This window comes from Pandoraea sputorum (assembly GCF_000814845.2).
Classification (GTDB): domain Bacteria; phylum Pseudomonadota; class Gammaproteobacteria; order Burkholderiales; family Burkholderiaceae; genus Pandoraea; species Pandoraea sputorum.
Map to the genome: position 1 here is coordinate 3569417 of NZ_CP010431.2, position 57317 is coordinate 3626733.

General features: G+C 62.6%; 54 protein-coding genes, 1 tRNA gene and 1 other RNA gene (1 of these 56 cut by a window edge). 34 read left to right on the forward strand and 22 right to left on the reverse strand.

The window, feature by feature from the left end; genetic code table 11:
- The 4 genes from NA29_RS15735 to NA29_RS15750 all read left to right on the forward strand — a co-directional run.
- A protein-coding gene (locus tag NA29_RS15735; protein ID WP_052252979.1) for an META and DUF4377 domain-containing protein crosses the window boundary here: on the forward strand, positions 1-77 show its end. It extends 736 nt beyond the left edge of the window; only the last 77 of its 813 coding nucleotides appear in the window; its start codon lies off the left edge, out of view; its stop codon occupies positions 75-77.
- Positions 78-86: 9 nt separating this feature from the next.
- Positions 87-536 (forward strand): TM2 domain-containing protein, encoded by a 450-nt coding sequence (locus NA29_RS15740; protein WP_039399448.1) that lies wholly within the window; start codon positions 87-89, stop codon positions 534-536.
- Between the two features lie 9 nt (positions 537-545).
- Positions 546-1481 (forward strand): Rossmann-like and DUF2520 domain-containing protein, encoded by a 936-nt coding sequence (locus NA29_RS15745; RefSeq protein ID WP_039399450.1) that lies wholly within the window; start codon positions 546-548, stop codon positions 1479-1481.
- A 218-nt stretch (positions 1482-1699) separates the two neighbouring features.
- Positions 1700-2878: a PA0069 family radical SAM protein gene (locus tag NA29_RS15750; RefSeq protein ID WP_167370901.1), complete on the forward strand. Its 1179-nt coding sequence runs from the start codon at positions 1700-1702 to the stop codon at positions 2876-2878.
- Between the two features lie 9 nt (positions 2879-2887).
- On the opposite strand, the gene NA29_RS15755 is transcribed toward NA29_RS15750, so the two are convergent.
- Positions 2888-3376: an Lrp/AsnC ligand binding domain-containing protein gene (locus NA29_RS15755; protein WP_039399452.1), complete on the reverse strand. Its 489-nt coding sequence runs from the start codon at positions 3374-3376 to the stop codon at positions 2888-2890.
- A gap of 104 nt (positions 3377-3480) precedes the next feature.
- Here NA29_RS15755 and NA29_RS15760 point away from each other — a divergent pair, with 104 nt between their 5' ends.
- The 6 genes from NA29_RS15760 to ssrA all read left to right on the forward strand — a co-directional run bounded on the left by NA29_RS15760 (position 3481) and on the right by ssrA (position 12168).
- Entirely contained in the window at positions 3481-4767 is a 1287-nt protein-coding gene (locus tag NA29_RS15760; protein ID WP_039399454.1) for a D-amino acid dehydrogenase, read from the forward strand.
- 96 nt (positions 4768-4863) lie between these two features.
- The gene (gene ald, locus NA29_RS15765) at positions 4864-5997 is read left to right on the forward strand and encodes an alanine dehydrogenase (protein ID WP_039399456.1); all 1134 of its coding nucleotides are present in this window, start codon (positions 4864-4866) and stop codon (positions 5995-5997) included.
- Positions 5998-6241: 244 nt separating this feature from the next.
- Positions 6242-6940, forward strand: coding sequence for a bifunctional 2-polyprenyl-6-hydroxyphenol methylase/3-demethylubiquinol 3-O-methyltransferase UbiG (ubiG, locus tag NA29_RS15770; protein ID WP_072633305.1), 699 nt, complete (start codon positions 6242-6244; stop codon positions 6938-6940).
- A 1-nt stretch (position 6941) separates the two neighbouring features.
- On the forward strand, positions 6942-7664 hold the full coding sequence (locus NA29_RS15775; protein ID WP_052252980.1) for an HAD-IA family hydrolase: 723 nt from the start codon (positions 6942-6944) through the stop codon (positions 7662-7664).
- A 117-nt stretch (positions 7665-7781) separates the two neighbouring features.
- The gene (locus tag NA29_RS15780; RefSeq protein ID WP_052252981.1) at positions 7782-11768 is read left to right on the forward strand and encodes a DUF748 domain-containing protein; all 3987 of its coding nucleotides are present in this window, start codon (positions 7782-7784) and stop codon (positions 11766-11768) included.
- 30 nt (positions 11769-11798) lie between these two features.
- Positions 11799-12168, forward strand: a transfer-messenger RNA (tmRNA) gene (ssrA, locus tag NA29_RS15785).
- Positions 12169-12265: 97 nt separating this feature from the next.
- Here ssrA and NA29_RS15790 read toward each other — a convergent pair.
- A complete protein-coding gene (locus NA29_RS15790; protein WP_039399460.1) occupies positions 12266-13345 on the reverse strand; it encodes a linear amide C-N hydrolase in 1080 nt (359 codons plus the stop codon).
- 169 nt (positions 13346-13514) lie between these two features.
- Entirely contained in the window at positions 13515-14114 is a 600-nt protein-coding gene (locus NA29_RS15795; protein ID WP_039399462.1) for a LysE family translocator, read from the reverse strand.
- Between the two features lie 329 nt (positions 14115-14443).
- Between NA29_RS15795 and NA29_RS15800 the strand changes: the two genes are divergently transcribed.
- Together NA29_RS15800 and NA29_RS15805 are read left to right on the forward strand one after the other, a co-directional pair.
- Positions 14444-15343, forward strand: coding sequence for a LysR substrate-binding domain-containing protein (locus NA29_RS15800; protein WP_039399464.1), 900 nt, complete (start codon positions 14444-14446; stop codon positions 15341-15343).
- 79 nt (positions 15344-15422) lie between these two features.
- Positions 15423-16706: an MFS transporter gene (locus NA29_RS15805; RefSeq protein ID WP_039399466.1), complete on the forward strand. Its 1284-nt coding sequence runs from the start codon at positions 15423-15425 to the stop codon at positions 16704-16706.
- Between the two features lie 16 nt (positions 16707-16722).
- On the opposite strand, the gene NA29_RS15810 is transcribed toward NA29_RS15805, so the two are convergent.
- From NA29_RS15810 to NA29_RS15835, 6 genes are all read right to left on the reverse strand, one after another.
- Complete coding sequence (locus NA29_RS15810; protein WP_039399468.1) at positions 16723-17190, reverse strand: hypothetical protein; 468 nt, start codon at positions 17188-17190, stop codon at positions 16723-16725.
- A gap of 134 nt (positions 17191-17324) precedes the next feature.
- Positions 17325-18731 carry a c-type cytochrome gene (locus NA29_RS15815; protein ID WP_224786837.1) on the reverse strand — a complete coding sequence of 469 codons (1407 nt, stop codon included), beginning with the start codon at positions 18729-18731 and terminating at the stop codon, positions 17325-17327.
- Positions 18732-18742: 11 nt separating this feature from the next.
- Entirely contained in the window at positions 18743-20518 is a 1776-nt protein-coding gene (locus tag NA29_RS15820) for a GMC family oxidoreductase (RefSeq protein ID WP_039399470.1), read from the reverse strand.
- A gap of 3 nt (positions 20519-20521) precedes the next feature.
- A complete protein-coding gene (locus NA29_RS15825) occupies positions 20522-21241 on the reverse strand; it encodes a gluconate 2-dehydrogenase subunit 3 family protein (protein ID WP_039399472.1) in 720 nt (239 codons plus the stop codon).
- A gap of 383 nt (positions 21242-21624) precedes the next feature.
- Positions 21625-23127, reverse strand: a complete 1503-nt coding sequence (locus NA29_RS15830; protein ID WP_150777403.1) for a hypothetical protein — start codon at positions 23125-23127, stop codon at positions 21625-21627.
- Between the two features lie 252 nt (positions 23128-23379).
- A complete protein-coding gene (locus NA29_RS15835; RefSeq protein WP_039399476.1) occupies positions 23380-24294 on the reverse strand; it encodes a helix-turn-helix domain-containing protein in 915 nt (304 codons plus the stop codon).
- A gap of 397 nt (positions 24295-24691) precedes the next feature.
- On the opposite strand from NA29_RS15835, the gene NA29_RS15840 reads away from it, so the two are divergent.
- The 6 genes from NA29_RS15840 (at position 24692) to NA29_RS15865 (ending at position 30961) form a co-directional block, all read left to right on the forward strand.
- Positions 24692-25789, forward strand: coding sequence for a porin (locus NA29_RS15840; RefSeq protein WP_084103806.1), 1098 nt, complete (start codon positions 24692-24694; stop codon positions 25787-25789).
- A gap of 191 nt (positions 25790-25980) precedes the next feature.
- Positions 25981-26304: a hypothetical protein gene (locus NA29_RS15845; protein WP_039403727.1), complete on the forward strand. Its 324-nt coding sequence runs from the start codon at positions 25981-25983 to the stop codon at positions 26302-26304.
- Between the two features lie 103 nt (positions 26305-26407).
- Complete coding sequence (locus tag NA29_RS15850) at positions 26408-27676, forward strand: MFS transporter (RefSeq protein WP_039399478.1); 1269 nt, start codon at positions 26408-26410, stop codon at positions 27674-27676.
- Between the two features lie 75 nt (positions 27677-27751).
- Complete coding sequence (locus NA29_RS15855) at positions 27752-28708, forward strand: dihydroorotate dehydrogenase electron transfer subunit (protein WP_039399480.1); 957 nt, start codon at positions 27752-27754, stop codon at positions 28706-28708.
- Positions 28701-29651 carry a dihydroorotate dehydrogenase gene (locus tag NA29_RS15860; RefSeq protein ID WP_039399483.1) on the forward strand — a complete coding sequence of 317 codons (951 nt, stop codon included), beginning with the start codon at positions 28701-28703 and terminating at the stop codon, positions 29649-29651. Before NA29_RS15855 ends, NA29_RS15860 begins: the two co-directional genes overlap by 8 nt.
- A 56-nt stretch (positions 29652-29707) precedes the next feature.
- Positions 29708-30961 (forward strand): hydantoinase/carbamoylase family amidase, encoded by a 1254-nt coding sequence (locus tag NA29_RS15865; protein ID WP_084103808.1) that lies wholly within the window; start codon positions 29708-29710, stop codon positions 30959-30961.
- A 75-nt stretch (positions 30962-31036) separates the two neighbouring features.
- Here NA29_RS15865 and NA29_RS15870 read toward each other — a convergent pair whose 3' ends face one another.
- The 9 genes from NA29_RS15870 to NA29_RS15905 form a co-directional block, all read right to left on the reverse strand.
- Positions 31037-32497, reverse strand: coding sequence for a M20 family metallopeptidase (locus NA29_RS15870; protein WP_039403732.1), 1461 nt, complete (start codon positions 32495-32497; stop codon positions 31037-31039).
- 207 nt (positions 32498-32704) lie between these two features.
- A complete protein-coding gene (locus NA29_RS15875; RefSeq protein WP_150777404.1) occupies positions 32705-33022 on the reverse strand; it encodes a hypothetical protein in 318 nt (105 codons plus the stop codon).
- A 38-nt stretch (positions 33023-33060) separates the two neighbouring features.
- Entirely contained in the window at positions 33061-33228 is a 168-nt protein-coding gene (locus NA29_RS25805; RefSeq protein WP_157112269.1) for a hypothetical protein, read from the reverse strand.
- Between the two features lie 1255 nt (positions 33229-34483).
- Positions 34484-34765, reverse strand: coding sequence for a hypothetical protein (locus NA29_RS15880; protein WP_039399487.1), 282 nt, complete (start codon positions 34763-34765; stop codon positions 34484-34486).
- Positions 34766-34860: 95 nt separating this feature from the next.
- Positions 34861-35805, reverse strand: a complete 945-nt coding sequence (locus tag NA29_RS15885; RefSeq protein ID WP_224786838.1) for a DNA/RNA non-specific endonuclease — start codon at positions 35803-35805, stop codon at positions 34861-34863.
- A gap of 51 nt (positions 35806-35856) precedes the next feature.
- Complete coding sequence (locus NA29_RS15890; protein WP_157127412.1) at positions 35857-36015, reverse strand: hypothetical protein; 159 nt, start codon at positions 36013-36015, stop codon at positions 35857-35859.
- A 114-nt stretch (positions 36016-36129) separates the two neighbouring features.
- Positions 36130-36774 (reverse strand): FMN-binding negative transcriptional regulator, encoded by a 645-nt coding sequence (locus tag NA29_RS15895; protein WP_039399491.1) that lies wholly within the window; start codon positions 36772-36774, stop codon positions 36130-36132.
- 178 nt (positions 36775-36952) lie between these two features.
- Positions 36953-37480 carry a DUF2501 domain-containing protein gene (locus tag NA29_RS15900; RefSeq protein ID WP_371328938.1) on the reverse strand — a complete coding sequence of 176 codons (528 nt, stop codon included), beginning with the start codon at positions 37478-37480 and terminating at the stop codon, positions 36953-36955.
- Between the two features lie 88 nt (positions 37481-37568).
- A complete protein-coding gene (locus NA29_RS15905; protein ID WP_039399493.1) occupies positions 37569-39191 on the reverse strand; it encodes a restriction endonuclease in 1623 nt (540 codons plus the stop codon).
- Between the two features lie 582 nt (positions 39192-39773).
- Between NA29_RS15905 and NA29_RS15910 the strand changes: the two genes are divergently transcribed.
- From NA29_RS15910 to NA29_RS15930, 5 genes are all read left to right on the forward strand, one after another.
- Positions 39774-40472 (forward strand): phosphatase PAP2 family protein, encoded by a 699-nt coding sequence (locus NA29_RS15910; protein ID WP_052252983.1) that lies wholly within the window; start codon positions 39774-39776, stop codon positions 40470-40472.
- Positions 40473-40573: 101 nt separating this feature from the next.
- Positions 40574-41335, forward strand: coding sequence for a sulfite exporter TauE/SafE family protein (locus NA29_RS15915; RefSeq protein WP_039399495.1), 762 nt, complete (start codon positions 40574-40576; stop codon positions 41333-41335).
- 177 nt (positions 41336-41512) lie between these two features.
- Positions 41513-42175, forward strand: a complete 663-nt coding sequence (locus tag NA29_RS15920) for a phosphoribosyltransferase (protein WP_039399497.1) — start codon at positions 41513-41515, stop codon at positions 42173-42175.
- 243 nt (positions 42176-42418) lie between these two features.
- A complete protein-coding gene (locus NA29_RS15925; protein ID WP_039403738.1) occupies positions 42419-42949 on the forward strand; it encodes a glycine cleavage system transcriptional repressor in 531 nt (176 codons plus the stop codon).
- The gene (locus NA29_RS15930) at positions 42918-43541 is read left to right on the forward strand and encodes an SRPBCC family protein (RefSeq protein ID WP_052252984.1); all 624 of its coding nucleotides are present in this window, start codon (positions 42918-42920) and stop codon (positions 43539-43541) included. Before NA29_RS15925 ends, NA29_RS15930 begins: the two co-directional genes overlap by 32 nt.
- Before the next feature lie 39 nt (positions 43542-43580).
- On the opposite strand, the gene NA29_RS15935 is transcribed toward NA29_RS15930, so the two are convergent.
- Entirely contained in the window at positions 43581-44339 is a 759-nt protein-coding gene (locus tag NA29_RS15935) for an IclR family transcriptional regulator (RefSeq protein ID WP_039399499.1), read from the reverse strand.
- 335 nt (positions 44340-44674) lie between these two features.
- Entirely contained in the window at positions 44675-45523 is an 849-nt protein-coding gene (locus tag NA29_RS15940) for an NAD(P)-dependent oxidoreductase (RefSeq protein ID WP_231965185.1), read from the reverse strand.
- Between the two features lie 379 nt (positions 45524-45902).
- On the opposite strand from NA29_RS15940, the gene ybgC reads away from it, so the two are divergent.
- From ybgC to NA29_RS15985, 9 genes are all read left to right on the forward strand, one after another.
- Complete coding sequence (gene ybgC / locus NA29_RS15945) at positions 45903-46385, forward strand: tol-pal system-associated acyl-CoA thioesterase (RefSeq protein ID WP_039399506.1); 483 nt, start codon at positions 45903-45905, stop codon at positions 46383-46385.
- A 38-nt stretch (positions 46386-46423) separates the two neighbouring features.
- Positions 46424-47098: a protein TolQ gene (tolQ, locus tag NA29_RS15950; protein WP_039399508.1), complete on the forward strand. Its 675-nt coding sequence runs from the start codon at positions 46424-46426 to the stop codon at positions 47096-47098.
- Between the two features lie 21 nt (positions 47099-47119).
- A complete protein-coding gene (gene tolR / locus NA29_RS15955) occupies positions 47120-47554 on the forward strand; it encodes a protein TolR (protein ID WP_023873635.1) in 435 nt (144 codons plus the stop codon).
- On the forward strand, positions 47551-48675 hold the full coding sequence (tolA, locus tag NA29_RS15960) for a cell envelope integrity protein TolA (RefSeq protein ID WP_072633308.1): 1125 nt from the start codon (positions 47551-47553) through the stop codon (positions 48673-48675). Before tolR ends, tolA begins: the two co-directional genes overlap by 4 nt.
- A 16-nt stretch (positions 48676-48691) precedes the next feature.
- Positions 48692-49984: a Tol-Pal system beta propeller repeat protein TolB gene (gene tolB / locus NA29_RS15965; RefSeq protein ID WP_039399511.1), complete on the forward strand. Its 1293-nt coding sequence runs from the start codon at positions 48692-48694 to the stop codon at positions 49982-49984.
- Between the two features lie 30 nt (positions 49985-50014).
- Positions 50015-50515: an OmpA family protein gene (locus NA29_RS15970; RefSeq protein WP_039399513.1), complete on the forward strand. Its 501-nt coding sequence runs from the start codon at positions 50015-50017 to the stop codon at positions 50513-50515.
- 10 nt (positions 50516-50525) lie between these two features.
- Positions 50526-51269, forward strand: coding sequence for a tol-pal system protein YbgF (gene ybgF, locus NA29_RS15975; RefSeq protein ID WP_039399519.1), 744 nt, complete (start codon positions 50526-50528; stop codon positions 51267-51269).
- Positions 51270-51591: 322 nt separating this feature from the next.
- Positions 51592-52707: a YeeE/YedE family protein gene (locus tag NA29_RS15980; RefSeq protein ID WP_039399521.1), complete on the forward strand. Its 1116-nt coding sequence runs from the start codon at positions 51592-51594 to the stop codon at positions 52705-52707.
- Positions 52708-52813: 106 nt separating this feature from the next.
- Positions 52814-52889: transfer RNA gene (locus tag NA29_RS15985), tRNA-Lys, on the forward strand.
- A gap of 471 nt (positions 52890-53360) precedes the next feature.
- Here the strand turns inward: NA29_RS15985 and NA29_RS15990 are convergent.
- Positions 53361-54266: a LysR family transcriptional regulator gene (locus NA29_RS15990; RefSeq protein ID WP_039399523.1), complete on the reverse strand. Its 906-nt coding sequence runs from the start codon at positions 54264-54266 to the stop codon at positions 53361-53363.
- A gap of 136 nt (positions 54267-54402) precedes the next feature.
- On the opposite strand from NA29_RS15990, the gene NA29_RS15995 reads away from it, so the two are divergent.
- Positions 54403-55128, forward strand: a complete 726-nt coding sequence (locus NA29_RS15995; protein WP_039399526.1) for a hypothetical protein — start codon at positions 54403-54405, stop codon at positions 55126-55128.
- Between the two features lie 147 nt (positions 55129-55275).
- Here the strand turns inward: NA29_RS15995 and NA29_RS16000 are convergent, their stop codons facing one another.
- The gene (locus NA29_RS16000; RefSeq protein ID WP_039399528.1) at positions 55276-56190 is read right to left on the reverse strand and encodes a LysR family transcriptional regulator; all 915 of its coding nucleotides are present in this window, start codon (positions 56188-56190) and stop codon (positions 55276-55278) included.
- A gap of 78 nt (positions 56191-56268) precedes the next feature.
- Here NA29_RS16000 and NA29_RS16005 point away from each other — a divergent pair, with 78 nt between their 5' ends.
- Positions 56269-57279, forward strand: a complete 1011-nt coding sequence (locus NA29_RS16005; RefSeq protein ID WP_052252985.1) for a quinone oxidoreductase family protein — start codon at positions 56269-56271, stop codon at positions 57277-57279.
- The last annotated feature ends 38 nt before the right edge of the window (positions 57280-57317 follow it).

Here is a 57317-nt window from a genome sequence, read left to right on the forward strand (position 1 = left end):
TCGCCAATCCGCCCGCTGACGCGTCGAGCATGCGCTGGACGCTCGTCGAAGTCATTCGGGAAACGCCTGCTCGATAACCATTTCAAATGAACGCAGTCGCTTATAAATCCAAGACCCTGACCGCCGGTCTCGCGATGCTGTTCGGCACGCTTGGCCTGCATCGCTTCTATCTGTATGGCATGCGCGACCGCTTCGGCTGGGCCCACATTGTGGGCTCGGCGTGCGGGGTGGCGGGCTGGGGACTTCTGGTCACGAGCGAACTGCATTCCCTCGCCGGTTGGATACTCACGATTCTGGGTGCCATTTCGCTGTTTTCGGCGTTTCTCACGGCGATTGTCTACGGCTTGCGTCCCGACGAGCGCTGGAACGCGCAGTTCAACACCCACGTCTCGAATAAGTCGAAGTCGGGCTGGATCGCGGTCATCATCGTCAGCGTGTCGCTGTTTGTGGGCGCCATGCTGATGATGGTCGGTTTGGCCGTCGCATTTCAGACCTACTTTGAAATCCACGACACACCGAATCGCCTGTCGCAGTAAAAACCGATCGTGACGCCCACTCCCACCGCCCCTTCCCATCGTCCGACGCTGGGCTTCATCGGCGCCGGGCGTGTGGCTCGTGCGCTCGCGCAGGCCGCGACCCGCGCCGGATACGAAGTGACGATCGTTGCTAGCCGGAGTGTCGAAAGTTCGAGGCGCATTGCGACGGCCTTGCCCAATTGCGAGGCCATCGCCATTGAACGTTCGGAGGACATGAGCGACGTCTTTTCGCGAGCCGATCTGGTCTTCCTGACGGTGCCTGACGACGCAATAGCGACTTGTGCTACGTACCTCACGCCGCGAACAGGCCAGGCGCTGGTCCATTGCAGCGGCGCATCCGAGGTTGGGTTGCTCACGCCCGCGACACGTCACGGCGGGCAAATTGGCGGCTTCCATCCACTTTTTCTTTTCGCAGGACTCGACGACGACGCGACCCGCATGCAAGGGTGCGCCATCACCATCGAGGCAGAAGCGCCGCTGAACGACATCCTTCAGCGTCTCACGAGCGATATTGGCTGCCACCCCTTGTCGATTCCGGCGGGCGAACGCATGCGATACCACGCGGGGGCCAACTACGCAGCCAGCTTTCTGCTCTGCCTGCTCGACGAGGCGACTCACCTCTGGAAGTCCATCGGCATGCCCGAGGGCGCTGCGCAAGATGCAATGTGGCCGCTGGTCATGGGCACGCTCAACGCAGCGCGCGAACGCGGGCTCCCCGGTGCGCTTGCCGGACCGGTGTCGCGCGGCGACGCCAATATCGTTGCCCGCCACGTCGAAGCGCTCGCAGCCATGGGGGGCAATCACGCGACGCTTTACTCGCTGCTGACCCTGCGCGCCATTCATCTGGCCCGTCAGCGTTCGAACCCGGACAATGCCTCCCTCGACGACATTGCGCGAGCGATCGCGCCCTTCATCCCTCCGGTCACGCCCGGAAGTCACGGATAGATTCAGCCACGCCTCGTAAAAGGCCCACCCTATCGCCGCGCCCCGGATCGCCAGCGCCGCCGCGCCGACGAGTGCCAGCGGGATGGCGCTCACCCCGCTCCCCTCATTCTTCATATCTCTCCTCCACCCTGATACTGTATAAAAACACAGTATAATGACAAGCATTCCCTGCGGCCGTCCGATGGCCGTGACAGGGACAGCTATTCAGGAGATGAGTCATGGCATCCTCATTCGCGCCGCCCCCGTCGCGCAAGGGCCGAGGCGCCACAGCCAATCTCGAATCGCGCTTTTCAGCGTTTCGTCGCGAGATCGATGAGACCCGTCATGAATCGGACGCTGCCCAAGAATGCGAAGTCAAATTCGTGACACAGGTCGCACTGGAAAATGCGCGAACGATCATCTCGCGCAACACCTCGGCGGACATTCCCTTCGACCGCTCGATCAATCCCTACCGTGGATGTGAGCACGGCTGCACCTATTGCTTCGCGCGCCCCACGCACGCCTACCTGGGACTCTCTCCAGGTCTGGACTTCGAGACACGTTTGTACGCGAAACACAATGCGGCAGAGCGTCTCGACGCCGAATTGCGCAAGCGCGGTTACCAACCTGCACTACTTGCGCTGGGCGCAAACACGGATCCTTATCAGCCAATCGAGCGGGAATACGGGATCACACGCAGTGTCCTGGAAGTGCTGGAGCGTTTTGGGCACCCCGTCGGCATCACCACCAAGTCGGCGCTCGTCACGCGCGATATCGACATTCTTTCGCGCATGGCCGCGCGCGGTCTGGCCCGGGTCTTCATTTCGGTGGGAACGCTCGATGCGGATATCGCCCGCAAGATGGAACCGCGAGCGAATACGCCGTCGCGACGCATCGACGCCATACGCAAGCTCACGGACGCGGGCATTCCGACAGGCGTCATCGTCGCGCCGATCGTGCCTGCGCTGACCGATTTCGATATCGAGCGAGTGTTGACGACCGCAGCCGAGGCTGGCGCAACGTACGCCGCGTACGTGATGTTGCGACTCCCCAGAGAAGTGCATGACGTCTTCGTTGAATGGCTGGAGGCCAATTACCCGTTGCGGGCTCGCCACGTCATGAGTCTGATCGAGCAGGTGCGTGACGGAAAGCACAACAGCTCAGAGTTCGGTACACGGATGAAAGGCACCGGGTTACACGCCGAATTGATTCGGCAGCGCTTTCACCTGGCCGCCCGCAAGTTGGGACTCAATCAGGCCAGGCCCCCATTGAGAAACGATCAGTTCTGCGTCCCGGAATTGCCGCCACAGGCCAGTGATAGGAACGGGCCCAATAGCGGTCACCACGCGCGTCCCGACCGGCAAACCGCGAACAGCGGACCGGCGACTGCGGCAGATCCGCAGATGCATCTTTTTTAGGCAACGCGCTCACTCGTCGACATGAACAGTGAGCGTTTCCTTGATTTCCTCCATGACGACGTAGCTTTTCGACTGCACGGCGCCGGGCAGTTGAAGAAGAATGTCGCCCAGCAATTTCCGGTATTCAGACATCTCGCGGATGCGTGCCTTGATCAGATAGTCGAAATCCCCCGAAATCAGGTGGCATTCCATGACCTCCGGAATACGCAGCACCTCCCTGCGGAACTGGTCGAACATGTTGCCCGACTTGTGGTCGAGCGTGATTTCGACGAACACCAGCAGTGCCGCGCCCAGCGCAGCCGGATTGACGCGGGCGAAGTAGCCCATGATCACGCCGTCCCGCTCCATGCGTTTCACGCGCTCGATGCACGGCGTGATGGACAGACCGACCTGCTCCGATAGGTCCTTCATCGACATCCGACCGTCCTGTTGGAGCAACGTCAGGATGCGTCGATCGAGCCGATCCAGTGTCCGGACGGATTGCTGCTGAACTCTCATGATTTTTTCCTGAATTCAGGCCATATACATTAACTAAACCTACGATTCCGAGAATAGCATGCGAATTATTACTGCATAACTATGGTTTTACAGGAGTCAACGCAATGAAGGTCATCGTTCTCGGCAGCGGCGTCATCGGCGTAACCAGCGCCTACTACCTGGCAAAGGCCGGGCATGACGTCACGGTGCTCGACCGTCAGGCAGGACCGGCGCTCGAAACCAGCTTCGGCAACGCTGGTCAGATTTCGCCCGGATACGCGTCCCCGTGGGCCGCGCCGGGGATTCCGGCGAAGGCCGTCAAGTGGCTGTTCCAGAAACACGCCCCGCTCGCCATTCGTCCGGACGGCACCCTGACGCAACTGAAGTGGCTCTATCAGATGCTGCGCAATTGCACGCCCGAGCGCTATTCCGTCAATAAGGAACGCATGGTGCGGATCGCCGAATACAGCCGCGACTGCTTCCGCGAGCTGCGCGCAGAAACCGGCATCGCCTACGAAGGCCGTCAGGCGGGCACGCTGCAATTGTTCCGCACCGAAGATCAACTCGAGAACGCGGCACGCGATATCGCCGTGCTCGAAGAGGCGGGCGTGCCGTTCGAACTCCTGGACAGCAAGGCGCTCGCGAGCGCAGAACCGGCATTGGCAGCCGTTTCGCACAAGCTGACGGGCGGTCTGCGCCTGCCTAACGACGAGACCGGCGACTGCCAGATGTTTACGACGCGTCTGGCGGCCATGGCTGAAGCGCTGGGCGTGAAATTCCGCTATGACATGCCGATCGACGGCCTGAACGTGGTCGGCGACAAGATCGAGGGCGTGGTTTGCGCCGGGTCGCTGCAACGTGCGGACGCCTATGTCGTTGCGCTTGGTTCGTACTCCACGCCGTTCCTTCGCGGAATCGTCGATATTCCGGTGTATCCGCTCAAGGGCTACTCGATTACCGTACCCATCGTCGACGCATCTCGCGCCCCGGTTTCCACCATCCTGGACGAAACCTACAAGATCGCCGTGACGCGCTTCGACGACCGTATCCGCGTCGGCGGCATGGCAGAAGTCGTGGGTTACAACAAGCGCCTCAACCCGGCGCGTCGCGCCACGCTGGAGATGGTCGTGAACGATCTGTATCCGGGTGCAGGCAACACGGCGGAAGCGTCATTCTGGACGGGCCTGCGTCCGATGACACCGGACGGCACGCCGATCGTCGGCGCGACGGCGTTGCGTAACCTGTTCCTGAATACCGGACACGGCACGCTCGGTTGGACGATGTCCTGTGGTTCGGGTCAGTTGCTGGCCGACCTGATGTCTGGACGCCGCCCGGCCATTCTGGCCGACGATCTATCGGTGGCGCGTTACAGTGGCGCGTCCCATGCGCAGGCCGAACCGGCCTTCGCTTGACCTTCCAGACGGCACCTTCGGGTGCCGTTTTTGTTTGGGCATCACGTGTTGTCGAATTCGCTGTTCGTAGTCACATCACAACAAAGGAGACGCATCATGAAGATCGGTGTACCCAAGGAGATCAAGAACCACGAGTATCGCGTAGGCATGACGCCCGCAGCTGTACGCGAAGTGGTAGCACGCGGGCACGAGGTCTGGATCGAGACCCAAGCCGGTGAAGGCATCGGGATGGACGACACGGCCTATGCCGCTGCGGGCGCCCGTATCGCCGCCAACGCCGTCGACGTCTTCGATCGCGCCGAACTCATCGTCAAGGTCAAAGAGCCGCAGGCTGTCGAGCGCGCCAGATTGCGGCCTCATCACACGCTCTTCACGTATCTCCACCTTGCCCCCGATCCCGAGCAAACCAACGATCTGATCAAAAGCGGCGCCACGTGCATCGCGTACGAAACTGTGACGTCCGCAAATGGGGGCCTTCCGCTGCTCGCGCCCATGTCCGAAGTCGCGGGACGCATGTCCATCCAGGCTGGCGCAACCGCGCTCGAAAAGACGCACGGCGGGCTTGGCTTGCTGCTCTCAGGTGTGCCCGGCGTCGAAGCGGGCAAGGTCGTCATTCTCGGCGGCGGTGTCGTCGGGACGAACGCCGCGACCGTTGCCGTCGGCATCGGGGCACAGGTCACGGTCATCGACAAATCGGTCGACGCGTTGCGACGCCTGAGCGCCCAGTTCGGAGGGCGCGTGCAAACGGTCTATTCGACGCAGCACGCGATCGAAACGCATTTGCGCGATGCCGATCTGGTCATCGGTGGTGTCCTGATCCCGGGCGCCGCCGCACCCAAGCTCATTACACGGGCGATGTTGGGCCTGATGCGCAAGGGTGCCGTCATCGTGGACGTCGCCATCGATCAGGGCGGTTGCTGCGAAACGTCGCATGCGACCACGCACGCCGACCCGGTCTACGTAGTCGAAGGCGTGGTGCACTACTGCGTCGCCAACATGCCGGGGGGCGTGCCGCGCACGTCGACCTTTGCACTGAACAACGTGACACTTCCGTTCATTCTGCAACTGGCCGATCACGGGGCAATCGCCGCCATGCGCGCCGATCCGCATTTGCTGGCCGGACTGAACGTAGCGCGCGGCATGGTGACCAACCGCGGGGTAGCCGACGCGCTCGGACTCGTCTACCACGATCCGCACGCCGTACTGGCGAACCTGCCGGCCGCAGCCTGAGCCAGATGATGAGAGCCATCGGGGTGACACGCGATGCTCGTCATCGGGCGTCACCCCGGCCCGGCTCAAATCCACCGCCACGCCGCTGACCGTCCAGCCCCGCCACGCCTTGCGCTTTGGACATGGGCGCACTCACTTCGTTATACTGCCTCCATCTCGACGGCGCCCGCCGACCAACCGGCATGGAGGGCACGCTCAGCCACTCGGTATTTCGCCTGCCCGAGCCGTCAACGTCTATGAGCAAGTGATGAACGCCGACCCGCAAGAACTCAATAAATTCAGTGAATTGGCCCACCGCTGGTGGGATCCGCACAGCGAATTCAAGCCGCTGCACGAGATCAACCCGTTGCGCCTCGACTGGATAGAACAGCATGTCCAACTGCAAGGCAAGCGCGTGCTCGACATCGGCTGCGGTGGCGGCATTCTGTCGGAATCGATGGCGCGTCAGGGTGCGCGCGTCAAAGGCATCGATCTGTCGAAAAAGGCGCTCGGGGTTGCCGATTTGCATAGCCTTGAAGCGGGCCTTTCCATTGAGTACGAAGAAATCGCCGCCGAAGCGCTCGCTGCGCGTGACGCGGGTACGTATGACGTGGTGACCTGCATGGAAATGCTCGAACACGTGCCGTCGCCGGCTTCGATCGTCGCTGCATGCGCAACGCTCGTGAAACCGGGTGGTCATGTGTTCTTTTCCACGCTCAACCGCAATCCGAAGGCATGGCTGCTCGCCGTGGTCGGTGCAGAGTACGTACTGCGGATGCTGCCGCGCGGCACGCACGATTACGCCAAGTTCATCCGCCCGTCGGAGCTGGCATCGTTCACCCGTGCGAGCGGCCTGACAATCCGCGATATGCGTGGCCTGACCTACAATCCGATCAGCAAACGTTACGCGATCAATCGCGATACCGACGTCAACTACATGGTCGCTTGTACTCGCGACGCCTGATATGTTCGAGCCCCCCGTGCGCGCCCCCTCCTCTCTCGACACCACGTCAACACTGTTGCACGGCGAGATCCGCGCTGTCCTGTTCGATCTGGATGGCACCCTCGCCGACACGGCCCCCGATCTCGTCGCTGCGGTCAACAAGGTGCGTACCGATCGTGGTCTGCCGCCAGGCCCTTACGAGACGCTTCGAATGCAAGCGTCGCACGGTGCGCGCGGATTGATCGGCAGTGCATTCGGCGTAACCCCCGACGATGCCGCTTTCCCGGCGCTGAGAGACGCATTCCTTGCCAACTACGAAGCGGCCTTGTGCGTGCAAAGCCGCTTGTTCGAAGGCATTCCAGGCTTGCTTGCTGCCTTGCGCGAACGTGGCATGCCGTGGGGCATTGTGACGAACAAGGCTGCGCGCCTGACCAATCCGCTCGTCAAGCTGATCGGGCTCGCGGACGGCGCAGCCTGCGTTGTCTCGGGCGACACGACGCCGCATAGCAAGCCGCACCCTGCGCCCCTGCTCTACGCAGCCGAGTGTATTGGCATTGCGCCTGCCCACATCGTGTACGTTGGCGACGACCTTCGCGATGTGCAGGCCGGCAAGGCCGCCGGAATGGCGACGATTGCTGCGGCCTACGGTTATTGCGGCGACTCGCTCGCGCCTGCTCAGTGGCGGGCGGATGCGGTCGTCGAACGCGCGGGCGCGATCGCCCCGCTGGTGATGTCGCTGGCCTAAGCCACCGAACCATCGCCTGCCAGGACGCTGTCGCGACACTCGCGGCGCGTTCTGGGAATGTCCCGCCGCGCCCCAGTGGCGCTGCGTATGCTTCATAGGCTACTTCCGGGAGACCGCATGGCCGAACAAGCGAACGATCGCGAATCCTCAAAAACCTCCTCCGCGGACGGCAACCGCCTGCAGCAAGGCGTCGCCCGCGCACAAGCCCTTGGGCGCGACCCGGAAGTGCGCCGCCGCGCACGCAAGACCGGGCTGTGGGCCGCGGGGATCATTGCCGTGTTTGGCGTGGTCGGCTACTTCACGGTACCGGCCGTGCTCAAGCATTACGCGGTCGACAAACTCTCCGCCTATCTCGAACGACCGGTGAGCGTGGGCGACGTCAGTTTCAACCCATACACGCTGCGTCTCGATCTGCATCAGGTGCATATCGGCGACAAGACACCCGGCCAACCGTTCGTCGATATCGGCGAATTGCGGGTGAACGCCTCGTGGAGTTCGCTATTTCGCTTTGCCCCGGTGATCGGCGAGTTGTACGTCGACACGCCCGTCGTGAACATCGTGCGCACCGCGCCGCAGCGGTTCAATTTCTCGGACATCATCGATCGCGCGACGTCCGGCCCGCCTTCGCCCGAACCATCGAAGCCTGCGCGCTTTGCACTGAACAATGTGCAGATCAAGAACGGCACGATTCGCATCGACGATGCCTATCAGAACGAGAAGCACGTTGTCGACAATCTGCAGGTCGGCGTGCCATTCATTGCCAACCTGCCTGCCGACACCGATATCTTCGTACAACCGCTGCTGCAGGCATCCATCGACGGCTCGCCGCTGCATATCTCCGGACAGACCAAACCGTTTGCCGACTCGCTGGAGTCGACCGTCGACATCAAGCTCGACCGGCTCGACGTGCCGAAGTACCTCGGTTACGCGCCCATGACCGTTCCCGCGCAAATCAAGAGCGGTGCGATCAGCACCGATCTGAAACTGCGCTTTACGCGAGACAAGGACGGGAACCACGTAGTCCTGACGGGAACTGCGGGGTTGGCTGACGCCGTGATCAACGAAGCTAACGGCTCACCGCTCGTTGCGGTTAAACAGATCGACGTCAAGCTGGGCAAGGTCGAGCCGCTGAGCAACATCTATCACGTCGACAGCGTACGGATCGATGGACTCGATCAGCATGTCACGATGGAAAAGGACGGGTCGATCAACGTCGTAAAAGCCCTGCTGCCGCAACGGCCAGTGCTGAAGGCTGTCGGCAAAGCGGTCGACGAAGCGGCGGCATCGCCCAAGGCGAGCGAAGCGGCCAAGTCCGCGCCGAAGGTCGCTGCCGAACAAACGGCACGCCCTGCTACGCCCGCATCGGCTGCTGAAGCCGCGCAGGCGAAGGCTGCGGCCGCGGCGCAACCGTTGCCGCTCGACCTGCTCGTCGGCGAGGTTTCGCTGGTGAACAGCAAGGTGCGTTTCACCGATGAACGCGGCGCAAAGCCCGCGAGCATTGCGCTGGAGAACATGCAGCTCGGTGTCAAACAGTTTTCTACGTTGGGTAAGGACCCCGCAACTTTCGATGCTTCGCTAGGCATTCAAAGCGGTGGGTCGCTCAAGGCCCGCGGTCAGTTCAGCCTGCCTGCGTATAACGCCAGCGGGGAACTGGAAGCACAGTCGATCGCGCTCGCGCCGCTGCTGCCGTTTGCACAAGGCGCGCTCGCAGGCGACCTGAAAAGCGGCACGGTCGGTGCGCAAGCAACGTTCAATGCGGCGTTTGCCCCCGACAAGCAGCCCAACGTGCAGGTCGCACCCGCCACGGCAACACTGGAAAAGATCGAGTGGCTGACCGGTCAGAAGGGCGATGCCCCGGTGAAACTGGCCAAGGCCCAGGCGAAGCTCTCGCACTTCGATCTCGGTGCCCGTCAGGCGGTCGTGGACGAGGTGACGATCAGCGGTCTGGACGTAGCGGCACGCCGCGACAAGGACGGCAAGATCAACCTGCTGGCGCTGACCGGCGACGGCCAGCCGAAGGCGTCCGCAAGCAGCGGCCGTGGGGTCAACACTCGCGTCGGCACCGAACGCGGTCGACGTACTTCTGCCAAAGCCCCTGCATCGAGCACGCAAGCCGCGGGCGGATGGCAGTGGAAGGTCGGCAAGGTCTCGGTCGAGAACGCGAGCATCGGGTTTGAAGATCGCGCGGTCAAAGGCCGTCCTATCAATGCGAAGTTCGCGCCCCTCAACATTAAGGTCCAGGGCGCGTCGCAAGACATGACCAAGCCGCTACAGCTCGAAGTGAACGGCACGCTAAACAAAAAGGGCTCGCTCAACGCGACAGGCAGCGTCACGCCGCAGCCTTTGTCCGGCGATCTTCAGGTCAAAACCCAGCAACTCGATCTGGCTGCGTTCGATTCGTACATGAGCGACGAACTGAACGCGAGCATTGCGAGCGCCCTGCTCTCCAGCAACGGACGCGCCACCTTCGCGATGAAGGGCGACACCCCGCAAGCGACATATCGCGGTGACGCCACGCTCGGCAACGTACGCCTGCTCGACAAGGTGACGACGGACGACTTCGTGCGTTGGAATGCGTTGGCGGTGCAGCAGATCAATCTGGCAGTGGGCTCAGGTAAGCCGAACGTCCAACTGGGCAGCATTGCGCTGTCGCGCTTTTACGCGCGTCTGATCATCAATGCGAACGGCCGCCTGAATCTGGCCGATGTGGTGGGCAATAACCAGGCACCCCGCTCGCTCACGCGCGCCAACGAAGGCATACCGCTGGATGCGGCGTCCGCAGCGAAGCCCCCGCTGGATGCGGCGGCTTCGGCGGTAGAAGCCGGGCAGCCGACGGAGGTCGAGAAGAAGGAGCAATCGCCCGGCAAGACAACGGCCGAACGGGGCCCCGGCTACGGAACGGGCAAGGCGCTACCTGCGGACGTCCACATCGGGCGTATCACCCTGCAAGGCGGCAACATCAACTTCACGGACAACTTCGTCAAGCCGAACTACACGGCCAATCTGACGGATATCGGCGGACGGATCGGCGCTTTTGGCACCGCCACCACCGAGCCTGCCGAAGTGGCGTTGCAGGGCAAGGTGAACCGCAACGCGCCGATCAATATCAACGGCAAGATCAACCCGCTGGCGCCGATGGCGTTCGTGGATCTCGGTGCGAAGGCGGACGGCATCGAACTGACCAACCTCACGCCGTACTCCACGAAATACGCGGGCTATCCCATCGAAAAGGGCAAGCTCACGGTCGACGTGCACTATCTGCTCGATCAGGCGAAGCTCACCGCGAACAACCACATCTTCATCGACCAGTTGACGTTCGGCGACCATGTGGACAGCCCGACGGCGACCAACCTGCCGGTGCGTCTGGCTGTGTCGTTGCTGAAGAATTCGCGCGGTGAAATCGATGTCGACATTCCGATTTCCGGCTCGCTGGACGATCCGCAGTTCAGTCTCGGCGGCGTGATTTTCCGGGCGTTCGTGAATCTGATCGTCAAGGCGGCCACAGCACCGTTCAGCTTATTGGCGTCCGCATTCGGCGGTGGCGAGCAGGAACTGGGGTACGTTGAATTCGCCCCGGGGAGTGCGCGTCTGTCGCCTGCCGACGAAAAGCGTCTCGAAACGCTGGTCAAGGCACTGAACGATCGCGAGGCGCTGAAGCTGGACATCGTAGGCCGCGTAGACCCGGCCAAAGACACCGATGGCCTGCGTAGCGTGGCGGTCGAGCGCGCCATCAAGGCGCAGAAGGTCAAGGCGATGGTCGGCAAAGGCGAGAGCGTCGACGTCGACGGCATGACGGTGACGCCGGAGGAACGTAGCAAATACCTCACTGCTGCCTACAAAGCGGCCGACTTCGCGAAGCCGCGCAACATGATCGGTCTCACCAAGTCGCTGCCGGATGACGAGATGGAGAAGCTCATGGAGACGAACGTCAAGGTGGGCGACGACGATCTGCGGGCGCTGGCCGAGCGCCGTGCTCAGCGGGTGCGGTCCTGGCTGGATGGCAAGATCGCGTCCGACCGGCTATTCGTGGTGGCGCCGAAGCTGAACGCAGACGGCATCAAGGACAAGGGCGCGACAACCCGAGTGGACTTCGCACTGAAGTGAGGCATTTGTGTCATAATCGATCATTCCACTGGGGCCGACATGGTTTCGACGTGGGTATAAAGCGATGCAGGGCATACCGAGGACCCGTCACCTCGTTAATCAATGGGAAAAACGTAACTGCAAACGACGAAACGTTCGCACTGGCAGCCTAAGGGCCGCCGTCCTCTGCCTAGTTCACTGACGGACTAGTGTCGCAAGACCGGTAGCAATACCGCCAGAGGTCATATACGTCAGTTAAGCCTTGGTGGCGTCACGACGCCAAGGTCGAAAATTTAGTGAATCGCTGTTGCGTAGCGTGTTCGTCCGCGACAAAACAGTTAAATCAAATGACAGAACTAAGTATGTAGAACTGGTCGTAGAGTGCTTGCGGACGCGGGTTCGATCCCCGCCGGCTCCACCAATATTCTGATCGTCGACGACAACGAAAGACGTTCAACCCCAAGTAAAAAATGGGCCCTCGGGCCCGTTTTTCATTTCTGCCATCACTTCAGCGGATTTCACCCCGCCTTCCCCGACTTCAACCCAAGAAACGGGAACGGCGGTGCGGCCTTGAAACTAGCGGAAACTTCGCCACTGAAAGTGTTGCGCTGGTCTTTCCCGAGATCGAGACGCAAGACCGGCGCACCGACCGAAAAGTCGACCTTGTTGAGATCCACCCAGAACGTATTCGGTGTGAGCGCCGACTCGAAAAAATAGAGCATGCGCTTGTGATCGACGACGGTTCGCCAGCGCGTCGACGAGATATTCGGCTGCCCCGGGGTCGTAATGCCGAACGGCACCGACGCATTGCGAATCACGCCAAACATGCTCGCCAGCGCCTCCACAGGATCTTCGCTCTTCGGAATTGCGTTGACGTAAAACGACGCCCGCGCAAAACGGTCCGACGCGCGGTTGGTCCCCGGCAGGAACGTCGTGCCGCCGATCTGCGTCCAGTACGCATTGAGCGCAAGCTGCTCGTCGAACGTCGGCGAGTTCGTCATCACCTGATACTGCTTGCCGTGGTGAATCACCTGCCGACCATTGATGTATTCGACGATAGCGCTGTCGCCTGTCTTGTCCGACATCGACAAATGCAGCGTCGTGAGCCGATCCTCGCCCGGCACGTTATCCGTCACGACCGTGAAAGGCTGCTTCTCCAACGCCGAGACGGCCTCGGCGACCGTCGCGAAATTGTCCAGGACGTACTGCGCCCATGCGGCAATCGTCAAACCCGGCTTGGAATCCTTGTCGAACTTCGGATATTGCGACTCCACGAGCCACAACAGTTGCGCGGACAAGCCCTTCTCATTGACGCCATCGGTCGTCGAAACGTCGTAACCGGTCGCCACCACACTGCCGTACTTCGCCGTCCAGCGGATGGAATTGGGCCCAGCCTCGCCCGTGCGCGCAATACCCCGGGGCAGCACATACAGATTGGTCGCGACGTCCTTCTTCCAGTCCATCGAGCGCGCTGTAATGACATCGTCGTTCGCCCCCAGATACACCACGCGAGTGCAGGCTAGCGACGACAGTGGAGAAAAGGCGAGCGTTGCCGCAGCAACGAGACACGGCAATGTCCTGACAAACTTACGGGGCATGGCGACACCTCACATTGGGGGAAGGGTACGCAAGAACCGTCAGTATAACGACTGAATTCCGTCACGCCCCTGCTTCCGTGCCATACCCACCCATACCCACCCATACCCACCCATATCCGCCCATACCACCCCATACCCCCCTACCCGGCCGTGCCAGCCACGTCGGGCGTCACTCGACCAGAATCGGATACAGCGAAGCAACGAGCAGCGCCGCCGCCACACCGTTGAAGATACGCACCGAACGCGCGTCGGTCAGCACGCGGCGCATCGCCACGCCGAATCCAGCCCACAGCCCAATGCACGGCGCGCCGAGCACGCCGTAGATCACAGCGAGCAAAGCGACGTCGGGCAAGTGCGACGCGTTGGGCAGGTACGTGCTGATAGCGCCCACGGCCATCACCCACGCTTTCGGATTCACCCACTGGAATGCCGCCGCGCCGACGAAGCCCATCGGGCGCTCGCGCCCCCGCCGCTCGTCGTCCATCGGCCCCGAGCGCGCCAGATGCCACGCCAGCCACAGCAGATACGCCGCACCAACGTACTTCAGCACCGTGTGGATGACCGGGAAACGCACGAAAACCGTATGCAGGCCAGCACCGGTCAGGAACACCATCAGCGCGAAACCGAAGGCGATACCCGCGAGATGCGGCAGCGTGCGCACGAAGCCGTAATTCAGCCCCGAGGCGAGCACCATCATGTTGTTGGGTCCGGGTGTCACCAGCGTGATGACAGCGAAGGCGCAGAAGGCCAGAAGTTGTTCGGTCGTCATAATCGTCCATCTGAAACGCCGCGCCGGTGTCGCACTCTGCGAACACGCGAAAAAGACGCGGTGTGACAGCATAGTCACGCGTACCAGAGCACACCCGATACACTTCAATGAATCCGCACGGGCCTGTACCGGTCGTACACCATGACAGTTGGGCCACGCCGTGCGTCGCGGCACATCGATCGACGTCAGGCGATACGGTGAATTGTCGGTAGCCGCCCCACGCGCGCCAACGTCGTGCGAAAATCGGCGGCATCCGAACGACCTATCGAAGCCGTCGCCCTACGCTCCAGGTGCGCCAGGGCGCCTATCGAACGCTCGACACTCAATCCATGCCGCCACGTCTGCCACCGTTGTCCGCCCTGCGCCTGTTCGAAGCGGCGGGACGCCATCAGAGTTTCAAACGTGCTGCCGCCGAATTGCATCTCACGCCAAGCGCTGTCAGCCACGGCATTGTCGGACTGGAGCAGACGCTGGGCGTGGCGCTTTTCACGCGCTCGCCGCAAGGACTGACCCTCACGCCGGAAGGCGTGGACTATCTCGCGTACGTGACCGAAGCGTTCTCTCTGCTGCTCACCGGTACGCGACGTCTACCGACCCCGGACGCCTCGCGCGCCATCGCCATCACCTGCGCCCCGACCCTCGCCTCACGCTGGCTGCTGCCGCGTCTGGACATGTTCATGCGTCGCATGCCGGGCGTCGACATCACGGTCGACACCTCGCGCCGCCAGGTCGGCTTTCCCACCGACGGCTTCGACTTCGCCATCCGTCTCTCGCGCGCGCCCGTCGCCAGCGACACGTGGCACCGCCTGTTCGGCGAACGGTTCGTTCCCGTATGCAGCCCCGCCTATCTCGCAATGCACGCGCGCGAGGACGGCACTGTCGATCTGCGCGAAGCGACCCGCATTCATGTGAGCAGTGCCAGCGAAGACTGGCAGGTCTGGGCCGAAGGCGCAGGCATCGACGACTTCGACACCCGGGGCGGGCTGAGTTTCGACAGCATTCAACTGGCCTTCGAGGCCGCCATGGCGGGCCTTGGCATCGTGATCGGACGTCGCCCGCTGGTCGACGAGTATCTCGCGACCGGGACCCTCGTCCCCGCGCACGACGTCACCACGCAATCGCAAGGCGCGTACTGGCTAATCAGCGCCCCCGACATCGAGCCGCACCCAGAATGCGTGGCGTTTCGCAACTGGGTCATCGAACAGGCGGGCACCCACCAAGGTGAATAAAATTCACCTGCACGCTTACACAACTCCTTTGCCAGACGGAGACTTCATTGCGACACTTCGGTGAGGAGGATTCACCATCATGTCGCAAACTACCCCACCCCCATCGGCGTCGCTACAGGGACGCGTCACCCTCATCATTCTCGCCGGCGCGCTCGTACTCAGCGCCGCAATGGGCACGCGCCAGACGTTCGGTCTCTTCATCAATCCGTTTTCCTACGACCGCGGCGTGCCCGTCACGCTGGTCGCGTTCGCCATCGCCCTGCACAACCTCGTGTGGGGCTTCGCGCAGCCGTTTGCGGGGGCGATGGCAGACCGTCATGGTCCTGCACCGGTCGTCGCGTTCGGTGCGTTTGCCTTCGCCGCCGGACTCGCGATGGCCGCCCTCGCACCGTCCGGCATCTGGCTCGTGATCGGGCTAGGCGTGCTCGTCGGTCTCGGCATCAGTTGCACGACGTTCGGTGTGGTGCTGCCTGCCGTGAGCCGGGCCGTCACGCCCGAGCGGCGCACGATGGCCATGGGCCTCGTCAGTGCGGGCGGCTCGCTCGGACAGGTCGCGCTCGTGCCCGTCGCGCAGGGGTTGCGCGAAACCTACGGCGTCTCGACCTCGCTCTTCGTACTCGCTCTGGTGTTGTGCTGCGCAGCGCCGCTCGGCTTGTTCATGACCATGTCACGTCGCAGTAAGCCCATGCACAGCAGCACCGCCCCCGCCCCGACGGCCAAATCGGTTGACGACGAGCACGTGTCCCTTCGCGCAGTCCTTCGGCAAGCCCGTTCGCATCGTGGCTACCAACTGCTCACGCTCGGCTTTTTCACCTGCGGCTTCCAGCTCGCCTTCATCGCAACGCACTTGCCGGGCTATCTGCTGATGTGTCACATGCCAGTCGGGCTTGGCGCGACGGCGCTCGCGCTGATCGGTCTGTTCAACATGCTGGGAAGCTGGGCGTGCGGCTGGCTCGGCGGACGATATCGTCAGCACCATGTGCTCGGCTGGCTCTATCTCGTGCGTGGCGCGGCCATCGCCCTGTTTTTCGTGCTGCCGAAAACCGACACAAGCGTCGTGATCTTTGCCGCCGTGATGGGCCTGACATGGCTGGGCACCGTGCCGCTCACCAGCGGTCTGGTGGCGAAGGTGTTCGGTACGCGGCATCTGGGCACGCTCTTCGGCGTGTGCTTCATGAGCCATCAGGTCGGCTCGTTCCTCGGGGCGTGGTTGGGCGGATTCGTGCTCGATGTCACCGGGTCGTACAACCTGATCTGGGCGGCGACGGCGATTCTCGGCGCGGTAGCCGCTGCGCTTCACTTCCCGATCAATGACGAAAGTGTCGTGCCGCCGCTGCGCCCGCCGATGCCCGCGAACGCATAACCGCCCGCGCGAAGCCTTAGAGCCGGTGCGCGTTCGCGAGGCGGAAAATCTTCGTCCAGCGTTGCGCGAGCGCGCGGCCCGGCATCGGCACACGCCAGCTCGGCTGCGCGTTGTGCGCAAGTTCGAGCGTCAGCGACCAGCGTCCGCCCTCGTTCACCGGATGGGCGGACGTCACGTCCGAAAACACGAAGCGCGTCTCATGACCGTCCACGCGTAGCGTTCCCATCTTGCGGTCTGCGTCGAGCGTAAGTTCACCCCACTCGCCCGACACGCTCACCAGACGCTTGCCGTCACGCCGCACGCCATGCACCGCGCGATAGCGACAGACCGCGTCGACCACCAACCACACCACGATCAGAACGCAGACGACGATCGTCGCCACCGCTGCGAGCGTCCCGAAGCGCAGCGCTACGGCCCCATACAGTCGCACTGCCCCATACACAATGCCCGCCAATACGACGAGCGCCAAAAGAATAAACGGCACGCGTGCCTCCCGGCGTCGATAACCGCATCCAAAACAAAAAGCCCCACCGGCAGATTTGCGCGGTGGGGCTCCATCTCATCACAGGCGCGGTATCGGTGCCGACGTGAATCGGCACATCACCGCAACCGTCACCGTCAACGCTGCGGTTGCGGCGCGGCGGCGACGTCCTTACGCACCTTGGCCACTTGCGCGGCCGTCACCGCCGGGGCCTTGTTGCCCCAGCTCGAACGCACGAACGTGAGCACGTCGGCCACATCCTGATCGGTCAGACGGTCGTCGAAGCCCGGCATCGCGTAGTGCGTCGGTGCCGACTTCGTCGAGGGCATCTCCGCCCCACGCAGCACGATGTGGATGAGCGAGGTCGGATCGACCGAGTTCACCGTCGAGCTGAGCGCCAGCGTCGGGAAGGTCTGCGTGTAGCCCTTGCCCGTACTCCGGTGGCATGCCGCGCAGTTGTCGAGGAACGTGAGCGCCCCGTTGCTCTTGTCCGACCCCACACGCAACGCCTTGGCCGCGGTGTCGTCGTACGCGAGCGCCTTGGCGTTCGGATCGACCGGCTTAAGCGTCTTCAGATACTTCGCAATCGCTGCAAGATCGTCGTCGCTCATGTGCTGCGTGCTGTGCTGCACCACGTCCGTCATACCGCCGAAAACGGCCGAATGGTCGTTACGTCCCGACTTGAGGAACGCCGTGATGTCGCCTTCGCTCCAGTTGCCCAGACCGTCTGTGACATCGCCACGCAGGTTCTTCGCGAGGAAGTTGTCGACCACGCCGCCCGACAGGAACGCCGTGCTGTCGTCGGTCAGCGCCTTCTCCTGCAACGCGAAGCCACGCGGCGTGTGGCAGGCGCTGCAATGCGCGAGGCCTTCGACGAGATAGCGTCCGCGTGAGATCGGATCGTTATCGGTCGATGCCACATCGGCGACCACCGCCGGGGCAAACATCTTGCGCCAGAGCGACAACGGCCAGCGCATCGACATCGGCCACGGGATATCCGTCGCCTTGTTCGCCTGCGCGACCGGTTGCACGCCGTTCATGAAGTACGCATACAACGCCTTCACGTCTGCCGGACGCACCTTCGCATACGACGTGTACGGCATGGCGGGATACAACGTCGAGCCATTCTTCGCGATCCCGTGACGCACCGCTTTGTCGAAGTCTTCGAGGCTATAGTTGCCGATACCCGTGTCTTTGTCCGGCGTGATGTTCGTCGAATAGATCGTGCCGATCGGCGACGCGATCGGCAGACCACCTGCGAACGGCTTGCCTTTGGGTGCCGTGTGACACGCCGCGCAATCTGCTGCGCGCGCGAGATATTCCCCCTGCTTGAGCAATTGCGCCTGCGGATCGTTAGCAGCCGCTGTCTGCGGCGCGCTACCGCCTTCCACCGTCACAGCGGGCACGGCAGGCGTGGGCACCGGCGAGACGGCTGCGCCCGAGGGCGCGGCCGCGTTCTGCGCCCAGACGGCAACGGCCGCGAGCGCCAGCGTACCGGCAGCGAACAAGCCAGCGGAGCGTTTCATCATCGTTTTGCGGATCATGGTTGCGCTCCTCAGGCCTGGACCAGCGGGCCGGCGTTCTTGAGGTACTGCTCGCGAATTGCCTTCGCGGACCAGTACGCCAGCGCCGCCACCACGCCCGTGGGGTTGTAACCCATGTTCTGCGGGAACGCCGAAGCCCCCATCACGAACACGTTGGAGACGTCCCAGCTCTGCAGATACTTGTTGACCACGCTGTTCGAGGGATTCGTGCCCATGATGGCGCCGCCCGTCGTGTGCGTGCTCTGATAGATCCGCGTGTCGTAATGCGTGCCCTTCTTGCGAATGGCGCGGAACACCTTCTCGGGATTCATCGCGCGGCCGACTTCCTCCATCCGGTCGCCCATGTAGCCGAGCATGTTGTATTCGTTGTCGTGCCAGTCGAACGTCATGCGCAGCAGCGGCACGCCATAGGCGTCCTTGTAGGTCGGGTCGAGGTCGAGGCACGCATCGCGATACGACATGACCGAACCGGAAATCCCGATCGTCATGTAACGCTGATATGCGTCGGCAATGCCCGCCTTCCACTTGCTGCCCCATGCCGGTGTGCCCGGCACGGTCGGCGTCATCTTGATCGGACGTCCACCGTAGCGAATGTGACGAATGCTCGCACCGCCGACGAAGCCGAGCGGTCCGTGATCGAACTGGTCGCCGTTCAGGTCGTCCATCGACACGCCGCCTGCGCCCGTGCCGACGAACGGGTTGAGCTGCGTGCCCTTGGGCAGCAGCACGTTCACCGCGCCGTTCATCTGGTAAGCGTAGTTCTTACCGACCACGCCCTCGCCTGTCTTCGGGTCGTATGGCTTACCGATACCCGAGAGCAGCAGCAAACGCACGTTATGCATCTGATATGCCGCCATGATCACGAGATCGGCAGGCTGTTCGACTTCACGGCCCTGCGCGTCGATGTAGGTCACGCCGGTGGCCTTCTTACCGTCGCTGTCGAGATTGACCTTGATGACGTACGAGTGCGTGCGCAATTCGAAATTCGGCTTCTTGAGCAGCACCGGCAGAATGGTCGTCTGCGGCGATGCCTTCGAATACATGTAGCAACCGTAGTTCTCGCAGAAGCCGCAGAAGTTGCACGGCCCGAGGCGTACGCCGTACGGATTCGTATACGGCTCGGACGTGTTCGCTGCCGGTGCGGGGTACGGATTGAAACCCACTTCGCGTGCGGCCTTCTCAAAGAGCTGCGCACCGTAGGTGTTTTGCAGCGGCGGCGTCGGGAACTCGCTCGAGCGCGCACCTTCGCGCGGATTGCCGCCCGGCACGATCTTGCCGTTCAGGTTGCCAGCTTTGCCCGATGTGCCGAACACTTTTTCGGCGAAGTCGAAGTGCGGCTCCAGTTCTTCGTAGCTCACGCCGAAGTCCTGGATCGTCATGCCTTCGGGGATGAACTTCTTGCCGTAGCGCTCTTCGTAATGACTGCGCAGCTTGAGCTCTTCCGGCAAGATCCGGTAGTGCATGCCGTTCCAGTGAAAACCTGCCCCGCCCACACCGTTGCCCAGCAAGAACGAGCCGTTTTGACGGTACGGCACAGCGAGATCGTCGGGTGTGTGGCGAATCGTGACGGTCTCACGCGCAAGCTCCTGAAAGAGCTTGCCGCGCACAGAGTATTCGAGTTCGTCGATGACCTTCGGGTATTGCGCGTCGGTGGGCGTGTCGCGCATCGCGCCACGCTCAAGTGCGACCACATTGAGTCCGGCGTCGGTCAGTTCCTGGCCGAGAATCGCCCCGGTCCAGCCGAAGCCCACGATGACGGCGTCGACCTTATCTTTCTTGATTGCCATGAATTAGCCCCGCTTTCCGGAAATCGACACGGGCCCGTACGGGTATTTGACGTTGGGCTGATCCGCCCAGTCCATGAAGTCGGCGCGTGCGCCCGGGAAACCCACGAGCTTCCAGCCGACCATGTCCTTGTTGCCGCCGTGGATCGGGTCCGAGAGGAACCCTTCCTTCGTGTTGGCCAGCAAGTAGGAGAAGAACGTGCGCGCGGGCACTGCGTCGAATTCGATCTTCGCGTGCTCCAGATCCCCGAGCACGGCTTCCTGCGTCGCGTGGTCGAGATCGGCAAACGCTTTGTTGTACTGCTTCTTGCAGTGAGCGTCGCAGGCAGCAATGCCGTGGCGATAGATGTCGCGCGGCACGAGGCTCAGTTGGTAACCCATCTCGGGTGGCTGATCGGTGTGGAACGGCCCCTGCATGTACCAGAGCTTGCCGTGACCGAACGGCGTTTCCATCTGGCCGTCGATGAACTTCGGCACGTCCGCCTGCAACGCGCCGGGGCCGAGATCGTCAGCGGGAATCAGACGGTCGACGGCTGCGTTGACGAAACGCCATTCGTCGGCAGTGAAGTATTTGGGTTCGTAAGCTTGGCCTGAGGCGGCGGGCGCAGCGGACTGACTGCTGCAGGCGGACTGTGTGAGCGTCGCACCGGTGGCGAGGGTCGTGGCAGGCACGATCGCCAGCACCTGGCGCAAAAAGCGCCGGCGCGGTTCCTTGTCCTGTGACATGGAGTTCTCCGTTTTGTGGGGGACGAATCACGCATGACAGTCAAGCGGGGGCGAGCCATGCGTGAAGAAAACCTGACAGGCTATTCACCTCGCGTAGCGCTATTAACGACGCGGCCATTCTACTGACAAGTTCCCTACATGGCAAAGAAAGAGATTGTTGCGTCAATCGCGCAACTTATTGATTGAAAAGGCTTGCAGATAATTAAAATATTTACTATTACGCGTGCGCGCAGGGTTTCGCCAAGCAAAATATGTGGCGAAATTCGTATGCGATCCGAGAGGATTCACAAGGCCTAAATTTGGTGAATACGATGCGATCGAACAAAAAAAACGCCACCGGAAACCGATGGCGACGAGTCGTCCTTTGACGGCCGGGAGGTGACTTATTCCTGGTCGGGCGGCGGCGTCATGGGCAAGGCAGGCGCTTGCGTATCCGACGGATTCGCAACAGGTGGCAGCGCACCATACGTCTTCGGACGCGCCCCCGTTCGCAATGCCATTTGCTCAGGCGTTTCGTTGATCCAGTCCACCGTGGGACCGGCAGGACGATGGACCGGCCGCGACATCGAACGGCCCACCTCTGCGGAGAGGCGTCGCACGCGTGGATGTGCGCGTTGGGCCTCACGGTCCCGGTCATCCTGCTGCTCGGCCAGCCGCTCGACCGACGGGTTCCCTTCGAGGATGACGCTCAAACGCCCCGCTCGCCCCGAATGGGCACCGATGAACTGCTCGACAAATTGTTCGCGTCGTGAGGTCGGTGGGGCTTTCGGCTGCACGGATTTCGTCATGGGTGCTAGCCCGGACACATCTTGCGATGTTTCGACTTCGTCGAACTGAGCGTCGTCATGCGACGACTCGGACGGCGCACCGATCATCCGCCCGCCATCCGTTTGCCGGAGGTCGTCCCGCAATGCACGCGCAGCGTGCTTCCATTGATCGATCTCCAGCGCACGCGCACCAAGCCACGACGCCGTCGTCCGCGGTGCCGAGGCTTTGGCATCCGCCAACACCGCCGAATACTCATACAAGCCGAGTCCTCTCGCGCGGATGTCGTTCAACGTCACCGGCCGGTCGGCCGGATAGCCGAGCAGCAACGCGAGCCGCGCCGAATCGTTACGGGCGCGAATGTGATTCTTCTGGAAACGCGACTTCGACGTCGCTGGCTTGAGCACGACTTTGCCGCCACGAACCTTCAATCGAAGCGGCACGTCGGCACCGCCCCTGGACATTTCGCGCTGCGCCTCACGCGTCATGTCGTTCAGCGCGATCAGCAGATTTCGCTCGACCGTCAGCTCGTTGAATTTCCGCTCATGGCTGTTGACGGTGAGCGCAAGCATGATATCGCGCATCCTCGTCATGTCGGCGAGGTGTTGCAGTCCCATCGACCTGGCCGGGCCCTTCGGCAGACGGCCGGTCGCATGGCTCATCCGATCAAGTTCGTCGTTCACATGCGCGATTTCGACCAACTGATCGACCACCGGTGTCGAATCGAAGCTACGCACGAACGCCTTGTTTTCCGGTGGAATGCCGTAGCGCACCTGCCGCATGGCTTCGGTTCGTTTGTCTTCGAATGAGATGTCGCGCTCGACGCAGAACTGAAAGAGCGTGTGCCAGTTTTCGACGCGCGTGCGTATGGGGTCGGCAACGAGCGGCTGGGCCATCAGATCGTCGGCCCTCACTCTCTCGATCTCGCGATACGCTTGCCACCGGCCGATCGATATGCCGCCGCTGTCCTCGACCGTTCTAGTGCGCTGCGGATAGGTCTGCCACGCCTTGCTGAGCGAACCCGCCACTGTCGGCGGCGCGGCGCCCAGCCGCGCGAAGTCCGAGCCGAAGCTGTGACCGCATTCGCACGAAAGCGGTTGGCCTGACAGTAGTACGGGCACGGACGATACCGACGGCCCTCGCTGCGAATAGTCCCCGAAAGGTGCTCCCATCATTCATCTCCCGTTCTTAAGGTGAGTAAGGTGACGTGTAAGGTCGGTTGACCTTCGGGCTGGGAGACTAGACAGGATGACTGCGAGCAGATTTCGATTTCGTGGGAAATCTTCGCTTTGTGGCACCTATTGAGAGTGCGCCGGTACGCGACTACCGTCGTTATCGACGCATCATGCGTGATCAGCGTATGAAGCCGACCGTCAGAACCGCGCGAGCAACTGGCCGAGTAATGCGGCCCCTTCCTTGCCCTTGGCGGAATCGGCCCACAGACGGTCGATCATGGCGCGATACATGCCCACGCCGTCGGGCGAAGTAGTGATGGTAGCGATACCCGTGCGTAGATTCGGCAACTCGCCGAGACGGAACGGCGACACCGCGACGTACGCCTCGCCCTGTGCTTCGAAAATCTGAAACGTCTCGTTGGGCATGTTGTCGCTGACGATGCCAATCTGCACACCCGCCGTATCGGCTTCGAGGAATTCGACGATACGTGCCACTTCGCGACGGGCAGCCATCTTGCGCTCCAACTGCACGCCTGGCGGCAACCCCAGCCGCCCGACCAGCCCGTGATGCAGAAACTGCTCGATCTGACGTAGACCGATCAGGCTGGTCACCGCCAGTCGTTGACGCGAGAAGCTCGACTTACGCTCCTGCAAGATGCCCAATACGCGATCGATCGTGTTTTCCCAATGGCGGTCGGCGAGTGTCGGCGGAATGCTCTCATCGAGCATGTGACGCAACCAGACGTCGTAGTCGTCGGACGTCAGCAGAAACGAAATCGGATCGAAGTGCGCGACGATGCGCTCGGAACGGCTTTCCAGTTGACGCATGCGCTCGAAGTAGCTCACGGCCGAGTCGTGATACTCGACTTCCACCCCGAGCAGGTTCGCGAGCGATACGCCCAGCAATGCGGCGAGCCGCTCGAGCGTATCGATCTTGACGATCTCGCCGCGCTCCAGCTTGTAGATGGCGGCGCGCGAGATATCGAGTTGCTCGGCGACATCTTCACTACGTAATTCCGCTGCCAGCCGATAGGCGCGCAAGCGTTCGCCGATGGCGCGGAAATTGAAGCGCGCGCCTCGCGGCGCTCGGGATGTCGTTGCAGCTCGAGTCAAATCGCCCCCTGTTGGATACCTCGTAGAACCGCCCTCGTGCGAGACATTGCGGCACATTGCGAAACATCCAAATGCCGCAGATCGCGTCGTGCCCGTGTGGCAGTGCCGGGATTATACCGGTCGCCTCGCGCGCCTGACGGACTGTGCGTCGACTGTCCAAACGAAATCCTTCCCCGAGCAAGCGGCCCTTGCCGTGCCGCCTACGCCACACATCGGTCAGCCGAATATTTTTCCGATTGTCTAATTTTTTAGATTTACGCACGATTCGGGACACGGCACCCCCATGCCGTGAGAATGCCGTCACTCGCAGACGGCCTGACAGCTTTCGGGGGATGACCCAACGCGCGGGCGGTGATAGCCTGCGCGCCGTCCATAAATTTATACAAACAAAGAGGGAATGATGAAGACCTGGCAAAAGGTGTTTGGGACCACCCGGGCTGCGCGCAAGGCCAGCGCCGTCGCGTTGGGTTCGGTTGCATTGGGTGCTGCGGCACTCGCCAGCACGGCACATGCACAGTCGAGCGTGAGCTTTTACGGCCTGGCAGACGCCTACGTCGGCTCGGTGAAGAATCCCGGCGGCAACGCGGCCGCCGTGCAGCAAGGCGGCGGCATGACCACGTCGTACTGGGGCTTGTCGGGCACGGAAGACCTCGGCGGCGGCAATAGCGCGCTCTTCGTGCTGGAGAGCTACTTTCAGCCGAACAACGGCACCTACGGCCGTTTTGCAGGCGACAGCTTCTTCTCGCGCAATGCCTACGTCGGGTTGTCCAACACACGACTGGGCACCTTCCGTATCGGCCGCATCACCACGCCGATGTACCTGGCGACGATCCAGTTCAATCCGTTCAACAACTCGTACACCTTCTCGCCGATGATCTTCCACACCTACAAGGGTCTGGGGACCCAGGGCGTGGTGGGTGACTCGGCCTGGAACAATGCGGTGGCCTACACCACGCCGTCCTACGCAGGACTGGCGGGCACGTTGCTCTACGCCACCGGCAACAGCGCCACGGACCATAGCGCGAAGAAGTGGGCCGCTGCGCTCACGTACGCCAACGGCCCGTTCGCCGCCGCCGTGAACTACCAGTACGTGAACTTTAGCGCCACGCCGGGCGACTTCGGCGCGCAACTGCCGGGCGTAACCGGGTTAACGAATCAGAACACCGTGCAGGTCGGCCTCTCGTACGATCTGGCCGTGGTGAAGTTCTTCGCGCAGTACATGCTCGTCGCGAGTCAGGCCGCCAGCGGCAACTTCCATGCGAACACGGGGCAGCTCGGCGCGTCGGTGCCGCTCGGTCTGGGCAGCGTGCTGGCGTCCGTGGCCTACACCGGCTCGAACGGGTCCGGCGACAATCAGCGCCGCACCACGTGGGCACTCGGCTACGACTACCCGCTGTCCAAGCGGACCGACATCTACGTCGCGTACAAGTACGACCACATGAGCGATATGTCGACGGGCCAGACGTACGGCGCAGGCATGCGTGTGCGCTTCTGACGCGACGCAGCGAAACTGTCGGCACTGTCGAGCCCCCGCTCGTCAGTGCCGCCCCTCCTCCGCCCGGCGCGCAAACGACTCGCCCGCCGTCGCCGCACCCTCCTTCGCCTCAGGGTTAGCCCCGATTATTTTCGTCTTGCCTGCCTTTTGATGTTCGATTAGTCTAAATATTTAGACGGATGGAGAACACGATGGATCTGCAACTCGCATGCGCCTGGTTACAGCGCGACACGGTCGGTCTGTCCGACATCGAAGATTTCGCAGCACGGTGCCTGAATGCGTCGCGCGCTGCCACGCGCGAATCCGCCGCGTTACTGCTGCTGGCACAAGCCGCTCAGGCTTTCGTAGAAAGGCAGTCCGGTATTGCCACCAACGGCGAAACGTTCCACGCCTTTCTGACCCGCTGTAAAACGTACGCGACGATGTTGCGCGACGCTGCCGCCGCTTCCGACGCCAGCTTTCTCGCTTCGCTCAATCAGTTCGCGGCCCAGCTGACGACCGAGGTCTACGCGTGACGTCACGCGTTTTTTTCACCTGATCGTCTAAAAATATAGACAATTTGACGAATGCGACGGCGCAATCGATCGCCACGGCATTCGCCTCCCACGGGAACCGATCATGGAAGCCAACCTGAATTCATCGCGTAGACAACACGCGAGCACCACGCTCAACGCCGGTGACGACACCGTCACCCCTTATGCATGGAAAGCGTTGGCGGGCTCCGCCATCGGCTATGCGATGGACGGCTTCGACCTGCTGATTCTCGGCTTCATGCTGCCAGCGATCACGATCGGTCTGCACCTCACGGCGGGGCAAGCCGGTGCGCTCGTCACGTGGACGCTGATCGGCGCTGTGGCAGGTGGCATTCTGTTCGGCGCGTTATCGGATCGTTACGGCCGCGTGCGCATGCTGACGTGGACGATTCTGTTGTTCGCGGTCTTCACCGGCCTGTGCGCGCTGGCGCAGGGCTTCTGGGATCTGCTGGTGTATCGCACGATTGCAGGTATCGGCCTTGGCGGCGAGTTCGGCATTGGCATGGCGCTCGCGGCGGAGGCATGGCCCGCGTCCAAACGGGCGCGCGTTTCGTCTTACGTCGCACTTGGCTGGCAGACGGGCGTGCTTGCTGCCGCGTTGCTCACGCCGCTGTTGCTGATGTACATCGGCTGGCGCGGCATGTTCGTCGTGGGTGTTCTGCCTGCGCTTGTCGCCTGGGTGCTGCGCAACAAGCTGCATGAGCCGGAAGTGTTCGTGCGCCGCACGGACAAGACGCAAAAGCATGGCAGCTCGAATGCGTTTCGTCTGCTCGTGAAGGATGCCCGCACCACGCGCGTGAGCCTCGGCATTGTCATTCTGTGTTCGGTTCAGAACTTCGGCTACTACGGCATCATGATCTGGCTGCCGACGTTCCTCTCGCAGAAGCTCGGTTTCTCGCTGACGAAGTCCGGTCTTTGGACCGCCGCGACGGTCATCGGCATGATGTTCGGCGTGTGGGCCTTCGGGCAACTGGCCGACCGCATCGGACGCCGTCCCACGTTCCTGCTATATCAGGCCGGCGCCGTGGTCATGGTGATCGTCTATTCGCAGCTGACCGATCCGGGCGTGATGCTCTTCGCCGGTGCGTTCATGGGGATGTTCGTCAACGGGATGGTCGGCGGCTATGGCACGCTGATGTCCGAGGCGTATCCCACGGCAGCACGCGCGACTGCGCAGAACGTACTGTGGAACATCGGACGCGCCATCGGCGGCCTCGGCCCACTCGTGGTCGGCGCGCTCGCCGCACGTTACTCCTTCCAGATCGCCATCGCGCTGCTCGCGAGCCTGTATGTGCTCGACATGATCGCCACGCGCTTCCTGATTCCCGAACTCAAAGGCACCGAACTCGAATAACGCGTGCCTCGTACTCCATACGCACTCGATACGCACTCGGCAAGCCCTCGCCCCCACTATCCGGAGCCCCCATCCATGTCCGTCGTCTCTCTGACGCCCAACAACGTCGCCCGCCCATTGGCGCGGGTGCCTTCGCCAGCGCGCCATTCGCATGATGGGCACGAAGCGCAGCCGGACGCTGCCGCGTGCGCATCGTCCGCCGGGCACATCGTCGCCACACATCACTGCCGGGTGCTCACGCATCACGCCGTCAACGCACGCTATCGCTATCTGCGGTTGCAGGCGGATGCCCCCGTCGCGCTCACCACGCGCCCCGGGCAGTTCTATCAGTTGAAGTGCCCCGTGACCGAGAGCGAAGCGCCGTTCCTGCTGCGACCGATGAGCGTCTACGGCACCGGCCCCGAGCCGGATACCATCGAGTTTCTCTACAACGTGACGGGCGTCGGTACCCGCGCGCTCGCCACGTTGACCGAAGGCGCATCGCTCGACATCGTCGGCCCGCTTGGCAATACGTTCACGTTGAACACGCAATGGCAGCGCGTAATGGTCGTCGCCCGTGGCGTCGGTCTGGCGACGATGGCCCCGCTGGTGCAACGCGCCGCTGCGGCCGGTCTGCGACTCACGGTCGTGATGTCGGCGCGCAGCGAAGCCGATCTGATGCGCGACGAATTTCTGCGCTCGCCTGACGCTCGCGCGCTGGCTGACGTCCATTGCGTGTTCGACAGCGACGGCTCATCGGCAGTCGCGACGCTTGAGCCGCGCATCCGCGCACTGCTCGCCGCGACACCCCACGATGCGGTGTACACCTGCGGTTCCCATCGTCTGCTGATGCTGCTCCAGCGTGTTCTGGCCGCGCACCCGGAGATCACGGGCGAAGTCGCAATGGAGCAGCGCATGGCCTGCGGCATGGGCGTCTGCCTGTCGTGTGTGCGTCTGTTCGATTGCGACGGCGACAAGCAATTCCTGCGCGTGTGCCGTGAAGGCCCCGTGTTTGCCATTCGCGACGTCGTCGGGGAGGTGGATTTTGGCTGATCTTTCCGTTCGCATCGGTTCGCTCACGCTGCGCAATCCCGTAATGCCCGCGTCAGGCTGCTTCGCTGTCGAGTATGCCGAGGCGCTCGATCTGAATCGTCTTGGCGCGCTCGTCGTCAAGAGCGTGTCGCCCGACGCACGGGCAGGCAACCCGACGCCGCGCGTGGCCGAGACCGCCAGCGGCATGCTCAATTCCATCGGCATTCCGAGCAAGGGGCTCGACGCGTACCGTCGCGACGTGTTGCCCGCCTACACCCGGTTCAACACACCGGTCGTGGTCTCGGTGTCGGCCGACACCGCCGAGTCGTTCGGCGAAGCGTGCGAGACGCTGTCGTTGCCGGAAGTCGCGGCCATCGAAGCCAACATCTCGTGCCCGAATCTCGAAGCGGACGGCATGGCCTTCGCGATGCAGGCCGAGAGCACGTACAAAGCCGTAAGCGCGATCCGGCGCCGCACGTCGCACCCGTTGTGGGTGAAGCTCACACCGAACGCCGGTCAGATAGCGTTGATCGCGCGCGCCGCCGAAGATGCCGGTGCCGACGCCATCGTCATGGGCAACACGGTCCTCGGCATGGCCATCGACGTGCGCACGCGCAAGCCGAAGCTCGGCAACGTGATGGGCGGCCTCTCCGGCCCGGCGATCAAACCGCTCGCCGTGCGGCTCGTGCATCAATGCCACCGCGCCGTGCGCATCCCCATCATCGGCTGTGGTGGCATCGAGACGGCCGACGACGCCGTGGAATTCATGCTTGCCGGGGCGACTGCGGTTCAGGTCGGAACGGCCTCGTTCCGCGATCCGGCGGTCATGGGCCGCATCGTCGACGGCCTGTCCGCCTATTGCGACGCGAACGACATCGAGCGGATCGCAACGCTCACCGGCGCTGTCGCGCTCGACGCACAACTGTCCGACCGTTGGCTGCGCTTTGCACAGCAGTCCGGCTGATTTATCCCGTAACTCCTAGCCCCCTCGCATTGCATTACGCGAAAAGTAGCACACTCATGGAACTGAACGCGCTGGCCCCGCTGGCCGAGCAACTTTTCACCGACCTGCGTCGTCTCGGCAACGACGGCGTCGGCATCACCCGCGACAGTTACGGCGACGGTGAGAACGCCGCCGCAGCATATCTGACGGAATGGGCGGGCCATCAAGGCCTGACCGTCACACGCGACCGCGCCGCCAATCTCGTCTTCGCGTTGCCGGAGGACGACGGCCACACCCCGGCCACGTGGATCGGCTCGCATCTCGACTCTGTCCCGCAAGGTGGAAACTACGACGGTCTGGCCGGTATCGTCGCCGGGCTGCTGTGCCTCGTCGAACAAAAGCGCAGCCAGCGACACACTGCGACACCGGTGCGCGTGCTCGCGCTGCGTGGCGAGGAAAGTGCGTGGTTCGGCCGCGCCTACATGGGATCGAGCGCGCTGTTCGGCAAGCTGACCGACGCCGATCTCGCCATGCCGCATCGCAGCCACGGCCGCGCTTTGGGCGAGTGCATGGCGCAGGCGGGTGCGGACGTCGACGCCATTCGCGAAGGCGAGACGCTCTTCGACGCGTCACGCGCGAAAGCATGGCTTGAGCTTCACATCGAACAAGGTCCGGTGATGATTGCGCGCAGCATGCCCGTGGCGATCGTGCCGGGCATTCGCGGCAATGTGCGTCACAACCGCGTGACGTGCGTCGGCGAGGCCGGGCACTCGGGCGCGGTGCCGCGCTGGCTGCGCCACGACGCGATGTTCGCCGTGGCCGATCTCATCACGCGGCTCGACGAGCACTGGCGTGCGTTGCTGGAGCGCGGTATCGACATGGTGGTCACGACCGGCATCGTCGGCACCGATCCCGCCGAGCACGCGATCTCGCGCATCCCGGGCAAGGTCGATTTCAGTCTGGAAGTGCGCAGCCAGAGCCTCGATACGCTCGACGTTTTCTATGAGCTGATGCGCACCGAATGCCGCGCCATCGAACGCGACCGGGGCGTGACGTTCGTCTTCGACCGACGGTTGGCCTCGGCTCCGGCCGTCATGGACAAGCATGTGTCTTCGTTGCTCGAAGACGCCTGCCGGGCGCTCGGTCTGCCGCAGGAACGCGTACCGAGCGGGGCCGGACACGACGCCGCCATCTTCGCTAACGCAGGTATCCCGAGCGGCATGGTGTTCGTGCGCAACGCCAACGGCTCGCACAATCCCGCCGAGAGCATGGAACTCGACGACTTCATGCGCGGCGTGCAGGTGATGGAAGCGGCAACGCATCGGATCTGACGACGTGTCACATCCACGAAAAACGGGTCGCCTGGTGCGACCCGTTTTGTTTTGCGAGCAAGCGCTGCGAACGACTTACGGCGCCAGTGCGATGACCTCGGCCACGGCCGCCGTCAGCTTCTTCGCATACGGCACGTGCAGGAACTCGTTCGGCCCGTGCGCATTGGACTTCGGCCCGAGTACGCCACACACCATGAACTGCGCCGTCGGGAACCCGGCTTGCAGCGTGTTCATCAGCGGGATCGTGCCACCCTGCCCGATGTAGGCGACATCCTCACCGTAGTGGCGTTGCGACGCCGTGTTCAGCGCCGATGTGAGCCACGGCGCGACATCGGGCGCGTTCCAGCCGGAGGCCGCGCCTGCATCGGACTTGAACGTCACCTTCGCGTTGTACGGCGGATCGACTTCGAGCAATGCCTTGAGTTCTTGCACCGCCTGCGCGGCATCGATGAGCGGCGGCAGGCGCAGCGACAGCTTGAAGGCCGTTCGCGGACGCAGCACGTTACCGGCGTCGGCCAGCGCGGGCAGACCGGCCGCGCCGGTCACCGACAGCGACGGACGCCACGTCGAATTGAGCAGAGCTTCCTTCGGATCGGTTGTGGTCGGCAGCACGGACAGGCCGTCCTGACCGCAAGCCCACGGCATCTTCTTCCAGACGTCGTCGCCGAGAATGTGCGCGGTGGCCTCGGCTTCTTTCAGACGTTGCAGCGGAATCGGGCTGTGGAAACCCTTCGGCAGCACGTTGCCGCTGCCCGCATCTTCGAGCCGTTCGAACAACTGACGCATGATGCGGAAGCTCGACGGTGCAATTCCGCCGTAACCGCCCGAGTGGATGCCCTCGTCGAGCACCTGCACTTCGAGACTGCCGGAGATCAGGCCGCGAAGCGACGTCGTGAGCCACAGTTGGTCGTAATTGCCTGCGCCGGAATCCAGACAGACGACGAGACTCACGCGGCCGAGGCGGTCGCGCAGCGCGTCGACGTAGGGCAGCAAATCGTAGCTGCCCGACTCTTCGCAGGTCTCGATGAGTCCGACACAACGCGGACGCTCCACGCCCTGCGCGTCGAGCGCGGCGAGTGCCGTCACGCTGGAGTAGATGGCGTAGCCGTCGTCCGCACCGCCACGGCCATAGAGCTTGCCGTCTTCGAACTTCGGCGTCCACGGCCCGAGGTCCTTGCGCCAGCCGTCGAACTCGGGCTGCTTGTCGAGGTGACCGTACAGCACGATGGTCTCAGTGCTGCCCGAACGCGTGGCAGGCACTTCGAAAAAGATCACCGGCGTGCGGCCTTCGAGACGAATCACTTCGAGCTTGAGGCCCTTGACCGGCTGACGCTCCGCCCATTGCGCGGCGTCGCGCACCACGCGGTCGATGTAGCCGTTGCGCGCCCAGTCGGCGTCGAAGCCAGGGCTTTTGGCCGGCACAGCAATGTAGTCGGTGAGTGCGTGCAGGATTTCGTCGTTCCATTTACGTTCGACGAATTCACGCAGTGCGGCCGTGTCGAGCGACGGCTGAGTCGGGGTGACGATGTCGTTCATGCGGGAGTCCTTGGGGATGTCGTGTGTCAGTGACGTGCCGCGCCGCACCGCGCATTCCGCGCATTCCGCATGGCCCGGGCGGCCCGTCAGTGCAGCCAGATCCGGCGCCATGGATTCGAGACGACCGAAAATCAGTCGGGCGCGCGCTGGCCGTATGGCGTCATGATAGCCATTCCGCGCCGCTTCGGTAGCCGAAGTTCACGCCATTCAGTTGCCCGAGCCAGGCGGCCCGAACCGGAACACGATCTCGCCCGCCGCACCGCTCGCCTTCACGCATGTGACCGTTTGCTGGCCTCTGCCTGGAACGTCGACCGAATGCTCTGTATCGGCCGCGCTGCAACGCCAGTAATAGGTCAGCCGGCGCTCGCAGCGATTCGTGACTTCGTAGCGGTAGTCTGTGACGTTGGCGGGCAGCGCGCGAATCGCGCCACACGGCTGACCGCTGTTGTCGAGCGGCTCCGTAGGCATTGCCGGTGTTTGCGCGTGCAACGCGCCGCTCGCCGCGAGGGCGAGAAGCGTCAGCAAGCCTGAAATCCCCGAGTGCGGCTTTCCGTGGGTCGACATCAGATCCAGCGCCATGCAATGGCGATGGCGCCAATCGCGACACCAATGGAGATGACCACGCCGAACCATGCCAGCTGCGCACGCCGCGCGCGGCGACGGCTGGATTCCGACGTGTCGTAGAAACGACCCAATCCGCCCGAATACAGCTTTTCCCAGCGAATTTCCATGGCGCACCTCATAAATCGATCAAACCGGCCCGCACTGCTTGTTCTTTTCTTCTTTATCGAAAGTTTTGAGGCGCAAGACAATTCGGATAAATCCGGGCACATTCCATAGCATGAAATACCATGGAATCTTCCTAAAATTCCGACACCACGCCGTCGCTTCAAGATCGCACTATTCTTTAGGAATTGCAATAGCGTGAACTCGCAGAATACGACGCCAAAGCCACGAGAGACCACGTCATCGACGATGGCTATCCACGTCCAAAGCGATCCCAAGTGCGCTTTATCGTGACGCACAGAATAGATTTAACAGGGAATTGCGAAGACTTCGGAGAATTGTGCCGGAACGGCTTTTACGCAGACACTGCGCGCTTGTAACAAAACGTTTCAACGAAGAGACAAGCGGCCGTTCGAATCGGGCGATTGAACGTGCGCGTCAAACCGCAGCGGCGAGCGGTAAAGCGCCGCAGCAACGGTAGAGAAAACCGGAGGCCCTTCAGTCTCGATGGCTGAAGGCAACGTAGCGCGGCGATCCGCCGGAGGCGGCGCCGCGCACGAAAAGGAAGGGGAATGTGACTTTAGCGTCCCAGGAAGGCCGCCCCTACTGACAACAGCACGAATCCGCCGACACTACAGGCGATCGCGATTGCCAACAGGCGTTGAAAGAGTTGCTCGCGCTCACTAGCGCTGCGATGGGAACGGGGTGCATCGTGATGAATCGTTCCCCACCCACTCGAATACACTTTTTTCCAACGGATGTGCATAAGTTACCTCGCGTTGTTTAGTGCTCGTAGCCTTGCCGGTCATCGATTCTCGCTATCGGAATCGACGAGACGCAGGGCTAGTATGCGCTTTGTCTGCGAACGGTAAACCCCTCATCCGTGCTGCGTCGCCGCAAGTCAAACGGTTGATTCGTATGGTTTTCGAGGCGGGAGAGTGCGACACCGAATACCGTCACAATGACGTGATTCGAGATTTTTGGCGGGACGTGTCAATGCGACAGAATGTCGCAGGTGCGACAAGTTGTCGCGCAACCCGCATGAACCATGGAATTCACTGATTTTTGGACTGCGACACCCGCAGAGATGTCGCAGCTCAAAATCGGGCAATCGGTGTCGCAGCGACACACGGCCAGCTAGGGAATAAGTGTCGCGTGCCGTGTTTCGTGCGGCGCAACATCGATTCTTTAAATAAACGACAAATCTGGGGTAAATCCGGGGGCGCGATCTGCCCGGGGCGCGACTCCCCGCCATTTCCGTCAAGATTCAAACGGGTTTTTGACCTGTTTCGCGCTCGTCCCTGCGGATGATTCGGCGTGCGCAGGCAAGTCGGCGTCGGCGAGCTCGTTCACTACGGCATCCAGCACCGCTTTGAGCACCCGCGCGTGACGCAACCCTTCGGCGTCGCGGCGCAACTCCAGATTGCCGAAGATCACCACGTGATCCGTATGGTTTTCGACGTTCAGCTCGCCAAGCGAGAGTGCATCGGCATCGTTGGCGAACGGCGAGAAACGGTCATTAGCGGAAGACGATGACGTCATGAGGACTCCTGAATCGGGGGGAAATCAGTCGTAAAACCGGTTGGGGGGTCAGCGCACGGCAACATCCGGGAACATCCCAAATGCTGCCAGTGAGCTTAACGGATGATCGTACGCAAGAAGTCGAGCACCGTCTGCACTTCGCGGTACGTCGGCACGTCCTGCTCGCGTTTTCGCTTACTGCCACCGCCCGCCGCTTTAGGTTTAGGCAGCGACATCGCCGTGCCTTTGACGCTCGCGGGCATGCCGGGGAAGAAGTCGATGCCAGCAAGCTTTTCGAGTTCGGCCACGCTCACGACCGAATAGTCGCCCGTCGCCTCGTTCGCCACCAGATACGCGCCCGCCTGCTTGCGCTTCGGGTCGTAGACGACCTTGAAGAGCTGCGTGGGCACCATCACCCGGTCGCCCACCTGCGTGATCGTCTTGCCCTTGAATAGCGGCCCGGTGATCACGAACAATTCGCCCCGGTCCTGCGCGAGCTTACGCACGCTCGACTCGATACCCGCCCACAGATAACGATTGTTCTCGCTGTTTTGCGGCACCATGTTCGACAGCGAAAAACTCTCGGACTGTGCCTGCGGGTCCGGCATGTCGGCCGAAGGTGCCATGTGCCCCCGGTCGTAACCCGAGCGAACGTAATCTCGCAACTCGGCGCGCTCGCTCGCAGGCAATTGCGACTCGGCGTGGAAGTTGTTCACGCGCGAGATCTGGCGAGCGTCGCTCAGCCCGGCGCGCGTGAGATGTTCCGCGGACCAGAGCGGCGTGCGCGTCACACCCGAGTGCATCACGCCGAACGCACTGAAGCACACCTCGCGTGCGGCGCGCGTCATGGCGCTGTTGGTGATGTCGGGGGCCGTACCGGACCAGTAGTGATCGCCACAGGCGGATGCCGCAGCATTGGCCGCGTTCGGGAGCGCCACGCCCCCAACGACGGTCCCGACGGCGAGTACGGAAGAAAGGGAAAGAGCGCTTGCCAACTGCCCGGCCATCGCGCGCAAGCGGCTTGCGCGCACTGCGGTGACCGTCCATCGAGACTGCTTCATCGCACTGCTTTGGGGAAGACGTAAGGGGGTGCGATTGTAGCGGATGAACGGCTATTCGGGGACGACGTTCCCCGCGCCGTAAGCGGCGCATTGCAATGTCTGAGCGGGGCCGAGATTGTCACACTCGTCCGCCTGCGCGCTCGGCATCCAGGCCTGCTCAAGGAAGAGCAGGCAGAGCATCAACGCGAGCATGAGAAGCAGCGTCTTCATTGCGGCATCCGGGTTGGGTTGCCGCATTGTATGCGGGGATGTCCGCACAAAGCCCATCCCCGGCACACTGAATTGTTTCGTTTCGTTACCGAACCTGGCGGGACGTCAGCCCGATCAGGCGTCAGGCACCTCGCCACGTTGCGCGACGAGCGCCGCCAATGTCTCGCTGTCCGGCCCCAGTGCACGCAGACCGTTCACCACGCCGACGCGGTCGGGCATCGCGCGGTTCTGCGACATCTTGAACTTGCCTTCGATGCGACGAATCGGAATCTCCACACCCACAATGGCGCGCAGCATGCCGCTGATGAAGTCCTCCGGGGCATCCTCGACCGCCCACGGCGCGCGAAGGCGGTGCTCCTGCGAGTTCGTCAGGTCACCGACCAGACGCCGCAGCCAGGCCGCATCGTCGATCACGCGTGGCTTGCCCCACACGTGCACGGCGGCGTAGTTCCACGTAGGCACGACCTTGCCGTGCTCGGCCTTGGCGGCGTACCACGAGGGGGTGATGTAACCTTGCGGCCCAGTGAACGCGATCAGGCAATCGTCCACATCACGCAACGCCGGTCCATGGGGATTGGCGCGCGCCAGATGCCCGCGCAGCGTCCCGAACTCACCTTCGTCGGCGTACATCAAAAACGGAATCGAATCGGCGATCAGTCCCTGCGCCCCTGCACTCACGAGCAACCCGAGCGGATGCGTACGAATGAGATCGTGCAGGACTTCAGGGCGATCTTCGGAGAAGGCGGCGGGCTGATACATCGATGACTCCGGACATAGCGGTGGGGTTGGAATGACGCTAAGCGTACGTCCGCGCGTGGCTCCGGGCCAAGACCCAATATCGATGATTTTTTTGATGCCACGCTCAAGCGCAGAAAAGCGACCTGACGGAGGGCATTCGCCGCCCGTCAGGCATCCACTCCAACGCTACGTGGCGCGGTCAAAGGAACGACTTGGCCTGATCGAGCACCTTGTCGCAGACCTTGCGGGTGAGTTGTTCCTTGAGGCCACCGCCGTTCAGATCGACGGTCTTGCCGTCGGGCGACGACAGCAGCCCCTTCGCGCCGTCGAGATAGCCGGGGCTGGCGGCTGGCGAGCCGGACTGCGTGCCGATCTTGCCGAGCAGCTTGTCCTTCACGTCCGTCGCCGAATTCAGATTTGCGCCGCCGAGATAATTGTTCTTGATACAGAACTGGAGAACACCGGTCGCGTTGCCGATGCTGCTTGACGTGAGCGAGCCGCCCCCGCCCGACGCCAGGCCACCGAGGCTGCCCGCCAGACCGCCCGTATTGCCGCCGCCCGAGTTCCCGCCGCCAACGGCGTCCATCAGGTTGCCGATTTGCGCATATGCGGCCATCGGCATGCCGACGGCTATCACCAGTGCGACGCTCGCGGCGCCCGCACCGGCCCATCGTTTCAGGCCCGCAGTCGTTACGGGGCTTGCCTTGCATTCCATGCGTCGGGACATACGATCCTCCGGGATGTGAATGACGTGGGGTCAGGTCGAGCCACTATAACAGGCCATCTCCCACGGCCTTTCACACGTCCCGTGCGCCTCAGAACAGCGCCGCAGTCGTATCGACTGTTTCCGGCACGACGACACTGGCTTCGACACCGGCATTTTCCTTGAGCAGGAAGACGAGATGATGTCCGGAGAGCAGCTCGATGCGACGGTCGCGCGCGAACTCCTCCACGCCGTCGTCGAACTCGCCGGTGGTGATCAGCATGCCGCGCGCGGCACCAATCTGTTGCATCTCGGAGAGCATCGCGCGCGCCGCCGTCAGTTCCAGCCGGGCGCTGCGATCCATCTCGCGGAAGATGTGGACGACGACGTCACCGCCGAAAATCGGATGCGGGTCCCATGCGCGGCACGTCAGCATGCCCTCCTGTTCGCCGGGCACCAGCGGCGGCCCTTCGAAACCGTGCGAGCGCAGCAGATGGAACATCACTTGCGTGAAGTCCTTGTCACTGAGCGTCATCAGATTGAAGCGGCGATCGACGGCCACATCGGCATCGGTGATGACTTGCGTCATATCGACACCTGCCACCGGCGTTACCGCTTGCAGCGCGCCGGGTCGTGCCGATACGCGTGCACCGAGCGCCGCCAGATGCGTGGCGGCGTCGCCTTCGGTCAGCACGAGCGCCGCGAAATCGGCGCGGGCTGCATGCACACTCGCGAGACAGACGCGTGCGTCGCCATCATTCGCGTACAGGTTGAGGACAACGGCCCCCACGTGTCGTAGCGGATCTGCGGCGAACAACTCATGCAGCGAACGCAACATGATCTGTTGCAGCGCACCTGCATAGGCCTGTGCGCGGATGGCGTCACCTGCGGGCGTACCTTGCACGGCGTCTTCCGCTGCGTTGTAGTGATAGTCGAGCGCCGTCGGCACGGCGGCGTCGAGCGTTGGCACGTCGTACCCGATAGCCAGCAGCTTGAGGTTCTCGACGTAATGTGCGGCGAGCGTTTGCGCGAACGCTTCCGGATACGGACTGCGGCTGAGCACGATGCGCGCGTACCCCGTCACGGCAGCCGCCTCGCCGCGCAGCAGTGCGCCTTCGAAATCGGCCACGGCCGCGTTGTGACGGGCGCTCTCGGCGCGCGCCGCTTCCGTCGCCTTTTGCTGCGCAATCTGAAGGATCATCGACCCCTGGGTCCGGCGAATCTTCGAGGCTTCGTATTCGCGCTCCGCGTGGACGAACTCGCTGCGCGCCTTGGCGACGGCCTGCTCATAGCGTCCGGACGCGCCAGGCATCGCCAGCGCCAGTCGCCCCGGCTTCTCCGGCGCGAACGTCTCCCACTCGGGCTTCGCCAGAATCTTCGGCAAATGTCGCGTATCAAGCACGGGAGGCGTATTGCGCGCGCGCAGATCGGCCGGAGGAATGCGCAGGTCGCGGGTGAGTCCATCGGCAAGCAGACGCGCCAGTCGCGCCACTTCGAACTTCGCGCGTGCGCCCTGAGCGGCGGCTTCCGCCTGCCGCCATGCCAGGCGCAAGCGCTCGCTCGCAACCGGGTCGGCGGCCGGTGCGTCTTCCCAGGCGCGTTGCGCCTGATCCAGCGCTCGGACTTCCGCCAGCGAGCGTAACTGCGATTGTGCGTGCTGCTGTTCGCGCGTGTGTGCTGCGCGCCAGAACTCGCGCGCCAGCCGATCGATGATGCTCTCGAATCCCCGATTCACTACTGCCCCCGCATGCAATTTTGATTTTGTTTTGACGAGCGAATTGACTGCCATACCTCGGCCATACCTCGGCCATGCCCGGACCATGGCCGAGCTGCGCCGCAACGGTCTGCCCTTCTCTCGGTATCGTCGTGCGGTCAAGCCGTCCACCGCCGACAAATTCCAACCATTTCCAACGCTTACGTAGGGGACGATTGTAGGACGTTGCCCCGGTTCGCCGCAAAAAAATCTTTGATTCTCAAGAGATCGGAGCATGTCACGGTTGCAACGCCAGCACACTGACCGTCATCAAACCGCCATCGCCGCCGGGCAAGCTCCGGGATCAGGCCCCGCCATCGCGGTCTCCCCGGTCAGACGGCCGACGCGTCCGTTGCCAACACCAGCGCCAACGGCCTTCAATGACTTACGTCGGCAGGTCCGCGTGCCGAACGGCGCTCAACGCCGCATGAATACCCCGCTTTTGGGACGAGCCCACCCCCGGGGCACCAATGGCGACTACCATGACGCGATCTCGCCGAACGTCGCCCAGTGTTGCCGGTTCCCGACGTCCGGCAGTTGCCCCCTCTTCTCCGAAATCGCGTCATGACCGAACTCGCTCCGAACGCCGCCCCCGGCACCCCGCCCGCCGCTGCCACTTCGACGCCCTGTCTGCGCACTGCATGGTTCAGCGCGCTGGCCTGCCTGCTGCTCGCCCTCGTCGCAATTCCCTGGATCGACCGCCCAGTTGTCGACTTCGCGCATGCGCACACCCAAGGCACTCGCTGGATTCAGCACATCGCAGAGTTGCCTTCGCCGTTGTTCGTGTTGGCTTGGCCGACGTTTCTAATCGTCGGCGCGGTGTTGTTCTGGCGTCGCAAGCTGCCGTCGTGGGCCGTCACGTTGTGGCTCGCGGCAGGCGCAGTCGGCGTTGGCAGTCTGGCCAAGCAAGCATTGAAATTCGTCTTCGGACGCACCTGGCCTGCCACGTGGATCCATGAGAACCCATCGTATTTGCGCGACGGCGTTTTCGAATTCCGGTTCTTTGGCGGCAACAGCGCGGCCTTCGCATCGTTTCCCTCCGGTCACCTCACCGTGATTCTCGCGTTCACGACCGTACTCGCCCTGCGTCATCGCGTGCTTCGCGCGCCATGCGCCATCGCCATCGGACTGACGGCCTTCGGGCAACTCGCCGCCGCCTATCACTGGACGAGCGACGCGCTCGCCGGGGCCGCCCTTGGCATCGCCGTCGGTTCGCTCTTCGTCATGGCCTGGCAGCACTGGCAGGCAGACCATCGCGCCTGAACCAGACGTACGACAGCGCGCCGAGCGGCGCCTCCCGAATGCCACGATCCCGTGCATCTGCGCACGGGATCGCCGCATAATGTCGGCGGAAAACTAAAAATATGACCGCCGATCCACTGCTTCCCCTCCTCCCGCTCATCGCCGGTGCCTGTATCGGCGGCTTCGTTCAAGGCTTGTCCGGCTTTGCGTTCAGTCTGGTGGCACTGTCCTTCTGGGCGTGGTCGCTCCCTCCCACGCTGGCCGGCCCGCTCGCCGCCTTCTGCTCGCTCGTCGGCCAGATCCTCGCGTTGCGCACAGTACGTCGGGCCGTGCCGCTGGCGCGTCTTGCACCGTTCGTGTTGTGCGGACTGGTGGGTGTTCCGGTTGGCGTGTGGATTCTGCGCTACCTCGACCCGGTGTGGTTTCGGGCGGGCATCGGCGCCATCCTCGTCGTCTATTGTTCGATCCTGTTGCTCGCGGCGCACCTGCCACGCATTGCGCACGGCGGCCGCGCGGCTGACGGCGTCGTCGGTTTCATCGGCGGGGTGATGGGTGGCATCGGGGGGCTCGTCGGCGTAGTGCCCACGCTCTGGTGCACGCTGCGCGGATGGGACAAAGACATGCAGCGCGCCGTCATGCAGATCTTTTTCATCGTGATGCACACACTCACCATCACGCTGTACGCCGTGCAGGGCGTCATCACCGCGCAGACATTGCATGTGTTCGCGATTGCCGTGCCGTCGATGATCCTGCCGACGCTCGCGGGCGCGTGGGCTTACAAGTTCCTTTCCGATCACATGTTCCGACGCATGGTGCTGGCGCTGCTGGCCTGCTCCGGCGTGACGTTGCTCGTCGGCACGGTGCCCGAGCTACTGGCGCGCTAGGGCCGCCTCAGGATCGCCCCAGGATCGCGTCAAGACGGACGTCGCGCAGACAATCTCCGTCATTGCCCGTGAGGGTACGCGCGTTCGGAAACACGTTCGATGCAAACGAGCATCAGGCCCCGGCGTTACGATGGGACGATTCCCGTCGCCTGCCGGGCTCGCCCCCGCGTCCTTGCCATGTCTGCCGTAGCCTCGTTTCTCGATCGTGCCGCCGCAGGCAATGCGCTGGCCGAAGTGCTCGCCACGCACGCGTTGCTGTCGCGCTGCGCACCTCCCCTTGTGCTCGCCATCCCGCGTGGCGGGGTGCCGGTCGCTCTGCCGATCGCACGCCAATTGAATGGCACGCTCGACGTGTTGCTCGCGCACAAGCTGCGAGCGCCCCATCAGGCCGAACTCGCAGTCGGCGCAGTCGACGAATTCGGCGGCATCTTTCTCGCCGACCACGCGCTCTCGCTCGGCGCAACCGGCACGTATCTCTCGCATGAGAGTGCGCGTCAGCGCGCGTTGATTCAGCAGCGGCGTCAGGCCTATACGCCGGGACGCGGCGCACCGCACGTCGCGGGTCGCCCCGTCGTCATCGTTGACGACGGCATTGCGACGGGCGCCACGATGACGGCTGCGTTGCGCGCGATGCGACGACTGGGCGCGACGCCGCTCGTGGCGTGCGCACCGGTCGGCGCACGCGACGCCATCGCGCGTCTGAGCGCGCTGGCCGACGCCGTCGTCTGTCTGGAAACGCCGCAGCCGTTCTATGCGGTCAGCGTGGCGTACAGCGATTTCGTGCAGACGGACGACGCGACCGTCATAGCCTTGCTCGCGATGGCGGCGGATCGTCCTTGATTCGCCGTCCACCTCTGCCCACAAATCACCGTCGCCCCTTCTCCTCGACGACACCCGCACGTCCGGCATTGCCCGCCGTAGCGGCGCACCCCGCGATTGCACTACACTTGAGCCTGCTGCGCGCAACGTAGCGGTCGGCTCACCTTGAATCGCCACGACGTCAGGGATCACGACCGGTACATCCCGAATCACGAGCGCGCGGCATGCGCCGCCTCTTGCCCCTCAGTGTCGATGGAGCCTGTGATGACGACGTCCCTGATTCTCAACGTGATCGGTCCGGATCGCCCGGGTCTGGTCAATGCGATCGCCGATCGCGCCACCGCCGCCGGTGCCAACTGGCTGGAAAGCCGTCTCGCCAATCTTGCCGGCCAGTTCGCCGGCATCATCCATCTTCAGGTCCCCGACGAGCACACGGAAACGCTCACCAAAGCGCTACACGCGCTTCAGACGCACGGCCTGCAAATCTCCGTCACCCGCGCGCAAAGTGCCGCCGCCGATCCGGGCGCGCGCGTGCTTCAGCTCGATCTAGTCGGACAGGACCATCCGGGCATCGTCAAGGAAATCTCGCACGTGTTATTCACGCGCGGCATCTCCATCGACGAACTCGCCACAGAGTGTGTCGAGGGCTCGATGTCCGGCGGCACACTGTTTCGTGCGACAGCGCGCCTGCACGTGCCTGCGAGCGTAAGCACCGATGCATTGCGTGAGGTTCTGGAAAGTCTGGCCGACGACCTGATGGTCGATGTCGAACTCGATTCGCCTCCCGGTGCGTGAGCGCGTGCCGATGAAGCGAGTCTTCCTGTTCCTGCTCGGGGCGGTGGCCATCGTCGCCCTGCTGTCTTTGTTGCCCCTGCCGTTCGAGCGCCAGACGCATGTCGTCACTGTGGTCACGCTGCGTGCCCCGCCGCAAGCCGTCTACGACTACGTGACGACGCCGGCGAACTGGCCGAAATGGCACCCCGCATCGCTCGCCGTGCAAGGCATGACCGATCATCCGCTGACGGTCGGGGAGGAAGTGGCCGAAGAGTTCCGGCTCGCGGGACGTCACGGCATCCTTCACTGGAAGGTCGTGGAGGCGAAGCCGCCGTTCGAGTGGCGCATCGAAGGAGAGGTCAACCGACGGCCCTCGGGTGCAGTGCGTTACACGCTGACGCCGGACGGCACGGGTACGCGCTTCAAGCGCGACTTTATGTATCGCACCCCGAATCTGCTGTTTCTGATTCTCGATCCTGTCTTTATCGGCCCGCGCATGCGTGCCGAGTCCGCGCAGGGGGCCAAGCAGCTTGAGCAGATGTTCGAGGCGCTCGCACCGGGCATACCGTCACCGGCATCTGTGCCGGACGCCGCTAGCAGCGCGGGGCAGTAGGCAGCGCCCTGCCCCTGCGCGCTCTCCGGACGCGGCCGATTACTCGTTGAAGGTCGCCGCCATCGTCTCGGCGGCATTCTGCAACTCGGGCAGGAACGTCATGAGCTTTTCGAGCGTGCAGTGCTGGGCGCTCGCTTGCACGGCGATGGCCGCACACGCGCGGTTGCGGTCGAGCATCACCGGCACCGCGACGGCAATCATGCCCGGCACGTGCTCTTCGTTGTTCGTGCCGACACGACGCTTGCGCGTCTCGACGAGTTCGTGGCGCAAATCTTCCAGATCGGTGATCGTGTTTTCTGCACGGGGACGCAACGGCAGGTGCGCAATCAGCTTCTCGCGCCGCGCTCTGGGCAAGAAAGCCAGCAACAGCTTGCCGCTGGCGGTGCAGTGCAGCGGCACGCGCGAGCCGGGCGAGAGCTTGAGTTGACGCGACCAGTCGGTCTCCACACGATCGAGATAGACAAGGTCGTCGCCCGACAGCATCGACAGATTGCAGGTCTCACCGAGCTTGTCGACCAGTTGCTGAAGCACGGCATGACGCGCCGCCGCCGGCCCCAGGTGCATCAGGGCATTGATGGCCATGGCACGCACACGCGACGACGGCTCGTAGTGACGGCTACCCGCTTCACGGGTCACGAGCCACGCGGCTTCGAGTTGTTTGAGGATGCGATGCACCGTCTGCTTGGGCAGACCGATCGCGGCAACGATCTCCGCGAGTGTCATCGGCGCGCCTGAGGCGCTGAGGATTTCGAGAATACGAAATGCGCGGACGGCCGCGGCGTTCGACTGATTGCTCATGCCGGTTGGGTCTCGGGTTCGAGTTGTGTTCTAGATCGTTATCGCTCGCGGCGGCTCCCTCCAGTCCCACATTGACACGCAACGCCCCAGCCCGCTCCCAAGCCTCCACGCCACCGTGTCGTCGCGCCGCGACGTCCCGTTTTCCGCATTCTAGTGCCAATCATCTATTCAGACGATTGGAGATAAACCCGGAGAGATGTCTGATATTTCATACCAGCGGCCGTGGACCGGAGGATGCCCCCCCCGGGACGGCCTGCGACCGGCGTCACAAACCGTCCGCGCGAGAGCGCTGCGACATCGGACGTCCGAACCCGGACGCCCCGGCCCTCAGACAGTTACGCCTTGCCCGACAACACGCGCAGACGGTGGATCAGGCTGGACGTGTCCCAGCGCGAACCGCCCAGAGCCTGAACGTCACCATAGAACTGGTCGACGAGCGCCGTGACCGGCAGCGAAACGCCGTTGCGCTGCGCTTCGGCCAGACACAGCCCGAGGTCCTTGCGCATCCAGTCCACCGCGAAGCCGTAATCGAACTTACCGTCGATCATCGTCTGACCGCGATTGTCCATCTGCCAACTGGCCGCTGCCCCCTTATTGATGACGTCGAGCACGAGCGGCATGTCCAGCCCGGCGCGCTGACCAAAGTTGATGGCTTCCGACAACCCCTGCACCAGTCCTGCGATACAGATCTGGTTGACCATTTTGGCCAACTGACCGGCCCCGGCTTCGCCGATGCGCGTGACGGCACGGCCATAGGCGCCGAGCGTGGCGGACACGCGATCGAACGCCGGGGCGTCGCCGCCGCACATGATCGTCAGCACACCGTTCTTGGCGCCGGCTTCGCCGCCGGAGACCGGGGCGTCGACGAAATGCAGGCCCTTCTCGCGCGCGACGGCGTACAGCTCGCGCGCCACATCGGCCGAGGCCGTGGTGTGGTCGACGAAGACGGCGTCCGCCTTCATGCCCGCGAATGCGCCGTGCTCACCGAGCACGACGTTGCGCAGGTCGTCGTCGTTGCCCACGCAGGCGGCGACGATGTCGGCATCGCGCACGGCCTCGGCAGGCGTGGCCGCCGCATTGCCGCCATACTCCTTGGCCCATTGCTGCGCCTTGGCCGCCGTACGGTTATAGACCGTCACCGAGTGACCGGCACGTTGCAGATGGCCAGCCATCGGGTATCCCATCACGCCCAGTCCGAGGAAGGCGACGCGAAGGGAGGTCGTGGTGGAGGCGGCGGGAGATTGCGTTGTGGGGGAAGTCAATTCAAGGGCCTCGCAGGTTGGTTCACGATGAGCGACCGGAGGGCACGCAGTGCAAGCGTGCGCACACGGCGGTCTTGTCTGAAATACAGGGGGGCTTGCGAGCCGTCATTATAGAGACGGCCGCCGCCCACACGCCAGCGCCATCCCCCGTCGCACGGGGCATCGCGACGATTTCGCCCCAGTTTGGTGCCCAGCCGGACCGTCCGGACGGCATTCAATAATCGCTCGTAACAATCAGGGGGTCCGGCCTGTTTGAAAAATTGTGTTTCCGTGACTGGCGTTACCGCTCCGTTCCGATACAATGCGCGGCATGGCTGATTTTGATACCTGTTGGTCAATTCGCGTTTACTACGAGGACACGGACGCCGGAGGCGTCGTCTTCTACGCCAACTATCTGAAATTCTTCGAACGGGCCCGAACCGAGTGGCTCCGTTCGCTCGGCATCGAGCAACTTGAACTGGCCCGCAATACCGGAATGATCTTTATTGTGCGCGCCACGGCACTCGATTATCTGAGTCCTGCCCGGCTCGACGATCTCGTCGTCATCAAAAGCCGCATCGAACGTATTGGCGGCGCCTCCGTCGACTTCCTTCAGGAAGCGTGGCGCGACGCCCCCGACGGCAGCAGCGAACTGTTGGCGCGCGGCAGCATCAAAATCGGCTGCGTGGCCGCAGACACGTTGCGCCCAGGCAAGATTCCCGCGCACGTGCGCCTCGCCATGCAATCGGCAGCCAGGACGGCTCAAGCCTTAGCGGATGCAGTTGCCCCATCGGCAGCCGCCTGAAGCCAGGACAATAATTCCGGTCAGTCAATAACCACACCATGCCCGATCAAGACCTTTCCATCATTTCGCTGGTCATGCATGCCAGCGTGCTCGCCCAGGCAGTCATGGGCCTGCTGTTGCTGCTCTCGCTGCTCTCGTGGACGCACATCTTCCGCAAGATCTTCGCGATCCGTCGCGCGCGCGCCCAGACCGAGCGCTTCGAGCGCGACTTCTGGTCCGGCGGCGATCTTCAGGCGCTGTATCAAAGCGCGCTGAACAACCGTCACCAGACCGGTGCGCTGGAACGCATCTTCGAATCGGGCATGCGCGAATACATCAAGGCGAGCGAGAAAGGCCTGAACGATCCGCACGCCATTCTGGACGGTGCGCGGCGCGCCATGCGGGCTTGCTATCAACGTGAAATGGACTCGCTCGAAGCGAATCTGCCGTTCCTCGCGTCGGTCGGTTCGGTCAGCCCGTACATTGGTCTGTTCGGTACGGTGTGGGGTATCATGAACGCTTTCCGCGGCCTCTCGAACGTGCAACAGGCAACGCTCGCCAACGTGGCGCCGGGTATCGCGGAAGCGCTGGTGGCGACTGCCATCGGTCTGTTCGCCGCTATCCCTGCCGTGGTTGCCTACAACCGCTTCGCCACCGACATCGACCGGCTGTCGATCCGCTTCGAGAGTTTCGTCGAAGAATTCTCCAACATCCTGCAACGGCAGATTCACTAAGCATTCCGGGAGCGCCGAGACATGGCAGGTTCTATGCGCAACGCTCGCCGCGGCCGTCGCGCCATGGCGGACATCAACGTCGTACCGTATATCGACGTGATGCTGGTGCTGCTCGTCATCTTCATGGTGGCTGCCCCGCTGGTCGCGCCGTCGATCGTCAATCTGCCGAGCGTCGCCAATGCGAGCCCGCAGCAGCAGACGCCGCCGGTGGTCGTCAACATCGAAGCGGACAATCGCATGCTGGTGCGTTACAAGGATGGTGAAAATACCATCGAGCAACGCATGAGCGGGGGCGATCTGACCGGTTTCCTGCAAGGCCGTCAGGCGGCGAACCCGGATCAGCCGGTCGTCATCGCCGCCGACAAGTCGGTGCGGTATGAAATCGTCATGAACGTGATGTCCGATCTCAAGGCTCAGGGCGTGAAACGCGTGGGCCTGCTCGTCAAGCAGAAATGAGTCGCACTGTAGCTCGCTCCGACCTTCCCATCGGTCCGCGCAAGGATGAGCGCGGCACGGGACGGGCATTCCTTCTGGCGCTGCTCATGCATGCGCTGCTGTTCGCCCTGCTCTTCTACGGCATGCGCTGGCAGAACAGCTCGCCCGCCGGTTCCGAAGCGGAATTGTGGACGCCGACCGAAGTGGCCGAACCCACGCCGCCTGTCGTGACGCCGCCGCCCACACCGGCCCCGCCGGCCGTGGCCGCGCCGACGCCACCAGCCGAAGACGCCGACATCGCCCTCCAGCAGAAAAAGCGCAAGCAGGAACAGCAAGCCGCCGAGCAGGCGCGCCTGCTCGAAGCGCAGCAGGAAAAGGCCCGTCAGGAAGCGCTCAAGCAGAAACAACTTGCCGAGCAGCAGGCTGCGGCCGAACTCGCGCGCAAGAAGGCTGCGGCGGACGAGGCGGCGCGTCAGCAGAAGCTGGCCGATCAGAAGAAAGCTGACGAACAGAAACGTCAGAAGGAAGAAGACGCCAAGAAGGCCGAACAATTGAAGCAGCAACAATTGGCAGACGCGCAGAAGAAAGCGGATGCCGAGAAGAAGGCTGCAGAAGACAAGGCTGCCAAGGCCAAGGCTGCAAAGGAAGCCGCTGCACAAAAGGCTGCGGAGGCGGCGCGAGCCGATCGTCTGGCCTCGTTGCGCGGCATGGCGGGAGGCACTCCGGGCGCGACCGGCAACGGTCTGGGCTCGCAGGCAGGCGGTACCGGCTCGGGCGCCGGCGGCACAGCATCGGCGGGTTACGCCGACCGGGTGCGCGCCAAGGTCAAGCCGAATATCGCTTATGGTGGCGACACCGAGGGCAATCCCACGGCGGTCGTGACGGTACGTCTGGCACCGGATGGCAGCGTACTGTCGATGCAACTGGCCAAGTCGAGCGGCAACCCTGCGTGGGACGCCGCCGTGCAGGCTGCCATCACCAAATCCGATCCGTTGCCGCGCGACACGAACGGCAAAGCCCCCCGACCGTCAACCTGCGCTTCAGTCCAAAAGGCTGAGTATGTTGTCAAACGGGAACGAAAACCGAGCGATGCGAGTCCATTTTCATTCGAATGTGGTAAAAATGGCCCTTGCAACGCGTAACTGACCAATCGAACGCATGCGAATCTCCAGTCAATATGCATGGCGTGCGCTGGTGGCCACCTGGCTCACCGCGGCTTGCACGATCGCCCATGCGCAGACACCGCTGACCGTCGACATTACGGGCGTCGGCTCCAACCGTTACCCGATCGCCGTGTCGACTTTCAAAGGCACGGCGCCGACGGATATCGTCGCCGTCGTCAAGGCCGACCTGAGCAACAGCGGTCGCTTCAATCAGATCGATACGGGTGGCGCCACCGTTGGTGTGGACGATTCGGTCGATCTCGGCACGTGGCGCGCCAAGGGCGCGAACGCTTTCGTCTCCGGCACCATCACGCCGGCAGGCAACGGCAACTTCCAGGTCAGCTTCCGTCTTTACGATGCCGTGAACGGCCAGCCGCTTGGCGGTCTGGCGCTGACGTCGTCGCAAGCCAACCTGCGCCTGACTGCACACAAGATCGCCGACTACATCTACCAGAAGTTGCTGGGCGATCGCGGTGTGTTCGCCACGCGTCTGTCGTACGTGCTGCATAACGGCCCGAACTACCAGTTGCAGATTTCCGACTCCGACGGTCAGGACGCGCGCGTTGCCCTGAACAGCCGCGAGCCGATCATCTCGCCGGCCTGGTCGCCGGACGGCACCAAGGTCGCTTACGTCTCCTTCGAGAAGCGCAAGCCGGTCGTGTACATCCACGATCTGCCGAGCGGCCGTCGTGCCGTGCTGGCCAACGAGCGTGGCAACAACTCGGCACCGTCGTGGTCGCCGGACGGCAGCAAGCTGGCCGTGGCCCTCTCGCGCGACGGCAACACGCAGATCTATCAGGTCAACGCCAATGGCGGTGGCCTCAAACGTCTGTCGCGCAGCGGCGCGATCGACACCGAACCGCAGTATTCCCCGGACGGCAAATGGATTTACTTCACGAGCGATCGTGGCGGTGGTCCGCAAATCTACAAGATGCCGGCCGGTGGCGAGAGCGAAGGCGGCGCGCAGCGCGTGACCTTCAAGGGGAGTTACAACGTCAGCCCGCGAATCAGTCCCGACGGCAAGTTGCTCGCGTTCATCGCGCGTCAGGGTGGCGGATTCAAGCTGAGCGTGCAGGATATGAGCACTGGCGATGTTACGGCTCTGACCGACACCAGCCACGACGAGTCACCGAGTTTTGCCGCGAACGGCAAGTACATTCTTTATGCAACGCAGTCCGGAGGCCGAAAGGTTCTCGCGGCAGTCTCGGTGGACGGGCAAACCCGGCAGATTCTTCAGGTTCGAGGAGGGGAAGTTCGCGAACCCTCCTGGGGCCCTTTCATGCAATAACATCAACAGCAACATCAATCGGAGGCTCATATGAGTTCCCTGCTTCGTAATATCCTCGCCATCTCTTCGCTGGCCGCTCTGGCCGCTTGCTCGTCGGGCGTGAAGCTCGACGACCAGGCTAACGCCAACAAGGGTCAGACCACGACCGACGCACGCGCCGTCGCCCCCGTCGACGCATCGGCTGACGAACTGAACAACCCGAACGGCCCGCTCGCCAAGCGCAGCGTGTACTTCGGTTTCGATTCGTACAGCGTCGATTCGCAATACACCCCGCTGCTCCAGGCTCACTCGGCCTTCCTGTCGAAGTACTCGCAACGTCACGTGCTGCTGCAAGGCAACACCGACCCGCGCGGTACCAGCGAGTACAACCTGGCCCTGGGTCAGAAGCGTGCTGAAGCCGTGCTGAAGACGATGACGGCACTGGGCGCCAACGCCAGCCAGATGGAAGCCGTGTCGCTGGGCAAGGAAAAGGCTACGGGTACCGACGAAGCCACCTGGGCCCAAGACCGTCGCGTCGACCTGGCTTATTGATTGAATCGTCATGACGTCTCGTTTGCTTAAAAACATGATCTGCGCGGTGACGCTCGGCACTTCGGTGCTGAGCCCGCTTGCGCATGCCGGATTGTTCGACGACGACGAGGCGCGCAAAGCGATCCTCGATATCCGCAGCCGCCTGGATTCAGACAAGCAGCGGATCGAGGGGCTCACGCGCAACGTGCTGGATTTGAACAACCAGATCCAGCAGTTGCAACGTGATCTGGCCGATCAACGCGGCCAGAACGAAGATCTGAAGAACCAGCTTGCGAACCTGCAACAGAGTCAAAAGGATTTCTACAACGACCTCGACGGTCGCCTGAAGAAATTCGAACCGCAGCAGATGACCGTCGGCGGCGTGACCGGCACCGTCCAACCGGGCGAGAAGGAAGTTTTCGACGCCGCGCTGACGAAATTCCGCAATGGTGACTACAAGGGTGCGCAAACGGATTTCCGGACCTTCACAGCGAAGTATCCCGCCAGCCCGTATCAACCCGAAGCTCAGTTCTGGCTTGGCAATGCGCAGTACGCCAACAAAGATCTGAAGGGTTCGACTGCGACGCTGCAAGGGATCGTGACGAAGTACCCGACGAGCCCGAAGGCTGCCGAGGCCATGCTGGCAATTGCCAGCAACCAGGCGGAATCCGGGCAGACTGCGGCAGCGAAGAAAACGTTGCAGGATCTGGTGGCCAGGTACCCGGACACCGAATCGGCAGCGGAAGCCAAGAAACGCTCGGCCAAGCTGAAGTAAGACGCCCCCTGGGAGGTTGAGCGAACCAACCTTCCGTGTGAGGTCACTCGTCAAACGAACGACGCCGCCCCTGGGCGGCGTTGTCGTTTCCGGTGTACGCGGCATGACCTCAAGTAGAATACGGACTTTCCAAACGTTCGAGGCGCGGCGTCTCAGGGGATGCGTGTGGACCGTCAGTGTCCCGCACGTCATGGCGACCGTACCCGCGATGTGATCGTGCACAGGTTGCGCATCACGTCTGATAACAACACTGCCGGCCGCGCCCCGTGGCTCGCGTCAACGTATCGAACGGCCAGTCCGGCCGCTATCGTCTTCTCGCCTCATGACCGACGTCGATCTGAACGCCCTCTCCCACACTGTCGTGTGGCTCACCTTTGGCCTGGCCTTCGTGTTTGGCGCCGTACTCCAGCGCACGCACTTCTGCACGATGGGCGCACTCTCAGACATCGTGAACATCGGTGACTGGAATCGTATGCGGATGTGGTGGCTTGCCATCGGCGTCGCGACCATCGGCACGGGCGTACTCGCCTCGCAGGGCATCATCGATCCGGTCAAGGCCATTTACACGACGCCTCGCTTCACCTGGCTCTCGTATCTCGTCGGCGGCTGGTTCTTCGGCTTCGGCATGGTGCTCGCGTCCGGATGCGGCAGCAAGACGCTCGTGCGCATCGGCGGTGGCAATCTGAAATCGTTGCTCGTCTTCGTGATGATCGGCGTGTCGGCATACATGACACTCAAGGGCTTGTTCGCCGTCTTGCGCGTGGCCGCGCTCGATAGCGTGCAGACGACGTTTGCGACGTCACAGGATCTGCCCACGCTCCTTGGCGGTCTGTTCGGCGGCGACGTGCACCGTGCGCAACTCGTGCTCGGCCTGATCGTCGGCGGTGCATTCGTAGTTGCCGCCGTTGTCCGGCGCGAATTCTGGACGTTCGACAATCTGCTCGGCGGACTCGTGGTGGGCGCGATCATCGTGGCGCTCTGGTACGTCTCGGGCAAGATCGGTTACGTCGCAGAGAATCCGAACACGCTTGAAGAGAGTTTCGTTGCGACGAACTCCGGCAAGATGGAAGCGCTGTCGTTCGTCTCGCCGCTGGCTTACACGCTGTATTGGCTGATGATGTGGAGCGACACGAGCAACGTTATCACGCTGGGAATTTCGAGCGTGCTCGGCGTGATCGCCGGTTCGTTCGTGTACGCCCTCGTATCGCGCAACTTCCGCTGGGAAGGTTTCCACGGCACGGAAGACACGGCGAATCACATGGTCGGCGGAGCGTTAATGGGATTCGGTGGCGTGACGGCGCTGGGTTGCACGGTCGGACAGGGGCTCTCGGGTGTGTCGACGCTGGCGGTCGGGTCGTTCGTCGCCATCGCGGCGATTCTGGTGGGCGGCGTCTGTGCGTTCAAGTATCAGATGTGGCGCATTGAGCGCAGCGTTTGAGCGTAATTCGCGCACAACTGCGAGAAATGGCCTCGAAATGGACATATCCGCGTCACAGATGTCTTGACACTATAACGACCACGACGCTATAATCTTTTTCTTCGTTGGGTCGTTAGCTCAGCTGGTAGAGCAGCGGACTTTTAATCCGTTGGTCGCAGGTTCGAATCCCGCACGGCCTACCAAACGAATTCAAGGGGTTGCGAGAAATCGCAACCCCTTTTCTTTTTTGCCTTCGCCGTAATTCTTCCGCACTTCCGCGAGAACCTGCCGCACTCATGATCTGAGCATTCGGCAACGTCACAAACACCCTCCCCCCGCCCCGCCCCGCCCCGCCCCGCAGCATCATGATGGATTGCGTCTTTCAGACGAGGCACGGTCACAGTGTTGGCAGCGCGGCCTCGGCGCTGCTATTTGTGTTGGCGGTATGGGTCTTGTTCTTTCGCGCGTATCGCGCTGGCAGAAGGCTTTCTACACTTCGTTGTCCTCACTGTAGCGAACGATTCTTCTACACGAAGGCAGGCTGGATATTTGGATACGAAAATCTCTGGTCCAACAGGCGCGTACACTGCGGGAACCTGGCCGGGGCGTCGCCGGCGCCTGACATAACCGGCCGGAGATTGAGTGCCCCCATAAGCATGAACGCCGGGAGCCGGCTAATCTGCACAGGTGCGCAACAGGCAATCCCGCAGCCATCGGTGCGCGGGGTCCGGGTCGACCTTCGGATGCCACATCATTGAGACCACGACAGGCTCCGGTTGGACCGGCAATTCGAACGTGTGCATGCCAATGCGACCCGACGCCGTCTGACGAAACGGCACGTTTGCAATAATGATGCCGCCTTGTGCCAGCGCGAGTGCTACCGGAAAACTCGATACCGTTGCTGCAATACGGCGCTTTGCACCAAGCGTGCTCAGCAAAGCATCGATAGGGCCGGCACGACGCCCCCTGCGCGAAACGCTCACGTGCGGGTATCGTGTGTATGCATCGATACTGACGGGTTCATGGCCGGCAAGCGGATGAGACATCGCAACCACACCGACAAAACGGTCTCTTAGTAGCGTCTGCACACGAATCTCCGGTCCACTTTTTCCAAGCACCCCGACTTCGATATCCGCCTTGTCGTCTCGCAGCGCAGTGGCGTCCTTCTCGTCCTGCATGGAAAAACGCAAGTGAACACCCGGGGCTGCCACAGCGACGATGTCGAGCAACTTTGCACCGAATTCCGCAGCAAATCCCTCGTTACAGCGGATGGTGAAGGTTTGCGCAAGGGATGCCGGGTCGACCAGCTCGGCGGGCGTGAGAATGTCCTGCGCCATCGCCAGCATGTCGAGCACGCGAGGTTCTAATGACAACGCGCGAGGCGTTGGAATCAGTTGCCGTCCCGCCCGGATGAGGATAGGGTCCCCGAACGCGTCGCGCACCCGGCTCAAGGTGCGGCTCATGGCGGATTCGCTGAGATGCAGTCGTTTTGCCGCCTTGGCAACGCTGCGCTCTGCGACCAAAACGCTGAATGCCTTGAGCAAGTTGAGATCGGCGGACATCCAAGTCTGACGTTTCATGGCAGGCGTTTGATGCAATATACACTTCGGGATTTTGCACTGGTTAGCGCCAAGAGACCAATCGATACTTGATTCGAGTCGCCGGACCTTTCCATGCTAAGGCCGGGCCGACACATCTCAGTCGCCAGAGGCCAATATGCAAATTGAAAATTCCGTCCAGTCTGCGGGAAGTCACGATGGCTTTCCTGAATTCATCACGCGTTGCTGGCAGGACCATACGCTCCATCCGAAAACCGTCCGCACTGAATTACATCGATTTCTCGCCACCAACGCAAAAATCGAGCATCTCATTGAACTTTCGGCCCTTGCATGCCATATCGACGCCGAGCATCTCGGGGACTGGCAATCGGCCATGGACTACTACGCCAGGTTGCACGCCGCGTTTCCTTCGCTGCCAGAGGGAGTCCGACATCGACTCAAGCGCCAGCGAGAAATCATCACAAAGGCGTTGGACGTACGCGCTGAACTTGCGGAATTCGACGAGAGGAGCGTGTTGTACATAACGGCATTAGCACTGCCTGCGGCTACGCTGCAGATCGATGCTTCGGCAGGACAAGCCCTGCTCTCGCAAGTCATCGCGTTACTCGAGATGATTGGCCCAGAAGCGCCCGAGCGCAGGCTGGTCGCCGTCGTCACAGCCAATCTGACGTGCGACATTGTCCAGAGGTATGAGCTTCCAACGGATATGCGTGCGCTATTGCTCCGTGTTGCGAAGACCAGCCACGAACTCTGGAATGATGTCGGAGACGCGTCAGACAAGTCCCGTTCAGCCTACCGCCTTTCCCTGGCATCTGTGCGCGCCGACGAGCCGGTTGGCAATGGTAGCGGACGCTATCCGCGCTTTCGTCACGTCGAGGCCTAAAAGGGCTGACAAATTGCATCATCGGGGTGCCCACTGAACATATTAATAAAACGTGACGTGGCCGGTCGACCACAGAGACCGGCCACTGAATTTTCTGGACGGCCCGACAACCGACTGTCATACCGCGCGGCGCTCGTGCGATTGCGTTCAAATGTCTCTCAGCGATAACCCCGGCGTTGTGCCGACCAGCTCGACAAGCAGATCGGCAACCAGCCGGACACGGGGTGAGCGTTTGACGTCCGGATGCATCACGAGCCACAACTGCCGAACCGTCGAGCAAGGGTGATCCGATAGCAGGCATAACGCCGGATCATGCGCGGCAAGAAAACGGGGAAGTGCTGCAATCCCGAGTCCTGCTCGGGCGGCATGGAGTAATGCAGCCAGATCATTGCTTCGGAAAACAAAGCGACGGTCCCCCGCGATTTGATCCAGCCAACGCTGCTGAGGCACCTGACTGAGATTCTCGTCATAGCCCAGAAATTCCCATTCTGGCCGAGGTCGATCCGCATACCCGTTGGCAGCATAGAGCCCGTACCCCATCTCGCCTATGCGACGCGCAACCAGGCCTTGCGCGGTTGGCCTGGACATGCGTATCGCCAGATCGGCCTCGCCACGACTCAGATTGGCGTCACGCGATTCTCCAATCACTTCAAGGTCGATGTTCGTCCACTGGGATCGCAGCTCAGCCAGGCGAGGCACCAGCAGATGACTGGCCAGTACGGGCGGCGCGGAAATGCGAACGGTACCGTTCAGGGACGATACGCCCACGGCCGCTCGTGAAAAGGCCTGCACTTCGTCATCGAGACGGCTCGCCTGTCTGGCCAACGTTTCACCTTCCAGCGTGAGCGACCAGCCCTTCGGCAAGCGGTCGAACAGTTTGACCTCCAGTGACTGCTCCAGCGCTTCGACCCGCCGGGCGACGGTGGAATGCTCGACAGACAGATTGCGTGCCGCCCCAGAAAGGCTTCCAACCCGCGCCAGTTCCAGGAAATAGCGGATGTCGTCCCATTGCAGACGCTGGCTTTCCGGCGGGACCTTCCCTGTGAATTTTTGCACAGTCATTGACGATTTATCTGGAATTGTTCGGTGAATTTACCCAGTGCAACATGAGCTTGCCAGATCAATCACCAGGAGAACAACATGAGTTTCAGATCCATGTCCGATACGTCCTCGCTTCAAGCGACCCAGATCGCAATCGAACAATACGGCGACGCTTCGACGTTGAGATTGCGCGAGGCTACAGTTCCTGCCCCGGAGACCGGGGAGGTTAGGATTCGCCAGACGGCTATCGGCGTGAATTTTGTCGACATCTATCACCGTACCGGTGTCTATCACCTGCAGGAGTTCCCCGCAGTCCTGGGCGTCGAGGCCGTCGGCGTCATTGACGCTGTTGGCGCCGGCGTAGAATCACTGCACCCGGGCCAGCGCGTCGCCTACGCTGGCCCGCCTGTCGGCAGTTACGCCAGCGCCCGTAATATTGCCGCCGACCGCGTCCTTCCTCTTCCCGACGACATCGCCGACGACACTGCGGCCAGCATGCTGCTGCGCGGCATCACTGCCCATATGCTTTGCTCATACGTCTATCCCGTCAAAGCCGGCGACACGGTATTGGTCCATGCGGCTGCCGGTGGTCTTGGCCTCGTCGTGACGCAATGGGCGAAAGCGCTGGGCGCCCGCGTCATCGGTACGGTTGGTTCGGCCGCCAAGGCGGAACTGGCGAAAGAGCACGGCCTGGACGAAGCGATTCTTTATCGCGAAGAGGACTTCGTCGCGCAAATAATGGCGCTGACAAAAGGTCAGGGAGTCGACTATGCAATTGACGGTATCGGCGGCAAGACACTCATTGAGACGCTCGGCACGGTTCGTCCCTTCGGAATGGTCGCCAGCATTGGACAGGTCAGTGGAGATCTCTCGCCCATCGACCTGTCTCTGCTTGGACCGGCTCGCTCGATTGCGATTTCGCGCCCCAGCGTATTTCGCTTCGTGGCCGATCCGGCGCGCTATCGGGAGGGGGCAATGGCCACGTTCCAGCAGTTGCGAAGCGGACTGAGAGCGAAGGTTGGAGCAGTGCTTCCTCTGGCACAAGCTGTTGTTGCACATCGCCGACTGGAAACCGGCGAAACAACCGGCTCGATACTATTGCGACCGTGAGTTGGGAGGATACAGAAGGGGGCGACGCGTTAACATGA

Excerpts from the sequence above, each read along its gene's own strand:
- NA29_RS15740 (WP_039399448.1), top strand. The coding sequence starts at position 87 with ATGAACGCAGTCGCTTATAAATCCAAGACCCTGACCGCCGGTCTCGCG.
- NA29_RS15750 (WP_167370901.1), top strand. The coding sequence starts at position 1,700 with ATGGCATCCTCATTCGCGCCGCCCCCGTCGCGCAAGGGCCGAGGCGCC.
- NA29_RS15755 (WP_039399452.1), bottom strand. The coding sequence starts at position 3,376 with ATGAGAGTTCAGCAGCAATCCGTCCGGACACTGGATCGGCTCGATCGA.
- NA29_RS15760 (WP_039399454.1), top strand. The coding sequence starts at position 3,481 with ATGAAGGTCATCGTTCTCGGCAGCGGCGTCATCGGCGTAACCAGCGCC.
- ald (WP_039399456.1), top strand. The coding sequence starts at position 4,864 with ATGAAGATCGGTGTACCCAAGGAGATCAAGAACCACGAGTATCGCGTA.
- NA29_RS15775 (WP_052252980.1), top strand. The coding sequence starts at position 6,942 with ATGTTCGAGCCCCCCGTGCGCGCCCCCTCCTCTCTCGACACCACGTCA.
- NA29_RS15780 (WP_052252981.1), top strand. The coding sequence starts at position 7,782 with ATGGCCGAACAAGCGAACGATCGCGAATCCTCAAAAACCTCCTCCGCG.
- NA29_RS15790 (WP_039399460.1), bottom strand. The coding sequence starts at position 13,345 with ATGCCCCGTAAGTTTGTCAGGACATTGCCGTGTCTCGTTGCTGCGGCA.
- NA29_RS15795 (WP_039399462.1), bottom strand. The coding sequence starts at position 14,114 with ATGACGACCGAACAACTTCTGGCCTTCTGCGCCTTCGCTGTCATCACG.
- NA29_RS15800 (WP_039399464.1), top strand. The coding sequence starts at position 14,444 with ATGCCGCCACGTCTGCCACCGTTGTCCGCCCTGCGCCTGTTCGAAGCG.
- NA29_RS15805 (WP_039399466.1), top strand. The coding sequence starts at position 15,423 with ATGTCGCAAACTACCCCACCCCCATCGGCGTCGCTACAGGGACGCGTC.
- NA29_RS15815 (WP_224786837.1), bottom strand. The coding sequence starts at position 18,731 with ATGATCCGCAAAACGATGATGAAACGCTCCGCTGGCTTGTTCGCTGCC.
- NA29_RS15820 (WP_039399470.1), bottom strand. The coding sequence starts at position 20,518 with ATGGCAATCAAGAAAGATAAGGTCGACGCCGTCATCGTGGGCTTCGGC.
- NA29_RS15825 (WP_039399472.1), bottom strand. The coding sequence starts at position 21,241 with ATGTCACAGGACAAGGAACCGCGCCGGCGCTTTTTGCGCCAGGTGCTG.
- NA29_RS15840 (WP_084103806.1), top strand. The coding sequence starts at position 24,692 with ATGATGAAGACCTGGCAAAAGGTGTTTGGGACCACCCGGGCTGCGCGC.
- NA29_RS15845 (WP_039403727.1), top strand. The coding sequence starts at position 25,981 with ATGGATCTGCAACTCGCATGCGCCTGGTTACAGCGCGACACGGTCGGT.
- NA29_RS15850 (WP_039399478.1), top strand. The coding sequence starts at position 26,408 with ATGGAAGCCAACCTGAATTCATCGCGTAGACAACACGCGAGCACCACG.
- NA29_RS15855 (WP_039399480.1), top strand. The coding sequence starts at position 27,752 with ATGTCCGTCGTCTCTCTGACGCCCAACAACGTCGCCCGCCCATTGGCG.
- NA29_RS15865 (WP_084103808.1), top strand. The coding sequence starts at position 29,708 with ATGGAACTGAACGCGCTGGCCCCGCTGGCCGAGCAACTTTTCACCGAC.
- NA29_RS15870 (WP_039403732.1), bottom strand. The coding sequence starts at position 32,497 with ATGAACGACATCGTCACCCCGACTCAGCCGTCGCTCGACACGGCCGCA.
- NA29_RS25805 (WP_157112269.1), bottom strand. The coding sequence starts at position 33,228 with ATGGAAATTCGCTGGGAAAAGCTGTATTCGGGCGGATTGGGTCGTTTC.
- NA29_RS15880 (WP_039399487.1), bottom strand. The coding sequence starts at position 34,765 with ATGACGTCATCGTCTTCCGCTAATGACCGTTTCTCGCCGTTCGCCAAC.
- NA29_RS15885 (WP_224786838.1), bottom strand. The coding sequence starts at position 35,805 with ATGAAGCAGTCTCGATGGACGGTCACCGCAGTGCGCGCAAGCCGCTTG.
- NA29_RS15890 (WP_157127412.1), bottom strand. The coding sequence starts at position 36,015 with ATGAAGACGCTGCTTCTCATGCTCGCGTTGATGCTCTGCCTGCTCTTC.
- NA29_RS15895 (WP_039399491.1), bottom strand. The coding sequence starts at position 36,774 with ATGTATCAGCCCGCCGCCTTCTCCGAAGATCGCCCTGAAGTCCTGCAC.
- NA29_RS15900 (WP_371328938.1), bottom strand. The coding sequence starts at position 37,480 with ATGTCCCGACGCATGGAATGCAAGGCAAGCCCCGTAACGACTGCGGGC.
- NA29_RS15910 (WP_052252983.1), top strand. The coding sequence starts at position 39,774 with ATGACCGAACTCGCTCCGAACGCCGCCCCCGGCACCCCGCCCGCCGCT.
- NA29_RS15915 (WP_039399495.1), top strand. The coding sequence starts at position 40,574 with ATGACCGCCGATCCACTGCTTCCCCTCCTCCCGCTCATCGCCGGTGCC.
- NA29_RS15920 (WP_039399497.1), top strand. The coding sequence starts at position 41,513 with ATGTCTGCCGTAGCCTCGTTTCTCGATCGTGCCGCCGCAGGCAATGCG.
- NA29_RS15925 (WP_039403738.1), top strand. The coding sequence starts at position 42,419 with ATGACGACGTCCCTGATTCTCAACGTGATCGGTCCGGATCGCCCGGGT.
- NA29_RS15930 (WP_052252984.1), top strand. The coding sequence starts at position 42,918 with ATGTCGAACTCGATTCGCCTCCCGGTGCGTGAGCGCGTGCCGATGAAG.
- NA29_RS15935 (WP_039399499.1), bottom strand. The coding sequence starts at position 44,339 with ATGAGCAATCAGTCGAACGCCGCGGCCGTCCGCGCATTTCGTATTCTC.
- NA29_RS15940 (WP_231965185.1), bottom strand. The coding sequence starts at position 45,523 with ATGGGATACCCGATGGCTGGCCATCTGCAACGTGCCGGTCACTCGGTG.
- ybgC (WP_039399506.1), top strand. The coding sequence starts at position 45,903 with ATGCGCGGCATGGCTGATTTTGATACCTGTTGGTCAATTCGCGTTTAC.
- tolQ (WP_039399508.1), top strand. The coding sequence starts at position 46,424 with ATGCCCGATCAAGACCTTTCCATCATTTCGCTGGTCATGCATGCCAGC.
- tolR (WP_023873635.1), top strand. The coding sequence starts at position 47,120 with ATGGCAGGTTCTATGCGCAACGCTCGCCGCGGCCGTCGCGCCATGGCG.
- tolA (WP_072633308.1), top strand. The coding sequence starts at position 47,551 with ATGAGTCGCACTGTAGCTCGCTCCGACCTTCCCATCGGTCCGCGCAAG.
- tolB (WP_039399511.1), top strand. The coding sequence starts at position 48,692 with ATGCGAATCTCCAGTCAATATGCATGGCGTGCGCTGGTGGCCACCTGG.
- NA29_RS15970 (WP_039399513.1), top strand. The coding sequence starts at position 50,015 with ATGAGTTCCCTGCTTCGTAATATCCTCGCCATCTCTTCGCTGGCCGCT.
- ybgF (WP_039399519.1), top strand. The coding sequence starts at position 50,526 with ATGACGTCTCGTTTGCTTAAAAACATGATCTGCGCGGTGACGCTCGGC.
- NA29_RS15980 (WP_039399521.1), top strand. The coding sequence starts at position 51,592 with ATGACCGACGTCGATCTGAACGCCCTCTCCCACACTGTCGTGTGGCTC.
- NA29_RS15990 (WP_039399523.1), bottom strand. The coding sequence starts at position 54,266 with ATGAAACGTCAGACTTGGATGTCCGCCGATCTCAACTTGCTCAAGGCA.
- NA29_RS15995 (WP_039399526.1), top strand. The coding sequence starts at position 54,403 with ATGCAAATTGAAAATTCCGTCCAGTCTGCGGGAAGTCACGATGGCTTT.
- NA29_RS16000 (WP_039399528.1), bottom strand. The coding sequence starts at position 56,190 with ATGACTGTGCAAAAATTCACAGGGAAGGTCCCGCCGGAAAGCCAGCGT.
- NA29_RS16005 (WP_052252985.1), top strand. The coding sequence starts at position 56,269 with ATGAGTTTCAGATCCATGTCCGATACGTCCTCGCTTCAAGCGACCCAG.